Annotated in this window: 55 protein-coding genes, 3 tRNA genes and 2 pseudogenes (2 of these 60 running past the window's edge); 27 read left to right on the top strand and 33 right to left on the bottom strand. The window is 71.8% G+C overall.

Going from position 1 to position 55,913, the window contains the following annotated elements; all coding sequences use genetic code 11:
- The 6 genes from AB0L29_RS08385 to AB0L29_RS08360 form a co-directional block, all read right to left on the bottom strand.
- Positions 1-356, bottom strand: partial view of an MFS transporter gene (locus tag AB0L29_RS08385; protein ID WP_365824658.1) — the start only. It extends 934 nt beyond the left edge of the window; 356 of the gene's 1,290 nt are visible here — the first part of the coding sequence; the start codon lies at positions 354-356; its stop codon lies beyond the left edge, outside the window.
- 63 nt (positions 357-419) lie between these two features.
- Positions 420-944, bottom strand: a complete 525-nt coding sequence (locus AB0L29_RS08380; protein WP_365824656.1) for a nuclear transport factor 2 family protein — start codon at positions 942-944, stop codon at positions 420-422.
- A gap of 50 nt (positions 945-994) precedes the next feature.
- Positions 995-1,303: a muconolactone Delta-isomerase family protein gene (locus AB0L29_RS08375; protein ID WP_365824654.1), complete on the bottom strand. Its 309-nt coding sequence runs from the start codon at positions 1,301-1,303 to the stop codon at positions 995-997.
- Positions 1,304-1,453: 150 nt separating this feature from the next.
- Positions 1,454-2,566: a low temperature requirement protein A gene (locus tag AB0L29_RS08370; protein ID WP_365824652.1), complete on the bottom strand. Its 1,113-nt coding sequence runs from the start codon at positions 2,564-2,566 to the stop codon at positions 1,454-1,456.
- Positions 2,567-2,767: 201 nt separating this feature from the next.
- The gene (locus AB0L29_RS08365) at positions 2,768-3,667 is read right to left on the bottom strand and encodes an alpha/beta fold hydrolase (RefSeq protein WP_365824650.1); all 900 of its coding nucleotides are present in this window, start codon (positions 3,665-3,667) and stop codon (positions 2,768-2,770) included.
- A gap of 59 nt (positions 3,668-3,726) precedes the next feature.
- Positions 3,727-4,137: a hypothetical protein gene (locus tag AB0L29_RS08360; RefSeq protein WP_365824648.1), complete on the bottom strand. Its 411-nt coding sequence runs from the start codon at positions 4,135-4,137 to the stop codon at positions 3,727-3,729.
- Positions 4,138-4,495: 358 nt separating this feature from the next.
- Between AB0L29_RS08360 and AB0L29_RS08355 the strand changes: the two genes are divergently transcribed.
- Positions 4,496-5,476: an SMP-30/gluconolactonase/LRE family protein gene (locus AB0L29_RS08355; protein WP_365824646.1), complete on the top strand. Its 981-nt coding sequence runs from the start codon at positions 4,496-4,498 to the stop codon at positions 5,474-5,476.
- 69 nt (positions 5,477-5,545) lie between these two features.
- On the opposite strand, the gene glgA is transcribed toward AB0L29_RS08355, so the two are convergent.
- The 4 genes from glgA to AB0L29_RS08335 all read right to left on the bottom strand — a co-directional run bounded on the left by glgA (position 5,546) and on the right by AB0L29_RS08335 (position 10,182).
- Positions 5,546-6,739 carry a glycogen synthase gene (glgA, locus tag AB0L29_RS08350; RefSeq protein ID WP_365824644.1) on the bottom strand — a complete coding sequence of 398 codons (1,194 nt, stop codon included), beginning with the start codon at positions 6,737-6,739 and terminating at the stop codon, positions 5,546-5,548.
- Between the two features lie 667 nt (positions 6,740-7,406).
- A complete protein-coding gene (locus AB0L29_RS08345; RefSeq protein ID WP_365824642.1) occupies positions 7,407-7,973 on the bottom strand; it encodes a TetR/AcrR family transcriptional regulator in 567 nt (188 codons plus the stop codon).
- Positions 7,974-8,579: 606 nt separating this feature from the next.
- The gene (locus tag AB0L29_RS08340; RefSeq protein WP_365824640.1) at positions 8,580-9,977 is read right to left on the bottom strand and encodes an amidase; all 1,398 of its coding nucleotides are present in this window, start codon (positions 9,975-9,977) and stop codon (positions 8,580-8,582) included.
- Positions 9,964-10,182 (bottom strand): hypothetical protein, encoded by a 219-nt coding sequence (locus AB0L29_RS08335; RefSeq protein WP_365824638.1) that lies wholly within the window; start codon positions 10,180-10,182, stop codon positions 9,964-9,966. Before AB0L29_RS08335 ends, AB0L29_RS08340 begins: the two co-directional genes overlap by 14 nt.
- Positions 10,183-10,299: 117 nt before the next feature.
- On the opposite strand from AB0L29_RS08335, the gene AB0L29_RS08330 reads away from it, so the two are divergent.
- The 3 genes and pseudogenes from AB0L29_RS08330 to AB0L29_RS08320 form a co-directional block, all read left to right on the top strand.
- Positions 10,300-11,547, top strand: coding sequence for an MFS transporter (locus tag AB0L29_RS08330; protein ID WP_365824636.1), 1,248 nt, complete (start codon positions 10,300-10,302; stop codon positions 11,545-11,547).
- Positions 11,544-12,452 carry an MBL fold metallo-hydrolase gene (locus AB0L29_RS08325; protein WP_365824634.1) on the top strand — a complete coding sequence of 303 codons (909 nt, stop codon included), beginning with the start codon at positions 11,544-11,546 and terminating at the stop codon, positions 12,450-12,452. Before AB0L29_RS08330 ends, AB0L29_RS08325 begins: the two co-directional genes overlap by 4 nt.
- Before the next feature lie 234 nt (positions 12,453-12,686).
- Positions 12,687-12,845, top strand: a pseudogene (locus AB0L29_RS08320) (IS630 family transposase); the annotation flags it as partial.
- A 96-nt stretch (positions 12,846-12,941) separates the two neighbouring features.
- Here AB0L29_RS08320 and AB0L29_RS08315 read toward each other — a convergent pair.
- Positions 12,942-13,670 (bottom strand): SDR family oxidoreductase, encoded by a 729-nt coding sequence (locus AB0L29_RS08315; protein ID WP_365824632.1) that lies wholly within the window; start codon positions 13,668-13,670, stop codon positions 12,942-12,944.
- A 75-nt stretch (positions 13,671-13,745) separates the two neighbouring features.
- On the opposite strand from AB0L29_RS08315, the gene AB0L29_RS08310 reads away from it, so the two are divergent.
- On the top strand, positions 13,746-14,123 hold the full coding sequence (locus AB0L29_RS08310; RefSeq protein WP_365824630.1) for a MerR family transcriptional regulator: 378 nt from the start codon (positions 13,746-13,748) through the stop codon (positions 14,121-14,123).
- Positions 14,124-14,774: 651 nt separating this feature from the next.
- On the opposite strand, the gene AB0L29_RS08305 is transcribed toward AB0L29_RS08310, so the two are convergent.
- Positions 14,775-14,844, bottom strand: a tRNA-Arg gene (locus AB0L29_RS08305).
- 372 nt (positions 14,845-15,216) lie between these two features.
- On the bottom strand, positions 15,217-15,972 hold the full coding sequence (locus AB0L29_RS08300; RefSeq protein WP_365824628.1) for a GntR family transcriptional regulator: 756 nt from the start codon (positions 15,970-15,972) through the stop codon (positions 15,217-15,219).
- 78 nt (positions 15,973-16,050) lie between these two features.
- On the opposite strand from AB0L29_RS08300, the gene AB0L29_RS08295 reads away from it, so the two are divergent.
- The 9 genes and pseudogenes from AB0L29_RS08295 (at position 16,051) to AB0L29_RS08255 (ending at position 23,471) form a co-directional block, all read left to right on the top strand.
- Positions 16,051-16,329: a hypothetical protein gene (locus AB0L29_RS08295; protein ID WP_365824682.1), complete on the top strand. Its 279-nt coding sequence runs from the start codon at positions 16,051-16,053 to the stop codon at positions 16,327-16,329.
- Between the two features lie 323 nt (positions 16,330-16,652).
- Positions 16,653-16,856 (top strand): hypothetical protein, encoded by a 204-nt coding sequence (locus tag AB0L29_RS08290; RefSeq protein WP_365824626.1) that lies wholly within the window; start codon positions 16,653-16,655, stop codon positions 16,854-16,856.
- Positions 16,856-17,077: a hypothetical protein gene (locus AB0L29_RS08285; RefSeq protein WP_365824624.1), complete on the top strand. Its 222-nt coding sequence runs from the start codon at positions 16,856-16,858 to the stop codon at positions 17,075-17,077. The genes AB0L29_RS08290 and AB0L29_RS08285 overlap by 1 nt, the downstream gene beginning before the upstream one ends.
- Before the next feature lie 7 nt (positions 17,078-17,084).
- Positions 17,085-17,806: pseudogene (locus AB0L29_RS08280) on the top strand (GntR family transcriptional regulator).
- Positions 17,803-18,084 carry a hypothetical protein gene (locus tag AB0L29_RS08275; protein WP_365824622.1) on the top strand — a complete coding sequence of 94 codons (282 nt, stop codon included), beginning with the start codon at positions 17,803-17,805 and terminating at the stop codon, positions 18,082-18,084. The pseudogene AB0L29_RS08280 and the gene AB0L29_RS08275 overlap by 4 nt, the downstream one beginning before the upstream one ends.
- Before the next feature lie 383 nt (positions 18,085-18,467).
- Entirely contained in the window at positions 18,468-18,782 is a 315-nt protein-coding gene (locus AB0L29_RS08270; RefSeq protein ID WP_365824620.1) for a hypothetical protein, read from the top strand.
- A 339-nt stretch (positions 18,783-19,121) separates the two neighbouring features.
- A complete protein-coding gene (locus AB0L29_RS08265; RefSeq protein ID WP_365824618.1) occupies positions 19,122-21,524 on the top strand; it encodes a hypothetical protein in 2,403 nt (800 codons plus the stop codon).
- Positions 21,521-22,606 carry a hypothetical protein gene (locus AB0L29_RS08260; protein WP_365824616.1) on the top strand — a complete coding sequence of 362 codons (1,086 nt, stop codon included), beginning with the start codon at positions 21,521-21,523 and terminating at the stop codon, positions 22,604-22,606. The genes AB0L29_RS08265 and AB0L29_RS08260 overlap by 4 nt, the downstream gene beginning before the upstream one ends.
- 76 nt (positions 22,607-22,682) lie before the next feature.
- On the top strand, positions 22,683-23,471 hold the full coding sequence (locus tag AB0L29_RS08255) for a site-specific integrase (protein WP_365824614.1): 789 nt from the start codon (positions 22,683-22,685) through the stop codon (positions 23,469-23,471).
- 180 nt (positions 23,472-23,651) lie between these two features.
- Here AB0L29_RS08255 and AB0L29_RS08250 read toward each other — a convergent pair.
- Positions 23,652-23,721, bottom strand: a tRNA-Arg gene (locus AB0L29_RS08250).
- A gap of 337 nt (positions 23,722-24,058) precedes the next feature.
- Positions 24,059-25,081, bottom strand: a complete 1,023-nt coding sequence (locus AB0L29_RS08245) for a transposase (protein ID WP_365824680.1) — start codon at positions 25,079-25,081, stop codon at positions 24,059-24,061.
- 300 nt (positions 25,082-25,381) lie between these two features.
- On the opposite strand from AB0L29_RS08245, the gene AB0L29_RS08240 reads away from it, so the two are divergent.
- Positions 25,382-26,074: a response regulator transcription factor gene (locus tag AB0L29_RS08240; protein WP_365824612.1), complete on the top strand. Its 693-nt coding sequence runs from the start codon at positions 25,382-25,384 to the stop codon at positions 26,072-26,074.
- A complete protein-coding gene (locus tag AB0L29_RS08235; protein ID WP_365824610.1) occupies positions 26,071-27,522 on the top strand; it encodes a HAMP domain-containing sensor histidine kinase in 1,452 nt (483 codons plus the stop codon). Before AB0L29_RS08240 ends, AB0L29_RS08235 begins: the two co-directional genes overlap by 4 nt.
- 204 nt (positions 27,523-27,726) lie before the next feature.
- Here the strand turns inward: AB0L29_RS08235 and AB0L29_RS08230 are convergent, their stop codons facing one another.
- On the bottom strand, positions 27,727-29,877 hold the full coding sequence (locus AB0L29_RS08230; protein ID WP_365824608.1) for an MMPL family transporter: 2,151 nt from the start codon (positions 29,875-29,877) through the stop codon (positions 27,727-27,729).
- 121 nt (positions 29,878-29,998) lie between these two features.
- Between AB0L29_RS08230 and AB0L29_RS08225 the strand changes: the two genes are divergently transcribed.
- Positions 29,999-30,813, top strand: a protein-coding gene (locus AB0L29_RS08225) for an IS5 family transposase (protein WP_365824606.1) whose coding sequence is annotated in 2 segments (ribosomal slippage) — positions 29,999-30,353 and positions 30,353-30,813 — 816 coding nt in all. Because the reading frame shifts where the segments join, the coding sequence is not laid out codon by codon here.
- A 242-nt stretch (positions 30,814-31,055) separates the two neighbouring features.
- Here AB0L29_RS08225 and AB0L29_RS08220 read toward each other — a convergent pair.
- Positions 31,056-31,128: transfer RNA gene (locus AB0L29_RS08220), tRNA-Arg, on the bottom strand.
- 318 nt (positions 31,129-31,446) lie between these two features.
- Between AB0L29_RS08220 and AB0L29_RS08215 the strand changes: the two genes are divergently transcribed.
- The 4 genes from AB0L29_RS08215 (at position 31,447) to AB0L29_RS08200 (ending at position 37,669) form a co-directional block, all read left to right on the top strand.
- Positions 31,447-33,054, top strand: coding sequence for a dynamin family protein (locus AB0L29_RS08215; protein ID WP_365824604.1), 1,608 nt, complete (start codon positions 31,447-31,449; stop codon positions 33,052-33,054).
- Positions 33,055-33,057: 3 nt separating this feature from the next.
- Positions 33,058-35,112: a YfjP family GTPase gene (locus AB0L29_RS08210; protein WP_365824602.1), complete on the top strand. Its 2,055-nt coding sequence runs from the start codon at positions 33,058-33,060 to the stop codon at positions 35,110-35,112.
- Positions 35,113-35,509: 397 nt separating this feature from the next.
- Positions 35,510-35,977 (top strand): single-stranded DNA-binding protein, encoded by a 468-nt coding sequence (locus AB0L29_RS08205; RefSeq protein ID WP_365824600.1) that lies wholly within the window; start codon positions 35,510-35,512, stop codon positions 35,975-35,977.
- Between the two features lie 282 nt (positions 35,978-36,259).
- Positions 36,260-37,669 carry a Cys-Gln thioester bond-forming surface protein gene (locus AB0L29_RS08200; protein WP_365824598.1) on the top strand — a complete coding sequence of 470 codons (1,410 nt, stop codon included), beginning with the start codon at positions 36,260-36,262 and terminating at the stop codon, positions 37,667-37,669.
- A gap of 374 nt (positions 37,670-38,043) precedes the next feature.
- Here AB0L29_RS08200 and AB0L29_RS08195 read toward each other — a convergent pair whose 3' ends face one another.
- The 11 genes from AB0L29_RS08195 to AB0L29_RS08145 all read right to left on the bottom strand — a co-directional run bounded on the left by AB0L29_RS08195 (position 38,044) and on the right by AB0L29_RS08145 (position 44,339).
- On the bottom strand, positions 38,044-38,541 hold the full coding sequence (locus tag AB0L29_RS08195; RefSeq protein ID WP_365824596.1) for a hypothetical protein: 498 nt from the start codon (positions 38,539-38,541) through the stop codon (positions 38,044-38,046).
- Positions 38,538-39,734 (bottom strand): phage major capsid protein, encoded by a 1,197-nt coding sequence (locus tag AB0L29_RS08190; RefSeq protein WP_365824594.1) that lies wholly within the window; start codon positions 39,732-39,734, stop codon positions 38,538-38,540. Before AB0L29_RS08190 ends, AB0L29_RS08195 begins: the two co-directional genes overlap by 4 nt.
- A gap of 371 nt (positions 39,735-40,105) precedes the next feature.
- A complete protein-coding gene (locus AB0L29_RS08185; protein WP_365824592.1) occupies positions 40,106-40,429 on the bottom strand; it encodes an HNH endonuclease in 324 nt (107 codons plus the stop codon).
- Positions 40,426-40,638: a hypothetical protein gene (locus tag AB0L29_RS08180; protein WP_365824590.1), complete on the bottom strand. Its 213-nt coding sequence runs from the start codon at positions 40,636-40,638 to the stop codon at positions 40,426-40,428. Before AB0L29_RS08180 ends, AB0L29_RS08185 begins: the two co-directional genes overlap by 4 nt.
- On the bottom strand, positions 40,635-40,922 hold the full coding sequence (locus AB0L29_RS08175; protein WP_365824588.1) for a hypothetical protein: 288 nt from the start codon (positions 40,920-40,922) through the stop codon (positions 40,635-40,637). Before AB0L29_RS08175 ends, AB0L29_RS08180 begins: the two co-directional genes overlap by 4 nt.
- Entirely contained in the window at positions 40,919-41,116 is a 198-nt protein-coding gene (locus AB0L29_RS08170) for a hypothetical protein (protein WP_365824586.1), read from the bottom strand. Before AB0L29_RS08170 ends, AB0L29_RS08175 begins: the two co-directional genes overlap by 4 nt.
- A gap of 226 nt (positions 41,117-41,342) precedes the next feature.
- Complete coding sequence (locus tag AB0L29_RS08165; RefSeq protein ID WP_365824584.1) at positions 41,343-41,621, bottom strand: hypothetical protein; 279 nt, start codon at positions 41,619-41,621, stop codon at positions 41,343-41,345.
- A gap of 143 nt (positions 41,622-41,764) precedes the next feature.
- Entirely contained in the window at positions 41,765-43,201 is a 1,437-nt protein-coding gene (locus AB0L29_RS08160) for an AAA family ATPase (protein WP_365824582.1), read from the bottom strand.
- Entirely contained in the window at positions 43,198-43,491 is a 294-nt protein-coding gene (locus AB0L29_RS08155) for a hypothetical protein (protein WP_365824580.1), read from the bottom strand. The genes AB0L29_RS08160 and AB0L29_RS08155 overlap by 4 nt, the downstream gene beginning before the upstream one ends.
- A complete protein-coding gene (locus tag AB0L29_RS08150) occupies positions 43,488-44,048 on the bottom strand; it encodes a hypothetical protein (RefSeq protein WP_365824578.1) in 561 nt (186 codons plus the stop codon). Before AB0L29_RS08150 ends, AB0L29_RS08155 begins: the two co-directional genes overlap by 4 nt.
- A gap of 60 nt (positions 44,049-44,108) precedes the next feature.
- A complete protein-coding gene (locus tag AB0L29_RS08145; protein ID WP_365824576.1) occupies positions 44,109-44,339 on the bottom strand; it encodes a hypothetical protein in 231 nt (76 codons plus the stop codon).
- A 178-nt stretch (positions 44,340-44,517) separates the two neighbouring features.
- On the opposite strand from AB0L29_RS08145, the gene AB0L29_RS08140 reads away from it, so the two are divergent.
- The 5 genes from AB0L29_RS08140 (at position 44,518) to AB0L29_RS08120 (ending at position 49,403) form a co-directional block, all read left to right on the top strand.
- On the top strand, positions 44,518-45,309 hold the full coding sequence (locus tag AB0L29_RS08140; protein ID WP_365824574.1) for a hypothetical protein: 792 nt from the start codon (positions 44,518-44,520) through the stop codon (positions 45,307-45,309).
- 7 nt (positions 45,310-45,316) lie between these two features.
- Entirely contained in the window at positions 45,317-46,534 is a 1,218-nt protein-coding gene (locus AB0L29_RS08135; RefSeq protein ID WP_365824572.1) for a tyrosine-type recombinase/integrase, read from the top strand.
- An 86-nt stretch (positions 46,535-46,620) separates the two neighbouring features.
- Entirely contained in the window at positions 46,621-48,285 is a 1,665-nt protein-coding gene (gene ettA, locus AB0L29_RS08130) for an energy-dependent translational throttle protein EttA (RefSeq protein WP_365824570.1), read from the top strand.
- A 6-nt stretch (positions 48,286-48,291) separates the two neighbouring features.
- Positions 48,292-48,732 (top strand): thioesterase family protein, encoded by a 441-nt coding sequence (locus AB0L29_RS08125; RefSeq protein ID WP_365824568.1) that lies wholly within the window; start codon positions 48,292-48,294, stop codon positions 48,730-48,732.
- A complete protein-coding gene (locus tag AB0L29_RS08120) occupies positions 48,729-49,403 on the top strand; it encodes a hypothetical protein (protein WP_365824566.1) in 675 nt (224 codons plus the stop codon). Before AB0L29_RS08125 ends, AB0L29_RS08120 begins: the two co-directional genes overlap by 4 nt.
- A gap of 60 nt (positions 49,404-49,463) precedes the next feature.
- On the opposite strand, the gene AB0L29_RS08115 is transcribed toward AB0L29_RS08120, so the two are convergent.
- Entirely contained in the window at positions 49,464-49,877 is a 414-nt protein-coding gene (locus AB0L29_RS08115) for a globin (RefSeq protein ID WP_365824564.1), read from the bottom strand.
- 173 nt (positions 49,878-50,050) lie between these two features.
- Between AB0L29_RS08115 and AB0L29_RS08110 the strand changes: the two genes are divergently transcribed.
- Complete coding sequence (locus tag AB0L29_RS08110) at positions 50,051-51,055, top strand: methyltransferase domain-containing protein (RefSeq protein WP_365824562.1); 1,005 nt, start codon at positions 50,051-50,053, stop codon at positions 51,053-51,055.
- An 8-nt stretch (positions 51,056-51,063) separates the two neighbouring features.
- On the opposite strand, the gene AB0L29_RS08105 is transcribed toward AB0L29_RS08110, so the two are convergent.
- The 4 genes from AB0L29_RS08105 to AB0L29_RS08090 form a co-directional block, all read right to left on the bottom strand.
- Positions 51,064-52,347 carry an FHA domain-containing protein gene (locus AB0L29_RS08105; RefSeq protein ID WP_365824560.1) on the bottom strand — a complete coding sequence of 428 codons (1,284 nt, stop codon included), beginning with the start codon at positions 52,345-52,347 and terminating at the stop codon, positions 51,064-51,066.
- A gap of 103 nt (positions 52,348-52,450) precedes the next feature.
- Positions 52,451-53,797, bottom strand: coding sequence for a VWA domain-containing protein (locus AB0L29_RS08100; RefSeq protein WP_365824558.1), 1,347 nt, complete (start codon positions 53,795-53,797; stop codon positions 52,451-52,453).
- A gap of 100 nt (positions 53,798-53,897) precedes the next feature.
- Entirely contained in the window at positions 53,898-55,541 is a 1,644-nt protein-coding gene (locus AB0L29_RS08095) for a protein phosphatase 2C domain-containing protein (protein WP_365824556.1), read from the bottom strand.
- A gap of 3 nt (positions 55,542-55,544) precedes the next feature.
- Positions 55,545-55,913: the 3' end of a tetratricopeptide repeat protein gene (locus AB0L29_RS08090; RefSeq protein WP_365824554.1), read on the bottom strand. 2,172 nt of this gene lie beyond the right edge of the window; only the last 369 of its 2,541 coding nucleotides appear in the window; its start codon lies beyond the right edge, outside the window; its stop codon occupies positions 55,545-55,547.

Below are 55,913 nucleotides of genomic sequence, written 5' to 3'. Positions count from 1 at the left end.
CCGTGCAGGGCACCGCACAGCACGCGCGCCGCGAACAGCATCCCGAAGACACCGCCGACGACGGCGACGGCGTTGCCGGCCACGAACACCGCGAGGGTGAGCCACAGCAGGGTGCGCCGGGGCAGCCGCATGGTCAGCGCGGTCAGCAGCGGACCGCCCACGGCGATGCCCAGCGCGTAGGCGGTGACGAGGAGTCCCGCGGTGCCCGCGGAGACGTCCAGGTCGTCGGCGATGAGGTTCAGCACGCCGACGACGACGAGTTCCGCGGTCCCGATGACGAAGGCGCCGAGACCGAGCGTGGCCAGCGCCAGGCGGTTGCCGCGCGGGCCGCCGCCGGGCGGAGCGGGGTCACTCATGGTCGGCCTCCTTCGCCGGGGGACGGCGGACGGGCCCGGTGCCGCGCGCGCGGCGGGCGGGCATCAGGCGTACTCCAGGTCGAGCCGGCCGATGAGCCCGTCCCGCTCGGTGAACTCGTACCGGGCGCGGAAGCCGTCGCCGCTCTCCCCGCGGTGCGCGAACCGCAGCAGCAGGGTGGTCCCGTCGCGCTTGGGGGTGTCGTCGAGGACGGTCAGCCGGCCGCCGATGACCTCGGCGGCGGCCCACTCCCGGATCGCGTCGCGGCCCTGGAAGGTCCGCCCGGGCTCGTTGAGCACGGCGTCCTCGTGGAAGGCGGCCGCCAGCGCGGCGACGTCCTCGTCGGCGACGGCGTCCACGTAGCGCTGGGCCACGGGGTTGTTCGCGGGCTTCCCGGACCTGGACGAACCCCCGGCCTGCCGGCCGGTGTCGCCGGAGGTGCCGGAAGTTTCGGAGGTGTCGGAGGCGCCGGACGGAGCGGCGGAGACCCGCACTTCCTCGTTGCCGGACGACTCCTCGTCCGTGCCGGAGGAGCAGGCCGTCAGCAGCGCGGCCGTCAACGCCAGTGGAACGATGATGCGGTGGCGCATTGTCTTCTCCCGTAGATGTGGAGAAACGCGGACATGTGTCGTCGGCGCCCTCAGACCTTGTAGCGCTGCTTGACGTCGTCGGCGAATCCCAGGTAGTCGCGGAGCGGCCAGACCTCCTCGAACTCCAGGTACTCGCGCATGGGCAGGCGGCCGAGCGCGGTGCGGTCGAGTTCCTCGGCGTCGGGCGAGTCGATGATGGCGATGACGCGCTTTTGGGCGGCGACCTTCCAGATGCCCACGCAGAAACCCGACTCGACCGTCTCCTGGGCGTGTTCGGCCTCTTCCTGCTCGAGCTCCCACAGCTCGTCGAGCGAAATACGCCCCTCGTGGTTCCACTTCATCTGCACGTAGAACAGCATGTCGACTCCCTCAGTGCCGGTGATCGCTGGGGCTGTGCCGGTTTTCCGCACCGGAATTCCCGGACCGGAAATCGGTGCGGGGCTTCTGCAGCAGGATGGAAGAGCGGCCGGGCGGCCGCCAGGAAACGGCCCGTCACTATCTGACCTCGGCTACCGGCCGGGGTGCTCCCGGCAGATGTCCCCGGTCCGCACGGTCCAGCGGTGGTCGCTGAACAGGGCGCTGACGATGACCACCCCGAGCAGGGCCACCTCGGCCACGGCCGCGAGGAGGTGACCGACCGGGATGGCCAGCACCGCCAGGCACGCCGCGATGTAGTGGAAGCGCTGCGGGCCGATCCTGAGGATTCCGTGGAACCAGGCGATGCCGGCCAGGTACAGGGAGACTCCGCCGGCCAGTGCGAGGGCCGGGGTCAGGGCCAGTTCCGCGAAGGGCTCGGATATCGTCTTCTTGATCGCCGCGGCGATCAGGATCAGCCCGAGCAGCATGGGGATGTGGGCGTAGAAGAACGCGGTGAGCGCCAGCCGGGAACGCTCGGCGGGATCCTTGCGGTCCAGGGCCCACTCGGCCCGCCTGGCCTTCTCCGACTCGTCGAAGTAGACCCACCACAGGCAGGCGGGGATCACGAAGATGAGCACGGCGGTGGTGACCACGGAGAGCCCCGCGTGTCCGCCGTTGGTGCCGACGCCGAGCGCGAGGAACGAGTCCCCGAGGGCGATGATCATGAGGAGCCCGTGCCGTTCCACGAAGTGCCCGGGTTTCAGGGAGAACCCGGACACGCCGTTGAGGTAGGGAGCGGCGATCTCCAGGGCGACCGCGCTCGCCCAGCACAGGTACATGACCGGCCCGTCCAGCAGCCCGGCCCCGATGACCAGCAGCGCCGCGGCGACGTGGAAGGGCGCTATGCGCAGCATGTTCCGGGCGGCCCGGGGGCCGCCGAACGCGAACAGCAGCGCGTGCACGCTGACGATCACCAGGTAACCGGCGCCGAAGGCGACGCCGTCGCCGTCGAACGCGTTCGGCGTGGTCAGGCCCAGCACCAGGAACGCGGCCATGCCGAGCAGCAGGAGCAGCCGGTGCCTCTTGCGGTGCGGCGGCAGGTGGTTGGTGAGCCAGGCGTATCCGCCGTACATCCACCACAGCAGCCAGAAGATCAGGAACACCTGCAGCACGCCGCGAGCGGACATGTCCTGGCTCAGCAGCCGGGCGAGCTGGGTGAAGTTGAAGACGAAGGCGAGGTCGAAGAAGAGCTCGAGCGTGGTCACCCGGGCGTCGTTCTCATTGGCCGAAACGTCTTCCGGAACGTCTACCGTACGCACATTCGGCGGGACATGAGACATGGCCGCAAAGGTAATGGCACGCCTCGGCGCCACCGCAAAGGAATCTTCTGGACATTCTGAGGTCGAAAGGCGCCAAAGAAATGCCGGAAGTCCCCGGGGAGGCGCCGGGCGGGCGCGGGGAAAGCGTCACAGGGTGTCGCGGAAGTGCCGGCCGGCCTCCTCCACGGCGATGCTCACCTGCGGTTCCCGGTCGTAGAAGTCGAACTGCGTGCCCGTCGTCCAGTGGATCCGGGCGGGACCGGCGAGCGACTCGTGGAAGCGGCGGGCCCCGTCCGGGATCGCCGCGTCCGGGCTGTGCACCAGCAGGGTCGGCCGGTCCAGCCGCGGGGCGAGCGCGAGGGCGTCGAAGGTGAGCCACTCGGCCCACGACATGACGGCGAACCGGTTGGGCCAGGCCGGGATGCCGCCCCGCTCGGGGCTGAGGTAGAAGTCGATCTCGTACGGCAGCGCGGCGCGCGGGTCCCGGGCGCTGACCATCGGCACGTACTCGACCTCGCCGGTCGCCTCGTACGCCGCCCGCGCCGCCCGTCCGGCCGCGACGCGCCGCGCCACCTCGGCCTCGCCGCCGTAGGCGTCACGGCAGACGCGCGCGTCGTGCAGCCACGGCGCCACCAGGGCCAGGGAGCGCACCCGGGGATCGTCCACGGCGTTCGCGGACACGTACATGGCGCCCGCGCAGATGCCCAGCGCGCCGATCCGGCCGACGTCGACGCGGGGGTGCCCGGCCAGGAACGTCACCGCGTGGCGGAGGTCGTCGGTCTTCTGCGCGGGCGACTCGTAGTCGCGCGGTTCGCCCCCGGACTCCCCGAACCCGGTGAAGTCGAAGGAGAGGGCCGCGTAGCCGAGCCGGGCCAGGCGTTCGGCGTACCGGTCGGCCATCTGTTCCTTGACGCTGGTCCAGGTGCCGGCGACCACGACGGCCGGCAGGCGCGAGGGCCCGGTGCCGGGGGTGTCGGCGGGCAGGAAGAGGGTGCCGGTGAGCTTGGCCCGGTCGCCGGGGAAGACGACGGTCTCGCGCTGGGTCATGGGGGTCCTCTCGGTGTGTGGGGGGCCGGCGGGCCGGGACCCGTCACCCCGGGCGGGTGTCATCGCCGCGCTGCCGATCCGCCGCCCGGCCGCGCCGGACGGAAGCCGTACCGTCCGCCGGGCGCCCGCGGCGGGACGCCGTGCCCGGCGGACGGGCGGCGGGCCGCGCGGAACGCGGCGCTCACCACCGCCGTGCGGCTCCCGCCGTCCACGGCGGGCGGGGCGCCGCCGGTCTCGTGCCGGACCGAGGGGACCGAGGAGGCCGGGGAGCCGCCGGGCGGTGCGGACCGGGCGGCCGCGAGGGCCGGCCGGCCGACGGCGGCGGGCGCGCCGCCGGCCCGGCCGGTGCGGCCGAGGTGCGCCTCGCCGGCGGTCACCCCGTGCGACGCATCCCCCGTACGCCGTTCGGCGCACCGGGCCGTGCGCGCGCGGGCCTCGATGACGTCGCGTCGGTGTGCGGCGGAGTTCATTGCCAGGACGTTCGCGTCTCGCGGCGGCACGGTCAACGAACGCCCGCGGACTTCCTGTGGTCGCCGCCCGCGGCCCGGCACCGCCCCCCGGAACAAGCGGAATTGCGCATACCATGCGGAATACGCCGCGTCACATACGAAAGTCGGCCTTCCCGACGGGACGTCGTCGGCCATGGTCCGCCCCGCTCCGCACGCCGATTCACCTGGTCGATCGGGTACGGGCGGCTCCTCCGGGGAGATTTTCGGCCCCGGACGCCATCACGGTTCGGCCATAAGGTCCGCTCACGCCGACGGCGCCTTTCCGCGGCACCGTCCCGAGCCGTCCCGAAACCGCGGGACTCTTCGAAAGGGGACACCCATGCGCCTTTCCCGTACCCGTCACCGCCTGGCCGCCCTCGGCCTGGCCCTCGCCGGGCTCTGCGGCCTGCAGGCCACCGTGCCCGCCGCCGCCGACGGCGGTCTGCAGGTGACCGGCGCGATCGCCCTGCCCGACGACGACGCCTACCCCGAGGGCATGGTGCTGGACCCGAAGACGGGCAGCCTCTACGTCACGTCCTTCGGCACCGGGGCCGTGTACCGGACCGCCCCCGGCGCGGCCAAGGCCGAGGTCTTCCTGCCCGCCGGATCGGACGGCCGGGACCACGCGATGGGCACCGACATCGACAGACGGGGCCGGCTCTGGGTCAACGACAAGGCGGGCGTGACCCTGTACGAGACGGCGACCGGCAAGCGCCTGGCCCGCTTCGCCACCCCGGCCCCCGCCGGCTCCGTCCTCAACGACCTGGACTTCGCCCCGGACGGCACCGCCTACCTGACCGACTCGACCCTCAAGGTCGTCTACCGGCTGACGGAGACCCAGGTGTCCGAGGCGGTCGCGGCGGGCGGCACCGCCCGCACCCTCCCCGTCGGATTCGACCTCACCGGCGTGGTCACCCCGCAGCCCGAGGGCACGCTCACGCTCAACGGCATCGAGGCGGACCCCACCGGGAGCCACCTGCTCGTCGTCGACTCGGCCACCGGCGACCTGTTCCGCATCGGCCTGGCCTCGAAGGCCGTGACCAAGGTGAAGGTGAGCGGCGCCGGCCTGGTCGCCGGCGACGGGCTGCTGCTGGAGAAGAACAAACTGTGGGTCGCGCACTTCGGCACCGACCGGATCAGCCGCGTGGCGATCTCCGCCGACGGCACCACCGCGGTGGTCGAGCAGCAGCTCGGCGATCCCGCGCTGCAGCACCCGACCACGCTGATCCGCAAGGACGGCTCCCTGCACGTGGTGCGCTCCCAGTACGGCTTCGCCACGCTGGACCTGCCGTTCACCGTCGGCAGGCTGTCCGGCATCTGAGCCGTACCGGCGAGCGGGAGCCGGGTGGTGCCGCGAGACCGCGCCCGCCGCCCGGCTCCCGCTCGCGCGTCACCGCTCCAGCACCCGCCGGTAGACGGCGTGCACCTGCCGCGCCACCTCGTCCCACCCGAACAGCTTCTCGGCCCGGATCCGGCCCGCCGCGCCCATGGCCCGGGCGAGCCCGGGATCGGCGATCAGCCGGTTGACGGCCGAGGCCAGGTCGGAGGCGAACCGCTTCGGGTCGAGCGGAGTCCCCGTGCCGTCCCGCTCCTGCTCCACGGGCACGAGCAGACCGGTCTCGCCGTCCACGACGACCTCGGGGATGCCGCCGGTGGCCGTCGCCACCACGGCCGTGCCGCAGGCCATCGCCTCCAGGTTGACGATCCCCATCGGCTCGTACAGCGAGGGGCAGACGAACACGCTCGCGTGGGTGAGCAGTTGGCGCAGGGAGAGCTGGTCGAGCATGCCGTCGATGCGGATCACCCCGCCGCGCGAGCGGCGGAGCGCGTCGACCAGCGCGTCCGTCTCCTGGGCGATCCCCTCGGTGTCCGGTCGGCCGCAGCACAGCACCAGCTGCGCCCCGGGGTCCATCTCGAAGGCGGCCCGCAGCAGATGGGGCAGCCCTTTCTGCCGGGCGACCCGGCCCACGAACACCACGAGGGGACGCGCGGGGTCGATCCCGTACCGGCGCAGTGCCCCGGTGCCGTGCTCGGGCCGGTGCACGGCGGTGTCGATGCCGTTGTGCACGACGTGGACGCGGTCGGGGTCGATGTCGGGGTGGACGCGCAGGACGTCCTCGCGCATCGCGCGCGACACCGCGATCACCGCGTCGGCGTGCCGCAGCGCGGTGCGCTCCACCAGGGAGGACAGCGCGTAGCCGGCGCCCAGTTGTTCGGCCTTCCACGGGCGCAGCGGCTCCAGGCTGTGCGTGGTGACCACATGGGGGATGCCGTAGAGGGTGCGGGCCAGGTGTCCGGCCCCGTTGGCGTACCAGGTGTGGCTGTGCACCAGTTCGGCGCCGGCGCAGCCCGCCGCCATCTCCACGTTCGCGCCGAGGGTGCGCAGCGCGCTGTTGGCGTCCTCACCGAGCCGGGGCTCGCGGTAGGCGGTCACGCCCTCCTCGTCCCGGGGCGCGCCGAAGCAGTGCACCCGCAGGTCCACCAACGGCCTCAGCGCCCTGGCGAGTTCGGCGACGTGGACTCCGGCGCCGCCGTACGTCTCCGGCGGGTACTCCTTGGTGAGCAGATCGACACGTGTCTTCATCCGTTTTCCTGAGGTCGGCGGTCCTGGGCGGGGCCGTCAGGGCAGCCGCGGCCCGCGCCGGAACACACGGTCAGCCGGCGGCGGAACGGTCGCGAGATGCCTGAACTGGCCTTTCCGGGAGCCCGCGGCCGTATGACGACGGGGGACTCGGACACGGACCGCGGGCCCCCTCGGGCGCACGGTAACCACATGCGCCCACCCGGCCGGCGGCCCGCGCCGCCGGCGCCGGCCCGCCACCGGCGGCCTCGCGCGGGCCGGAGGAGGGGGCGGCGGCGAGCCGCCCGGGCTTCCCGCGGAGCGCCGGCGCGCCCCGCACCCGCCCGCCGCACCCGCCCGTCGCACCGGGGCGCCGCACCCGCCCGCCGCACCCGGGCGGCGCATCGCCCGGCAAGGCGCTCGGTCCCGGCGGGCCGCACATCGGGCCGGACACGAAAATGACCAGCGTTTCCGCTGGTCAGAGGATGTTCGCACCCCCGGCAGGACTCGAACCTTCGGCCAAGCGCTTGGAAGGTGCTTGGCGGGTGGTGTGCCAGCCCATCGCCGACCTGCTGCTCACCGCGCCGCGCGCGGGGCGGCGGCAGGCTGTGACGGGACGGGAGCCGAAGTGGCGTCCTGCTCCGTGACAGCCGTCGAGGGTGGCTTCTCCGCCACCGGGCCCGCACGAGGGTCAGGTGCCTGGCGTCTTGAGCAGCTCGTTCACCAGCCGCCGGGCGTAGGGGAGGTCCAGGGCGCCGGGGCGGAAGAGGATGCGGTACATCACCGGTGCCACGACCCGGTCGATCACCGTCTCCACGTCGGGCGCGGCCTGGCCCCGGTCGGCAGCCCGGGACAGGATGATGCCGATCTGCCCGGCGGCGTACGCCGAGCACTGACCTGCGTTGCTGCCGTCCGGGTCACCCAGCAGGGCGTCACGGATGTAGGCGCGGCCGGCGGGGGAGGACATTTCTTCCAGAAACTCCTCCGCCCACGCCATCAGGTCCGCAGCGAGGTCCCCGTGATCCTCCGGATCGCCCTCCGGGCGCAGCCGCTCCACGGCCACGTCCGACAGCAGTTCTTGAAGATCTCCCCAGCGGCGGTAGACGGTCGACGGGGTGACCTCGGCCCGCGCGGCGATCATCGGCACGGTCAGGGCGTCGCGCCCCACCTCGGCGGTCAACTCCCGCACGGCCTGGTGCACCGACTGCTGGACCCGGGCGCTGCGCCCCCCGGGACGCACCATCGGCTTACGGCTCATAATGCTCACCTTAAGGCAAAGCCATTGCTTCTAGGGCCTGTCGTCGAACTCCCGCCTGCCCCGCGACGCCCTGCACGCCCTCTCGCCGCACCGGGCGCGGACCCGAGTACATATCCAGTACGAGGGCCGGCGCCCGGCACGCCGGGAGCACGCACCCGACGCCGCGGGGCCCGCCCTCCGGGCGGACGACGGAAGTTTGACGACAGGCCCCAGCGGCCGGTGAACTCAGCAGCATTAATGCTGATATTTCGCCTTGACCTCCCGTGAGGGGAATCGCCATGCCGGGGACCCGCTGGAACCACCTGACCGCTCCCAGCCGGGAGTCCTCGTCGAGCAGGAGGCGGTCGTCCTGCTGGCGGTGAGCTCCGCCGGGCAGCGGTGTACCGCTCCGTTCCCTTCGATGCCGTGGCACCCGACGGCACTGCGGGCGACGCCCGTCCCGCCGCCGCGGAGAAGGGCGAGCGGATTCTCGAGGGATGCGCCCGAGCGCTCGCGGAACTGCTCCGAGCGGGAGTGCGGGATGCCTGGGCGCACCCGCGAACGGCGACAGCCGGAGACCGAGCCGTCACGGGCTCGGCCTCCGGCTGTTCCGTCCGGGGGAGGAGGTCAGGCGGCCAAGGGCTCCAGCGCCTGTCCCGGCTGCGCCAGTTCGTAGGCGTGCCCCACCCGCAGGAGAAGGTCCTCGGCAAGCGGACGCCCGAGCAGTTGCATCGCGATCGGCAGCCCCGCCCGGTCCCGGCCCACCGGTACCGCAAGCGAGGGCACCCCGGTGATGTTGGCCGGTGCGGACAGCCGTACGTAGGCGTCCGAGACGCTCTCGGTGGTGCCGTCGGTCCAGGTCACGCTCTCCTGGTGGGCCGGCACGGCGGTCATCGGCACCGCGGGTGCGGCAATGACGTCGACCTGCCGCAGCATCGCCGCCCATTCCCGGCGCATCAGGGTGCGCGCCCGCTGCGCGCGCAGGTAGTCCCCGGCCGACATCAGCTCACCCGCCTCCAGGAGGATCCGGACGTCCTCGCGGTACAGGTCGGGCACCGCGCGCAGGGTGCGCTCGTGGTAAGCGGTGGCCTCCGGCACCATGAGGCCCCACTGGGTGGCCTGGATGTACCGGGTCATCGGTATCTCGATCCCGACCGGCCGCGCGCCCAGTTCCTCCAGGCGTTCGATGGCACGGCGTACCGCGGTCTCCACCTCCGGTTCGACGTGCTCGAAGTAGTAGTTGCCGGGAATGCCGATCCGCAGCCCCGTCAGGTCCTCTTGTGACACCGGCCGGTACCCGGACGGGGCGCCCCCGGAGAGACTGGCCGGGTCGCGCGGGTCATGGCCGACGAGAGCGCCGAGGACCAGGGCGACGTCCTCGACGGTGCGGGCGATCGGACCGACGTGGTCCAGCGACCAGGCAAGCGAGGTCACCCCGTGCCGGGGCACGAGACCGTACGTCGGCTTCAGGCCGACGACGCCGTTCAGCGCGGCGGGCACCCGGATCGAGCCGCCGGTGTCGGTGCCCAGCGCGAAGGTCGCGGCACCGGCCGCCACCGCGACGGCGGAGCCGCCGCTGGAGCCGCCGGCGACGCGGGTGGGGTCCCAGGCGTTCTGCGTCTGGGGCGTGGTCAGGCCGTAGGCGAACTCGTGGGTGTGGGTTTTGCCGACGAGCACCGCTCCTGCTTCGGACAGCCGGGCCGCGACGGTGCTGTCACTCTCCGCGCGATGACCGGCTCGGACCCGGGAACTGGCGGTGGTGGCCGTTCCTGCGACATCGATGAGATCCTTCAGCCCCATCGGAATGCCGTGCAGCGGCCCGCTGACCCGCCCCTCGACGACGGCCCGTTCGGCCTCACGGGCCGACCGGCGTGCCGTGTCGGCGGTCACCGTCACGTAGGCGGACAGGCGCGGCTCCACCTGCTCGGCGCGCGCCAGGACCGAGTCGACCAGCTCGACCGGGGACAGCCGACGCTGCCGGATCGCCTCGGCGGCGGCGGCGAGGGTCATCTCATACGGCTGCATCGAACTGCCCCTCCTCGGTGTGGTGGACGCGGTAGGCGCCGGCGGGAGGCGTGTCGCCGAAGTCCAGCTCCCGCAGTACCGACACCACGGAGTGGATGTACTGGGCGGTGGCCGCCACGGGGGCGTGCCGATCGACGGGCAGGGGCAGCCCGCAGCGGCCGGCCCAGCGGGCCGCTTCCTGCGGTGTGAGATCCGGTGCGGACACGTCGGCTCCTAAAAGCTAAGAGTTTGCTTTAGGGGACGGTAGGGCTTACTGTGCCTTAAAGCAAACGGATAGCTTTTAGTTCTCCGATGACCTCGGCGGAAGACAAAGAGGAGCCCCATGCCCAGCGCCTCGCCGGGCGCCCCCGCACCTGCCACCACCCCCCTCGCCCGGGTGTCCTTCGTCCTGCACGCATCCGTCCTGGCAACACTCCTGGCCGCGTCGAGCGCCCCGACCCCGCTGTATCCGCACTACCAGGACCAGTGGGACCTGTCCCCGCTTGCCGTCACCGCCGTCTTCGGCGCCTACGCCCTCGCGCTGCTCCTCGCCCTGCTCACCACCGGCGCCCTCTCCGACCACCTCGGGCGGCGCCCGGTGCTGGTGGGCGCGCTGACCGCCGAGTCCTTCGCCATGCTGCTCCTCGCCGCGGCGGACGATTCCGGCGACCTGATCGCCGCCCGAACCTTGCAGGGTGTGGCCACCGCCGTCGCGACCAGCGCCGCGGGCGCCGCCCTCCTCGACCTCGCCGACCCCGCCCGCCCGGGCCGCGCCGCGCTCGCCAACAGCATCGCGCCGGCCGCGGGCATGGCGGCCGGGGCATTGTTCTCCACCCTCCTCGTACGGTTCGCATCCGCTCCCCCCGGCACCGTGTACCTCTTGCTGGGCGCACTGTTCACCGCACAGGCCGTCGCCGTCGCCTTCACCGTGGAGACAGCGGGCGGACGCCACGGGGCCTGGCGCTCCCTACGCCCTCGGCTGTCCGTGCCTTCCTCCGCCCGCCGCGCCCTGCTGCGCACCGGCGCGGGCGTGGCAGCCGTCTGGGCGCTTGGCGGCTTCTACTCCTCCCTCGGCCCGGCACTGGCCCGCACCGTGGCCCCGCATGCCGCCGACATGGCTGGCGGCCTGCTCTTCTTCGCGGTGACCACTGCGGCGGCGGCCACCATCTGGGCGCTGCGGCGCCCCCGGCCCCCGGTCACCGTGGTGGCCGGCTGTTGCGCCCTCGTCGGCGCAACGGCCCTCACCCTCCACGGCACACACGGCGGCGGCCTGCCCGCCCTGTTCGGCGGCGCGGTGCTGGCAGGGGCGGCCTTCGGTGCCGTGTCGCAGGGCGCGCTGCGGCTGACCCTCACCAGGCTGCCCGAGCGCGACCGTGCCGCCACCCTCACCGCCTACTACGTCCTCAGCTACCTCTCCATGAGTGTGCCGGCGCTCGCGGCCGGTGCCGCCGCCGGCCGCTACGGCCTGCTGGCCACCACCCATGTCTACGCCCTGACGGCCGCCCTGCTCGCCGCGGCGGCCGTGGTGACTCTCACCGTGATCCCGTCCGCGCGGGCCACCGCGCCGCCCCGAGGAGCCGACCGGCCATGACCACCTCCCCGACCCTCCCCTCCTGGACCGTCGGCGGTATCACCGTTCACCGCATCGACGAAACCGCACTGCCCCCCGCCACCGGCCCCTGGCTGCTGCCCGAGGCCACCCCGGACATCATCGCCAACGAGGACTGGCTCCGCCCCGACTTCGCGGACGCCGAGGGTGTCGTACGCGTCGACAGCCACAGCTTTGCCCTGGAAGCGGGCGGGCTGCGCGTCCTGGTCGATACCGGCATCGGCAACGGCAAGCCGCGCGCCAACCCGGCCTGGAACGGCCTCGCCACCGACTACCTGGAGCGTCTCACCACCGCCGGGTTCGCCCCGGACTCCGTCGACTTGGTCATCCTCACCCACCTGCACACCGATCACGTCGGCTGGAACACCCACGAGCGGGGCGGCGGCTGGGCCCCCACCTTCCCCAACGCCCGCTATCTCACGGCTCGCGCGGAACGCGAGTTCTGGGCCGGGTACGCCATGGACGAGCCCCGCCGACAGATGTTCCGCGACTCCGTCCAGCCCGTCGAGGACGCCGGGCTGCTCGACCTCGTCGATGTCCCCGACGACGGCGTCGAGGTCGCGCCGGGCCTGCGCCTGCTCCCCACTCCTGGACACACCCCGGGCCACCTCGCAGTCGAGTTGACCAGCGGCTCCGCCAGGGCAGTGATCACCGGGGACTGCGTGCACCACCCCGTGCAGTTCGCCCGTCCCGGCATCGGCAGCTGCGCAGACATCGACCCGGACATGGCCGAGAACACCCGCCGCCGACTGCTCGCTTCCCTGGTCGGCACCGACACCCTGGTCCTCGGCACTCACTTTCCTCCGCCCACCGCCGGCCGGGTCGTGAAGCACGGACGGGCGTACCGGCTCGAACCTGTCCCGCCCACCGCTGCTTCCCACGGCTGAACCGGCGTCGCCGTCGTCTCGTTGCAGCACCGTGGCCACTGACAGCGTGGCTGAACAGCGGGATCCCGCCCGCCGAGGTGGCTGCGTAGGGGAAGAGGGTTTTCGGCGTCCGGTACGTCCCAGCAGCATGAAGCGGCCCGGGGCCCCACCGTGGGGGCCCGGGCCGCTTGGTTTGTCAGGCGGTTCTGCGGCGTGGCTGGAGGGGTGAGAACCGGGGGACACATGGGGGACAACTGGTCCCTCCTGCGACGCGGAAGGCTCTCCGACGTCGCCTTCAGTACCCCCGAACACCTCGACCGGCGCATCCGGCGCGGCTTACGCCTCATCCAGTACCGCAGTCACCTCATGGACGGCTGCCTCGCCGGGACCGGCCTGACCATCGGACCCGCCTGATCAGCGGCACGACACCACGAGTTCAACCTCCAGCAGACGAGTTCGAGAGGCCGATGGAGAAGCAGCCGACCGAGGTCGTGCCGCCCGAGGGGCCCCTCAGGCCGCCATCAGCGCCGCCAGGGCGCGGTCCATTGCGGCGTTGAACTCTTCCGGCGTCAGCGGCAGACGGGACTTGACGTCCCGGCTCCACTGGTCGGCCAGGACCTCGGCGGAGCCCGCCTCGACACCGTCGAGTGCCGCGTCGGCCAGGTCCGACGGCGCGATCTTGTCCACGGGCCAGCCCGCGGCCATGTCGGTGTCGGCCAGGCCGAGGTGTACCGCTGTGACGAGCGTGCCCTGCTCGGCGAGCTCCAGGCGGACGCCGTTGGTCATGGCCCAGGCGGCGGCCTTGGTCAGGTGGTAGGCATTGGCGCCCTTGCTCCCGAACCACGACATGGCGGAGAGGACGTTGACGATCGCGCCCCCGCCGTTCCTGGCGAGCGCCGGCGCGAACTCCCGGATCATTCCGAGGTGGCCGAACATGTTGGTCTCCAGCTCGTGCCGCACCGCGTCCAGCGAGCCGGTCACCAGGTCGGTCCCCGTACTGATTCCCGCGTTGTTGATGAGCAGCGAGACGTCCGGGGCGGCCTCGGCGGCGGCCTTCACGGATGCGGGATCGGTGATGTCGAGGGGCAGCACCTCGACCCCGGGCAGGTCCACGGTCTCCGGTCGGCGGGCCGTCGCGTAGACCTTGCGGGCGCCCCGTTCGAGCAGGCGCTGGGCGAAGGCGCGGCCCAGGCCGCGGTTGGCTCCGGTGACAAGGGCGACGGAGTTGTTGATGTCCATGGCCGGTACGCTAAAACCTGACGCTAACGTCAGAGGCAAGCGCTGGTCTCAGGGCCAGGGGTGAGGGGAATCACCATGACTGTCACGGCGGCCCCAGCGGAGCGGTTGATCCGCATCGGCGAGGTGGCACGGGGTGCCGGCGTCTCGGTGCGCGCCGTGCGCTACTACGAGCAGCAGGGGCTGCTCGTCGCGGAGCGCAGCCCGTCCGGCCAGCGCCTGTACCGGCAGGACGCCATCACCCTGGTCCGCTTCTTCCAGCAGATGTTCGCCGCCGGCCTGACCAGCCGAAGGATCACCGAACTCCTTCCGTGCTGGGACTCCGGACACACCGACGCCGGGCAACGGGCCATGCTGCGCGCCGAGCGCGAGCGCATCGCGGCAAAGATCGACGACCTGCAGGCCGCCCTGGACCGCCTCGACGAGGTCATCGCGATCACGGACACGCACCCGTAGACGCGGTCGGCCGGACGTCTCATCAGCGATCTGACCTCGCTGTCTTGGTCGGGGCGATGAGGAGTCGTGGAGGGGAAACCGTTGTCGGGCGGCCGACGCGATTTCCGGTGTCCGGGCAGGGCGCAGACCAGCGCGGTGGTCCGGTTCTCCAGGGTCTTTCCGGTCGTAGGCCGTCAGGGTTCGCCGGCCAGCCGGCAGGACGGTGTGGTAAGGCCGTGCGATGGAAGGCCTCGACCCCTGGTGTCGGACACACGAGACACCGGATCCTGAGGATCCGAGAACGGACACCTCGTGGTCATGAAGAACCGTCCGCCGCAGTTCAAGGCGGACGCGGTCGCGCTGTGGCAGTCGCGGCCCGGGGCAACGATCAGGTCGGTTGCCGCCGATCCGGGGATTAGGAACTGCTGACGTGCGGCGGTCAGCCCGCCCCCTTGTGGATACCGCGTGCCTCCGGTGACACCGCGGCCGACGGCCGGCCGTCAGCCCTCACGACACCACGAGTTCGACCTCAGTAGCCGTGGAGATCCCGTTTTTGACCGGTGCCAGCCGGACTCCGGCATCTGCCGAGTTGTCGGCGCACGCGCCGGTCGGATCCCATGCAAACGTTGTCTGAGCTGCGAAAGCGTGGGCCGACCGGCGGTGAGCCGGGAGCGCCCCCGGCAGGACTCGAACCTGCGGCCAAGCGCTTAGAAGGCGCTAGGCCTATTGGTGCTGACCTGGCTCTGACCTGTGCTCAGTCTTCCTTCAAGCTCCTGGTCGCGCTGCCTTCGACACGCATTCGACAGGTGGCGGTCAAACCCCAGAGAGGCGCCGGATCGGGGCCTCAAGATCAAAAAATGCCTCGTATAAGAGGCTGACTTCCCTCTCTGCAGCGGGCACCGTGGCAGTTGTGAGGCTGGTTGTCAGTACCACGGTTGGTACTGACTCTCGGGCTGTCCTGGACCGCGCTGGTGCTCATGCCGTTGGTGAGACCGAATGCGCAAATGCGTCCACTTGGGCACTGGCACCAACTCTCGTGCGGGAAATCCTGTCGGAGTCAAGGAGGGGCGGAGGTGCGATGGATAGTCACTGGGACCGCAACGGCACAGGACGGTCACCGATTGATCGGGATCTCGTAGACGATCTCGCAGTGGGCGGCAGGCACTACGATGTCCGCCGTCTCCACGGGCCGCCCCTGGTCGCTGTAGTACGTCCGGCGGATGTGCGTGACGAGCGCGGACTTCTGGATGCCCAGCAGTGACGCCTCCTCGGCTGTCGCCTGCCTCGGCTCTGGCTGCTCCACGGCGTGGCTGACGGTGACGCCGATCGCGGCCATGCGGTTCACGACACCCGCCCCGGCGTGCGGCCCTCCCTCGGGGAGGACGACGAGCGTGCCGCCGGTGAGGTCGTACGGTTCCCAACTCGTCGACAGTTGCAGCGGCCTGCCGTCGGCCAGGAACTCGTACGTCGTGCGGACACACAGGTCACCCTCGGCGATGCCGAGCCGCGCCGCGATGTCCGCGGGCGCCGGCACTTTGGCGTCGGTCCGGCTCTCCCAATCCCCTTGCCTGCCCAGGGCCTTCATGTCCGCCCGGAACGGCGACCCCTCGGGCCTCTCACGCGCGGACGACCGGACCATGCGCACGCGCTGCCTGGGCTCGGCGACGTACGTGCCCGAGCCGGCGCGGCCCTCCAGCACGCCCTGGGAGATCAGCAACTCCTGAGCCCGCCGGACCACGTTCTCGCCGACCCCATACTCCTGGCCGATCTGGGCGCGGGACGGCAGGCGGTCCCCCGGCTCCCATGCGTGCTCCGCGATCCGCCGCCGGAGTTCGTCGGCGACGCGGAGATAGGGCGGCTGCTCAGGCATATGGAAAATCTAGTCCACTAGCTCTAATCTAGTTAACTAGCTTCACTCAAAGTGATCGCCGGTGACGGAGGCTGCCCTGTGCCCGCTTCGGGAGTTAGCGCGGCGGCCATCGCCGCCCGGCTGTCCGCGGTCGGGCTCTTCACCCGCGTGGAGGAGCACGACCGGTACACGACGGTCGAAGCGGAGGTGCCGGAATCGCTCTCCGCCGACTTATGGCGGGAGGTCCTTGAAGTGGTGGCCGAGGCCGATCGGTTCGGCCTTCTCGCCACCAGCCTGAACGGCCGCACCCTCTGGGCGGTCGTACGCAAAGCGGTCCCCACGACGGGCGATGTCGGGGGACCGGGCCATCAGCGATAGGAGCTGAGCAGCGTGCTCAACCGTATCCGCCGTGCCGCCTCGCTCACCAAAGCGCGGTACTTCCCCAAGGGCAGGCACCGCCGCCCCTTAACGCCCCACCGACCGCTGGCCGTTCCCGCTTCCCCAACGTCCACCGACGCGCCGACGGCCACCCCGGGCCAGACCCTCGGCGGCGCGAACCGCCGGCACTCTCTCCCGGGCGAGGACATCGCGCTCGTCCGCCCGTACGTGCTGGCCTGGGAGAAGCGCGTACGAACGCGTTCACTGGTCGTCGCTCCCCGTCTATCGGTTGAGGCCTGGTCGGCCCTCGTAGGGGTCCACGAATGACCCGTCACCGACAGCCCCACATCACCGACGCCGCGGCCATCCCCTACCGGTTGACCGCATGCAGGATCGGCACGCATCCCACCTGCGCGGAATCCTCCCCGGCCTCGGCGCCGGTCGACCTCCCGGTGGTCTACGAGGCGTGCGACTGCCCCTGCCATTCGATGTCCGACTGGTTCACGTGCGTGGAGGTGAGGCAGTGATGGACAGGCTTTCCAGGAGCGCACTGGCCTCCAACATCGAGGTGACCGCGGCCACGGTGCAGCGCGGCGACGTCATCCAACTCGGCGGCCGGGCCTACCGGGTGCAGGACCTCTTTCAACTCCCTCAAGGCGCCAAGCAACTGCTCTTCGAGTCGGGCGAGCTGCTGACCATACACATGCGTACCCGGCTCGCCGCCGTGCGGATGATGAGAAGGCGGTGACCGGTCCATGTCCCCGCGCCATCACGACATCGCCGACGATCTCCGGCACCAGATCACGACCGGCCGCATCAAGCCCGGCGAATGCCTGCCGTCCGAGGCCGACCGGTACAAGGTCAGCACGGTGACGCTGCGGAACGCCCTCGCGGTCCTCCAGGGCGAAGGCCTCGCCGAAAAGATCTACGGCAAAGGCAACTTCGTCCGTCGCCCGCTCCGCAAGATCGTGTACGTCGGCGGATGGGGGCGCTGGACCCGTGGACGGCCGCTGAAGCGGCCCTGCGCGTCACCGTACGCAGCACCACGGTCCAGGCACACGGGCAGCTGACGACCTTGCTGAAGGTACCGACGGGCAGCCCTCTCGCAGAGTTCGTCTGCATCAGCCACGAGGGGGAGTCACCGCACGGGCTGGCGCGCATCTACATCCCACGCGACCTGACACCGGCCGGGGTGCTCGACGACGAACCGTCGTGCCGTGAGGCGGCCACAAGATTCGCCGTCCTCAGCGTGCCGCCGGCTGCCGTCCGGGAGACGGTCTCTGCCCGCCCACCGACACCGGACGAAGCATCGACCCTCCGGACCAACTCCACTGCGCCCGTCCTCGCGATCACACGCGTTGCGACCGACTCTGCCGGACGAGTCGTCGAGGCCGCGCTCCTGGTGTTCCCGAGGGACCGCGTCGACGCCGTCTTCACCACCGACCACATGACTGATGAGAGGCAGGCCCAAGCATGACGGCACCGAACGAACTGCGACTTCTCCCGTGGGCGGGGCCGGAGGGGAAACCCTGCTACCTGAGCACTGACGACAGGGGCGGCTACATGTCCCGCCTGGCGGACAACATCGAAGCGGCGCAGCTGGGCACGGCAGCCGAGCTGCTGGATCAGGCTTCGGAGATCCTCGACGAGCAGGACGCCGGTCCGGAAGACGTGCGACGGCTGGCGCAGGAACTGAGCAGGGCTCTGCGGGATGTGCTCCGCGTGGCGACCAGTCGGGGCACCTCTTGGCGGTGAGTGGGCCTCATCGTTCCTGAGAGATGGTTGCGTGCAGCGACGGCTGGCAGTGCACTTCTGTTCCAACTCGGCGGGGAGAGGAACCCGGACTGTGATCCGGGTTCCTCTCCCCGTTTGTCATGTCAACCTCGGCCAGCTAACTCCGCGGGCACCGAGAGGGACGGCGTACAGCAACGGCTGGCCAGGTGAGGCCTGCCCACAGACAGTCCATGGTGGGCTGACCACCGCTTTAGGAGTTCGATCACTCCTCAGCTCAGACGGGGAGCCGCCCGGCCACGCTGGTCATGCCAGACCGCCTAGGAGCGCTGACGTTCGGCGCCGTTGATGTCACTCGTGGATGTCAGAACGGTGCAACCGTGTGCGCTCACTGGCACGATGGTCTCGTGGTTGACCTGGCGCGCATCGCAGCGGAGACCGTGGCGTATTACCGAGCACTCGATGAGGCTGCGACCCTGCGGCACCACTTCCGCCACGCTGACGAGGAAGGCGGCCTGTGGTACGTCGAAACCGCACGAGACCGCGGCGAGTTGATCGCCATCAAGCAAGCCGAGCTGACTTCGGCCGGCCAACTTCACCGGTACAGCTGGGAGCACCTGGAAGACGAGCACGGCGGCCTGACAGACCAAGCAATCGATCCTGAAGAGGATCCGCTGGAGACCATCCCGGCCGAAGAGTTCCAGCGGGTATGGACTCGGTGAGCGGGTTGGACAACCACGGTAGGAGAGAGGCGGGGTGGAAAGGCGGGTGACCTGCGGATACCCTGGCCAAACTAGTCGGCACGATGGCGCCTGCCGGTCACCCTTGTTAACCGTGGCTGACCCCCTGTATCTGGCACGACTGTGACACGCGACGAATGGACGGCTCGGATTGACGCAGCCGGGGTGATGTCGCGTGTGCGATCGGCCGCCGCACAACACGGACAGGTGTACGATCCGCAGGCCCCCCTTCCCACAGGGATGCCGTTCCGCCGTGCGGCGCAACCTCCTCGAATAGAATGTTTCAAGAACCGCTGACGGTCCTTCAGAACGGGGGGGTTGATGTCCGGTGTCGACGCTTCTCTGCAGGAGATTGCGCGTCTATGCAAGGAGGTCAAGCCCGCTGACGCCCAAGCCTTGGCCATCGCCCTGATCGAGGAGCTTGCGATCGGCGAGCTGGAGGCTCGGGAGATACAGCTGCGGACAGCGTTCGAGGCGGCTTTCCTCAAGAAGCGCAAGATCACGTTGCTGGCTCTGCTCGATGAGAAGTTGCACGGCCCCCCGCCTGCGTCCACCCCGGTGTCCCAGGCATCCGCGCAAGCTGAGGACGACTGGCTGGAAGAGTTCCACGCCGCACTGCAGGACCTGAGTGACCGGCACATCTTCCAATGGTCCACCTACTACCGGGACCGGCTCGCCGAGGACTTCAACTACTTCCTGGACCGCATGGCGGACCCAAAAGAAGTGAGGACGCTGCTCCCGAAGATCTCCTCGGCGCTGTCCAGCCATGCCGAGGACATCTTTCAAAAGGGCTTCAACTACCAGATGACACAGGGAGAGTCTGAGCCCTACGCCCTGATGAAGTCACTCAACGGACTGCAGCGGTTCTTCGACCTTCCCATCGAGTTCTACTCCACTCGCCTGCCTGGCGCCGCAGACCTCGAGTCCGCCCACCAACTCCGTGCATTGAACTCCTGCATGCTGTCCGCCATCATCATCGGGTATGCGCAGGTGACCTTCGGAGACCGTACCGGCCAGGAGGTCCTACAGGAGAACGCGCGAGCCTGGGTGCACACGCTCCCCTTCCTCGTCACGGACGACATGCTCCTGGTGCAGAAACGGATCGGTCGCAGTCACTTCACTGATGGATTGCTGCGCAGCGTCCTGCCCACCGTCTCTGCCTTTGACGGGCTGGGGAACAACCGGCAACACGTCCCGCTGCCAGCCCTCTCTCAGTACTCGGTGGCGGAGCACCGGCTCGACATCTCTCTTCGTCCGTCCACCCGGTCGCCGTATCAGCAGATGATCGAGGTGCAGTGCTATCTCGACGGCGGCTATGTCGACCGGCGGGATCTGGAGGAGGCCCACCGGCGAGGCGTCGCCGCCGTAGTGGCGCCCCTCCCGTCCGACCTTCGCGCCTTCATTGAGCAGGATGGGCGTCTGAGCGCGACCGTCGTCGCCGTACCGAGGGAGGCCAGCGTTGACTCCATCCCCGCGACCCGCGACCAGGTGCTCCGGCTCTTGGTGGCCCGTTCCTACCGGCAGGGCACTACATCGGTGCGCAGCCAACCTCTGCAGTACAACTTCGCCCGTGACTTCCCACTGGAGGAGCCGGGCAAGCTGCGGTACTACCGCGTGCATCGGCACAGCGTGCACGACTTGCTCAGGACCTTTGAGAGCCGTAATGGCGTACGGCTCTGGTGCAGTGTGCGTCGCAGCGGCAAGACCACTGCGGGCTTCGATCTGGCGTCGACGACCGGCGAGGCGGCCGTGGTCAGCCAGACCTGCTCCTCCACCGGGGAACTCGCCAACGACGGAGTTTGCTACGACCGTATCTCTGCCGCCCTGGACGAGGGCCGCCGTATCCCCAGCACGTTCTTCGCCGACCTCGTCAATCACTGTGCGGACGGAGAATCGGCCGACCGAGGACGCACCGTGTTCGTCCTTGACGAGTACGAGACCCTCTTCGGGGACCTTCACGCAGCCTTGCAGAGCGACTCCGGCATCAGGTACACGGTGGTTCAACCGCTGCTCAATCAGATGGTCCGGTACGCCAGGGAGAACCTTCTGGTGTTCCTCGGGCAGCAGCCCGACGCCCACTTCATCCTGATGGATCAGAACCAGCTCAGTCCCTTCGTGCGACAGGACCCCTTCCCGCTTTTCGCACACGAAACCGGCGCGGAGGAGAGCGAGTTCGCCCAGTTCACGCAGAAGGTGTTGGGTCCCCAGGTGTCATCGGACGCTTCCTTCATCGACGCCATCTACGTGGAGACGGCCGGTCACCCGTTCCTCACGGTGAACCTGCTGCGCGACTTCGTCGCCTTCCTCATCGAACAGGAACGACGGCAGTCCGACCTACACGTCACACTGGAGGACGCCACGCAGTTCTCCGAGAGCCGGCTCCGCCCGAGCCGCATCAGCCGGAGCCGCGAGTACGAGTTCTTCCGACAGGCGGCCTCCCAGGCGATGGGAGCGCGGGATGGCAGGGACACTGTATGGCTGCGCACCGTCTACTCCTGCCTGAGCGAGATCATGCGCACGTCGCCGGTGAGCATGCGATGCGGCATGAAGGACTTCGAGGACATCGTTGAGCGGATCGGTCCGGACACCGGCATAAGCGCCGACCGCCTGTTGTCCAGCGCCACGGAGAGCAACTTCCTGGCCAGTGACGGCGAATGGGTATGGCCCAAGATCCGTCTGCTCGGTCGCATCGCGGCGATTTCACAAGGAGACGTGTACGCATGAACCCGGCTGACCATGAGACCGTTGCCAACGGCACGGATTTCGGAGCCTTCGCCGATGAGCAGATCGCGCCCGCCCGCCTCGCCGCCGCCATCAGAGGCCGGCTTGCCACGTCGGCCAGTGAGCTGAGCGGCTTCTGGTTTCAGGTCCGGGGAGACCGGGCCGACTACGCGCGAGAACTCCAGGAACACCTCGCCGGCAACGCCGTTGTGGTCCTGATCGTGCGCCGGGCCCCCTTCGACAACGTCAACGCTGTACTCGACGACTTCGTCGTACTCCTCGAGGAGAACCAGGAGGCGTGTGAGAAATACCTGACCGGCGATGCCGCCACAGACCGGCGCGCGGTGGTGCTGCTGGCTCGCAACACACTGCAACTGCCCCAGGTCTCCTCCCCGGTGAGACTCCCGGCATGGTTCCCGCGCCTCGGCGGCCGGACGCCCTCGGTCATCATCGAGGACCTCACCTGGCGTGCCGAAGCCCCGCTCAACACGGCCGAAGCCGCCATTGGCGAACTATGTCAGCTGCTCTTCGAGCTCGAAGGGGCGCTGCTCGATCGGCTTCATTCAGTATGTGCGCAGAAGAAGGCGGAGACGGCCAGCTTCTGGGATCAGGTACGGCGGGAAGGCGACGGGCCCTCCTTCAACGACTTCCTCGCTGGTGTACGACGAGCCCGGCATGAGGTGCGCAACTCATCCTCGTACCGGCCCAGCGTGAGGGAAGGAAGTTCGCTGGTGGCCAGGATCTGGGGCAAGGCCCAGGCCACGTCACCCGACGGCCTGAGCAGGCTGGGAAAGTCTTTCGCGCGGGCACTGGCGCTTCCGGAGTCAGCGGATACGTCCTGGCACCGCAGCATCGTTGCCGTACTCTTCCGGCCGTCCGCCCTCCCGCCCTCGGACCAACAGGCCTTCGCCACCAATATCCTGGTCACGATTGGAGCGGTGTGCCAGATGATCACCGCGGCGGCACACGCCGACGCATATCCGAGCTACCCGGTGCCATTGATCCGGTCGATGTCTTTCGATCTCCGTCAGGGACTGGCAGGCGCGAGGAGAGGGCTCATCGCCCTAGACCATTACACCGGCTGACCGCGGCCACCCGGGCGACGGCAGGCAGGCGGCGGCCTGGTCCCGGAAGCGCAACCGCCGGATCCTCAACGTCGCCATGAAGCACGCGGTCCGGCGGCGCATCCTGCGGGCCAACCCCCTGCCCAAGGGCAAGGAGTCGACGGCCGTCACGAAGACCTCGAACGCCGTGGACAAGCGGTCCTTGCTGAACCCCGAGCAGGCGGCGGCGATCCTCGACTGGATACGGCGCCGGCCGCGCGGTGGCAGGCGACTTCACGCCTTCTTCGCCACGCTGTACTACTGCGGCCCGCGGCCCGAGGAAGCCGTGGCCATGCGGGTGGAGGACGTCACGCTGCCCGAGTCCGATGCCGAGGACCAGTGGTGCGAGCTGCTGATCCACACGGCGACGCCGGAGATCGGAAGACAGTGGACCGACACGGGTGAGATCCACGAGCGGCGCGACCTGAAGGGCCGTGCGCAGGGCGAGACACGCACTGTGCCGGGGCATCCGGCCCTCACGCGCATCCTGCGGCAGCACATCCAGGACGAACAGCTCCAGCCGGGTGATCTGTTGTTCCAGGGTGAGTCGGGCGGCATCCTCGCCGGGTCGGTCGTCCGCCGGGCGTGGCGTGGTGCGCGCAAGGCTGGGCTGCCCCCACACGTCTTCGACTCGCCGACCGGGCGGCGCGTGTACGACAACCGGCACACGCGCCTGACGAAGTGGCTCAACGACGGGATTCCGCCCGCTCAGGTGGCGGAGTGGGCCGGGAACAGCGTGGCCGTGCTCCTCGCCACGTACGCCCGGTGCGTCGACGGGCAGCTGCCTGATCTGAAGCGGCGGCTCGAAGCCGCGGGTGACCTGCCGGGGGCGCCCGGCGCCGGCTGATCCTCCGGCCGGGATCTTCGACACGTATTCGACACGGCCACCCGCGGAAACCCGGTGACAGCCGGACGGCCCCGGAGTCCGCCCTTGATCGCAAAGAGAGCGTCCGGGGCTTCGTCGTGGCGGCCGATACCAGCTCTGAACTGCGAAAAGCCCTCCCCGGGGGGAGGGCGGAGACGGGCGCCCCGGCAGGACTCGAACCTGCGGCCAAGCGCTTAGAAGGCGCCCGGCGTGTCCGCATCCGCACTCCGCTGACCTGCAAGAACACCGTGGGTGGGGCTGGCCTTCCGCGAGCCGGGGACGTATGTGGGACGTGGGCCGGTCCCGCTGCCAGTCCGGTGGGCCGGCTCTTCCCTCCTGCGGGGAAGGCGGCAGCCTCCGGGGGCGTCAACTCATAGGAGGCTCCTTGAGGTGCTCGGCAGGTGACGGCAGAAGAGGGAATGTGCAATACGGTGGGTATACCGGAATCTTTGAAGCTGGTTGAAAACCGCGGTTCCGGCGGGTAAACCCGCAGGTCGTTCAGTCTGCTCCCCGCGCACGCGGGGATGGTCCCCTGACGCGCGACCGGGACTAGGGGCAATGCCGTTCGGTTAGCCGTCTGGTCGGCTTGGCAAGGGGTTGTGCTCGATCTGGATGGTGGTCCTGTGGGTTCGGTGGTCGATGTCGCGGCCGACGGCACGGTACTTGGAGCTGATTGCTCGCTTCCTCACGCGGGGCCGGGTCCTGTCTCGGCGGGCGGGCAGAAGGCCGTCGAGTATCGCGGCGCCGATCCGGCCAACGAGGTCGACGCGGGTGTGGGCGATGATGCCGGTGGCGCGGATGACCTGGTCACGTGCTGTGTTCAACGCGATGGTGAATGCGGCACGGTCGGGATCTATGTCGGGCCGGTGCAGGACAGCGTCACTCATTGCGGTGCGTAGTACCTGGTAGGCGACCAGGAGGGCCCAGGTTTCCTGGGCGACGGCCGCCGGGTGGCGTCCGCGCAGGACTCCCCCGCCGAGGATGGTCGATTTCAGCTCGCAGTAGCCGGTCTCGATCTCCCAGCGCTCGTGGTAGAGCCTGACCAGGCCGGTCGCGGATGCCTCATCGGGGTCGAGCAGGCTGGTGACGAGCCGGTAGGTGCCCTGGGTGGCTGGGTGCTCATCGGTGCCGCCAGCAGGGGCGAGAGTGATGTGGGCTTCGATGACGCGGACGGTGACCTCGCCGACGCGGGACAGGAACGTGCCGTCGGGCAGACGGCGTAGGACCGGCAGCTTGAACGCTGTGCTGTGGGTCTTGGCGCGGATGAGGAAGTCCGCGCTGGTGGAGGCGACCGTGCCCACGAAGGCGGTGGCCGAGAAGTTCCGGTCGCCGAGAAGCAGCATTCCGGGCCGGGGGGTTCCGGTCCGGCCCGCGGTGGCGACCAGGTCACCGGCGTGGGTCAGCTCGCCGGTGGCATCAGTGCCGAAGGCCGCGTCCAGGAGTGTGCTGGTCCCGCACGCCACCAGCGCGACCAGCCGCACCACCCGGGACGGCAACCGCCGTATCCGATGCTGCAGACCGCCCGCGGAGGCGAGTGCCCGGTCGACAAGCTCGAACGGAACAACCTGGGTCAGCTCGCCCAGGTGCCCCACGGCCAACGCGCCGGGAGCATGCGTAAGGACAGAATCGGACACTGCAGCCCTTGTGGAGGAACACGAGTCTTGGCGGACCCGAGAACCACTACAAGGGCTGCACCCGTATCACCAGCCGAAACGCTGAGCGTTGCGTCACCAGCCGAACCCCTGACCGAACGGCATTGGTCCTAGCCCACGGTGCCGCTTGACACGAGGCGCAGTCGCCGCCGGCAGATGAGTGCGAGGTTCTAATCCTGGCCTCAGGTTGATCGGGGACAATGAGCGGCAAAAGCATCGTCTGGAAGGGGGCGGGCCGGCGTGCGGATCATGATCGCGGATGATGAAGCGGCCATCCGTGAGTCGCTGGAGCGGGTGCTCCAGGTCGAGGGTTACGACACCAGCACCGTCGCCAACGGTCTCGCCGTGCTCGACGAGGTCGGTGGGGTCGGCGGTGACACGCTGGATCTGCTGATCCTCGACGTGATGATGCCCCGCCTCGGCGGGTTGGAGACCTGCCGGCGGTTGCGGGCCGCGGGTCGGGATCTGCCGGTGCTGATGCTGACCGCCCGTGACCAGGTCTCCGACCGGGTCACGGGGCTGGACGCGGGCGCCGACGACTACCTGCCCAAGCCGTTCGCCACCGAGGAGTTGCTGGCCCGGGTGCGGGCCCTGCTGCGTCGGCGCACGCCGACCGACGGGGAGTCGCAGATCCTGTCGTTCGCCGACGTCCGGCTCGATCCCGACAGGTTCGAGGCGTGGCGTGGCGGGCGGCCGCTGCGCCTGACCCGGACCGAGTTCTCCCTCCTGCAGGTCTTCATGCGCAACGCGACCCGGGTCTTGACCCGCGATGCGCTGTTCGAGGCGATCTGGGGCTTCGACATGAGCGCCACCGCCAACAACCTCCAGGTATACGTGAGCTACCTGCGCCGCAAGATGGAGGCCGAGGGTGAGCCGCGATTGATCTACACGTTGCGCGGCCTGGGATACACGTTGCGGGAGACTCCTCCGTGAGCAGGCCCGCCGGCCGGGAACCGCGCCGGCTGACCCGATGGTGGCGTCGGCGGTCCCTGCGGACCAGGCTGACGGTGATCGCGGCGACGGCCATCGCGGTCAGCGTGTTCGTGGCCTTCCAGGTGGCCAGCGAGCTACTGGACTGGGAGCTGCGGGACACCGTCGAGGATCAGCTGCGCGCCGACTCCCGCGTCCTGGCGACGAACGCGGAGCGCTCCGGTCTGGCGCAGGTCCAGCTACCGCCGTATCCCGGATCCGGTCGGCTGGTGCGGGTCATCCTGCCCGACGGCTCGACCCGGACGCCGGCCGGCCAACCCGCGCTGCCCCCCGTCAGCGAGCACGCCGGGCGCGTGGCGCAGGGCGCGTCGGCCGACCTGATGGAGTCGAACGACAGCGACGACGAAGGCTACCTCGTCTACACGCTGCGGGCGGGCGACGGCGCGGTCCAGGTGGCCCGCGTCGCCGACGACAGCCCGATCAACCGGTTCGGGTTGGGCATGCTGCTGATCGGGCTGCTCTGCGTGGTCGGCGGCGCCCTTGTCGGGCGGACCGTGGCGCGGACCGGGCTGGCACCGATCGACCGGCTGACCGCCGCCGCGGTACGTGTCGCGCACACCCGGGATCTCGACGCCGACATCCCGGATGAGGGCGGTGGGGAGATCCGGCGGCTGATCCAGTCGATCAACGACATGCTCGCCGCGCTCAGGGACTCCCGGCGGGCCCAGCGGCTGCTCGCCGAGGATGCCGCCCACGAGCTCAAGACCCCGCTCACCAGCCTGCGCCTCAACGTCGAGCTGCTGATCCGGCTCGATCGGCGCGGCACCCTGGACAGCGCACTGCCGGCGGAGAGCCGGACCCGGCTGCTCAACGATCTCGGTGCCCAGGTGGCCGAGTTGAGCACCCTTGTCGCCGAGCTGACCGACCTGGCGCGCGGTGACGTCAGCGACGAGAACACCGAGCTGCTCGACCTCGCCGACGTGGTGGTGGCCGCCGCGACCCGGGCGCGTTCCCGCGTGCCCGACATCGAGGTCGCGCTCGACGTGACCTCCGTGTGGGTGAGCGGGCGTCCCGCTGCGCTCCAGCGGGCGGTGCTCAACCTCATCGACAACGCCGGCAAGTGGTCCCCCGCGGACCAGCCGGTCCAGGTCCGGCTCCGTGCCGAGGGCGCGTCGGCGGTGCTCGAGGTCGACGATGCCGGGCCGGGCATCGACGCCGCCGACGTACCGCGGGTGTTCGACCGGTTCTACCGTGCCGACAGCGCCCGGGCGTTGCCGGGATCCGGTCTGGGGCTGTCGATCGTGCAGCGGGTCGTCGACGCCCACGGCGGCCGGGCCACCGTCGCCCGCTCCACACGCGGTGGCGCGCTGCTTCGGGTCGACCTTCCGGCCGCGGCCCCGCCCGCCCCGCCCGCGCGGCTCACCACCGGTCAGGACACCGCGGCGTCCTGACCCGCCCCGGCGGCACGGCGCAGGACCAGGGACAACGGCCCTCGGCACCGGTCGCGCGGCTCACCGTCGGGGCAGGACACCGCGGCGTGCCGACCCCCGCCCCGGCGTGTGGCGCAGGACCAGAGGGTGGCGGCCGTCGGGCCCATGAAAGAAATCCGGGACGGGCCTGGATGCCCGTCCCGGATCTCGTCCGTGCCGCCGCGCTCACCGTTGCAGCGCGGACTCCTCCTCGTCGGCAAGCGGCTGCTGACCGTCCGGCAGCTCCGCCGCTGGACGGGACAGCCGGCTCGGCCACCACATCCGGCGGCCGATCAGCAAGGTGAGGGCGGGCACCAGGACCGACCGCACCAGCAGGGCGTCGAGCAGCACGCCGAAGGCCACCAGGAACCCGACCTCGACCAGCATCACCAGCGGAAGTGTGACGAGGACCGCGAACGTGGCCGCCAGGACCAGGCCTGCCGAGGTGATGACGCCACCGGTGGCCGAGAGGGCTTTGAGCATGCCCTCTCTGGTGCCGAGACGCACGGTCTCCTCCCGGGCCCGGCTGGTCAGGAAGATGTTGTAGTCGACGCCGAGCGCCACCAGGAACAGGAATGCCAGCAGCGGAACCGAATAGTCGACGCCCTTGAACCCGAGGATCGTGTCGAAGACGAACACGCTGCCGCCGAAGGCCGCGGCGAATGAGACGATCACGGTGGCCATCAGGACCAGCGGGGCCAGGACCGCGCGCAGCAGCAACCCGAGGACGATCAGGACGACGACGAGCACCAGCGGGATCACCAGCTTCTCGTCGCGCCTGGTGGTCACCTCGGTGTCGAGGTTCTCCGCACTCGGCCCGCCGACGATCGCCTCCGCCCCGCTCACCGCGTGCACGGCGGTGCGCACCCGCTTGATCGTGTCGTACTCCGCGGCGGTGTCCGGCGCGTCCTTCGGGAACACGGAGATGTTGGCCCAGCCACCGCTGGTCTCCTCCGGGACGGCCAGGGCCACGCCGCGGGTGTCCTTGACGACGTCGAGCACCTTCTCCTGGTGCGCCGGACGCGTGAAGACCGTCATCGGCTGGCCGCCGAGCTCCGGGAAGTGCTGGCGGAGAACGGTGAAGCCGGTGACCGACTCCGGCGCGGACAGGAACTGGTCCTGCTCCCGCAGGGCGCCGGTGTTGCCCGCCAGCCCGAGGGCGAGCACGCCGAGGACTCCGAGCGAGCCGAGCGTCGCCACCCACCGGCGGCGGCTGATGGCGGCGCCGAGCCGTCCCCACAGCCCCGGCTTCTCCTCCACGGCCGTGCTGAACCGCGGGATGGCCGGCCAGAAGATCCGCCTGCCGAGCACCACCAGCACCGCCGGGAACAGCGTCAGCATGGCCACCAGCGCGCACAGGATGCCGGCCGCACCGATCGGACCCAGCCCGCTGGTGCTGTTCAGGTCCGCGACGAGCAGGCAGAGCAGGCCGGCGACCACGGTGGCCGCGGACGCGACGATGGCCGGCGCCGCGCCGCGCAGCGCGTGGACCATCGCGACCCGGACGTTCTCGTGGTGGTGCAGTGCTTCCCGATATCGGGCGATGAGCAACAGCGCGTAGTCCGTGCCCACGCCGAACACCAAAATCGTCAGCAGCGCCGAGTTCTGGTCGTTGACCACGATGCCGAAGCCCTTGACGAGCAGGTAGACGGTCCCCATCGAGGTCAGCGCAGCCGCGCCGACGGCCACCAGCGGGATGATCCACAGCACCGGGCTGCGGTAGGTGAGGATGAGCAGGAGCGTGACGACGATGATGGTGGTGAAGAGGACCTGCTCGTCGATGCCGTCGAAGACGGCATCCATGTCGCCGTCGATCGCGCCCGGGCCGGTCACGTCGAGTTCCAGGCCGGAGGGGCGGTCCTTCGCGGCGTCACGCAACGGGCCGACGATCTCCTCCGGTGGGCCGTAGGCCGTGCTCACATCGAGGGTGAACGTCATCGCCTTGCGGTCGGTGGAGAGGCTCGTCGGTGAGCCCTCGCCGTCCTCGTCGGCAGCTTCCGTCGTCTTCGGCGGGTACCGCTTGGCAAGGGTGTTGTAGTGGCGCTCGACCGTCGCGCGGTCGGCGTCGGTCAAGCCGCTGGCGCGGTGGTACACGAAGACGAACGTGTTGTCGTCACCGTCGGGGAGACTGTCCTCCAGTATCGCGACCTTGGTGGACTCGGCGCTGGCCGGCAGGGTGTCCGCGGCGCTGTCGGTGGTGACCGAACTCAACTTTCCGCTCAGCGGCACCGCGAACGCCGCCAGCACCAACCACAAGCCAATCACTACCCACGGCACCCACCGGCCTGCCAACCGACCGGCCGGCGCTTCCCCGGACGGCGCTGCGTCGACTGCCATCACTAGCCTCCTGCATACGGGTTACATCGCTTATCTGACGCCTGCTTCCTAACGAGCGAACCTGGGACGACCCTTAGAGCGTGTCTCACGTGGCAGGTTCGGTGCGGCATGACGGGTGACCGTGAGTGTCGATCTGTCGCAGCGGTTGGTTCCTGACGGGCTGTGGGAGCTGGCAGCTCCGCTGCCGCCGAAGTTCACGTCCCGGCCGCAGGGCGGTGGGACCGCTCCGGTGGACGAGCGGGCCGCTTTCACCGCCGTGGTGTACGTGCTGACCAGCGGGTGCGCCTGGCGGCATCTGCCGGAGACCTTCGGGGTCTCCCCGGCCACCGCGCACCGCCGGTTCGCGCTCTGGACCGAGGCCGGGCTGTGGCGCCGGCTGCACCGCGAAGTGCTGGACGAACTTGGTGCCCGCGGTGAGGTGGACTGGACCGCAGCGATCGTGGACGCGGCGAGTGTGCAGCGAAAAGGGGGGCGCTGACCGGGCGCAATCCGGTCGACCGGGGCAAGAAGGGCAGCAGGCTCCACGTCCTGTCCGACGCCCAGGGCCTGCCGCTCGCCCTCGGCGTCTCGGGCGCGAGCGTCCACGACGGCCAGGCGCTCCTGCCACTGGTGGCGGGTACCCCCGCCGTCCGCTCCCGGCGCGGCCCGCGCAGACGCCGTCCCGGCAGACTCCGCGCCGACAAGGCGTACCACTCCGCCGAGAAGCTGACGTGGCTCCGCGAGCGGGGCATCGTCCCGCGCATCGCCCGCCCCGGCATCGAGTCCAGTAAGCGCCTGGGCCGACACCGCTGGAAGATCGGACGATCGATCCCCTGGCTCTTCGGCTACCGCCGCCTCACCGTCCGGTACGAGCGCAAAGGCAGCCACTTCCTGGCTTTCCCCGGTCTCGCCGTCGCCCTGACCTGCTGCAAGAAGCTCGCCCAACTCGCCACGTGAGACACGCTCTGAAGCGGCGGCTCGAAGCCGCGGGCGACCTGCCGGACGCGCCCTGCGTCGGCTGATCCTCCGGCCGGGAACTTCGACACGTACTCGACACGGCCACCCGCGAGAACCCGGTGACGTCCGGACAGCCCCGGAGTCCGCCCTTGATCGTCGAGAGGGCGTCCGGGCTTTGTCGTGGCGGTTGACACCCGCCCTGACCAGCAAAAATCCCTCCCCAGAGGGAGGGAGGAGACTTGCGCCCCCGGCAGGACTCGAACCTGCGGCCAAGCGCTTAGAAGGCGCCTGCTCTATCCACTGAGCTACGGGGGCCTGGGTGGTGGCCTGTCGTGGTGCCCGGATGCGGGCTGTTCCCTGACGTCGCCGGGGACAAGGATAGGGCTCCCGCATCCTCGTCCCTGTTGCTTCGCCTCCGTGGCTCGATGTGGAGGTTCGGTGAAGCGGTCCTGATAATCGCAGGCAGGTGCGAATCGCGCACCGCTTTTGGCGTCTGCGGCGCCGGGTGTTGTGCACTCGTTATGCCTGGCGTGCCCCCATGTCCCGGTCGCCCCTTCCGTCCCTTACGTCCTGTCGGCGCGCAGACATGCTCATATGCTTCAGAATTCCCCTAAAATTGGGCATTCTTCACATGTGGTGACCTTGGACGTACGGCCTCAGCTGCTCGACGCACTCTCCGCCCTGCGCGACCGTGTCGCCGCCGCACGCTTCCCGCTGCCCCTGGCGGGGGCTCCACGCGCGCGTGCCAACCGCGACGAACTGCTCGCCCAGCTCGACGACTACCTGGTGCCCCGGCTGAGAGAGCCCGAAGCGCCCTTGCTGGCCGTGGTGGGGGGGTCCACGGGCGCCGGGAAGTCGACGCTGGTGAACTCGCTGGTGGGACGGCGCGTCAGCGAGGCGGGTGTGCTGCGGCCGACCACCCGGACGCCGGTGCTGGTCTGCCATCCGGAGGATCATCACTGGTTCAGCGGGATGCGGATCCTGCCGGACCTCACCCGCGTGTGGGTGGCCCACCAGGAGCCGACCGACGACCTGCTGATGCCCGGCGAGAACCCCGCGCGCGTGCTGCGCATCGAGACGGCCGACACGCTGCCGCCCGGCCTCGCCCTGCTCGACGCGCCCGACGTCGACTCCCTGGTCGCCGACAACCGGGTCCTCGCCGCGGAGCTGATCTGCGCCGCCGACATCTGGATCATGGTCACCACGGCGGCCCGGTACGCCGACGCCGTGCCCTGGCACCTGCTGCGCACCGCCAAGGAGTACGACGTCACCCTGATCACGGTCCTCGACCGGGTGCCCCACCAGGTGGTCTCCGAGGTGTCGCGGCAGTACGGCGCCCTGCTCACCAAGGCCGGCCTCGGCGACGTGCCGCGGTTCACCGTGCCCGAGCTGCCCGAGTCGGCCTGGGGCGGCGGGCTGCTGCCGGCCTCCGCCGTGGCCCAGCTGCGCACTTGGCTCGTCCACCAGACGCAGGACGCGGCGGCCCGGCAGCACACCATGGCCCGCACGGCGTACGGCGTCCTCGACTCCCTCAAGTCCCGGATGCCCGAGCTGGCGGCGGCGGCCGCCGCCCAGTACGCGGCCGCGCTGCGGCTCACCGCCGCCGTGGACAGCGCCTACGACAGCGAGCACGCGCGCCTGCGGGGCCGGTTGCAGGCCGGGGCCGTGCTCGCCGGGGACGCGCTCAAGCGGTGGCGCGCCTTCCCGCTCGACTGCACCGCGGGCGAGCTCCTCGACGCCCTCGTGGAGAGCCTGGGCGCGCTGCTGCTGTGCGCCGTCACCGCCGCGGACGAGCGCGCCGACGACGCCTGGCGGCGCGAACCGGCCGCGGCCGCCCCGGAGCTCGCCGACCGCGACGCCGCCCCGGAGAGCGTGGAGCACCGGATCGGGCTGGCCGTACGGCGGTGGCGGCGCGAGCTGGAGGAGTACGCCGAGGAGGAGGTGCGCGAGCTCGACCGGAGCCTCGTGCCCGACCCCGAGGTGGTCGCCGCCCTGGTCGCGACCGCGCTGCTGGGCGGCCGCCGGGGCCGTGCCGCCGGGCAGGGGCTGGCCGAGCGGATCGGCGCGCACGGGGCGCTGCGGCTGCGCGACCGGGCCGGCCGGCTGCTCAGGGAGCACGTCGACCGGGTCGTCCACGCCGAGCGCGAACGCCGTCTCGCCCCGCTCGACGCGCTGGAGGTGCATCCCGAGCCCCAGGCCGAACTGATTGCCGCGTTGTCCGTACTGCAGAAGGAGAGGTGACCGGTGACCGCCGTCACTGACCAGGACCACACCGAGCACCACGACCGCACGGATCCCCCGGAGGGCGCGGTGGCCGCGAACAACCCGTTGCAGGAGCGTCCCGCCGCGGAGGGCGGGCGCGAGAACGGCCACCCCGGGGAGGCCGCCACCGGCGCGAACCCCGGGGAGGGGGCCGCGCAAGGGGAGCGCCAGGGCCGGGACACCACGGCCGGAGACCGCCCCGACGAGCGGGCGAGCGGCACCGCCGCGCACGCGGAGGACACCGACGGCTGCGGATCCGCGCACGAGGGCCCCGCACGCAGTACGGTCCCCCCGCGTCGCCCGGACGGCGGCCCCGACGGGGGGACGGGACCCGCCGGCGCCTGGGACGACGGGCTGATCGCGCGCCGCGTGGACGAGAACGCGGGAGCGGCCCGGTTCGCCGCGCCGGAGAGCCGGGCGCCCGTCGCGCCGGCCGTGACGTCCCTGTCGTACGACGGGCCGCTGCGGTCGCGGCTGGAGGCGCTGCGCGAACTCGTCGGGCTCTCCCGCGCCCGCCTCGACGGCAGGACGCTCGCCGAGGCGGGCCGGGTCCTGGACGAGGCCGCCGCGCGGCGCAGGCTGTCGGGCCGGCACACCGTCGTCGCCATCGCGGGCGCGACGGGCAGCGGCAAGTCGCAGCTGTTCAACGCGCTCGCCGGCGTGGCCATCTCGGAGACGGGCGTACGCCGTCCGACCACCGCCGCACCCATCGCGTGCAGTTGGAGCGACGGGGCGGCGAGCCTCATCGACCGGCTGGGCATCCCGCCCCGGCTGCGGCGGCGCCCGGTGCAGAACGGCGACGCGGACGCGCAGTTGCGCGGACTCGTCCTGGTCGACCTGCCCGACCACGACTCGGCGGCCGTCCAGCACCGCGAGCAGGTCGACCGCGTCCTCGCGCTCGTCGACGCGGTCGTGTGGGTCGTCGACCCGGAGAAGTACGCCGACGCCGTCCTGCACGAGCGCTACCTGCGGCCGATGGCGGCCCACGCCGAGGTCATGTTCGTCGTCCTCAACCAGATCGACCGGCTGCCCGGCGAGGCCGCCGAGCAGGTCCTGGACGACCTGCGGCGGCTGCTCGACGAGGACGGCATCGCCCTCGGGGAGTACGGCGAACCGGGCACGACCGTGCTGGGGCTGTCCGCGCTCACCGGGGACGGCGTCGGCGAACTGCGCGAGGCCCTCGGCCAGTTCGTGGCGGAACGCGGTGCTCCGGCCCGCCGCATCGCGGCGGACGTCGACGTCGCCGCGGCCGGGCTCCGGCCCGTCTACGCCACCCGGCGCCGGACCGGGCTCAGCGAGGAGGCGCGGGAGGAGTTCTCGGCGCGGCTCGCGGACGCGGTGGGCGCCACCGCGGCGGGCGAGGCGGCCGAACGCGCGTGGCTGCGCAACGCCAACCGCGCGTGCGGAACGCCCTGGCTGCGGCTGTGGCGCTGGTACCAGGACCACGGCGAGTCCGCCACCGGGCGGCTCCCGGCCCGCGCGCCGGCGGACGAGGAGGCCACGGCACGCCAGCGCGTCGAGCAGGCGGTGCGGACCGTGGCCGACCGGGCCTCGGCCGGGCTGCCCGCGCCCTGGGCGCAGGCGGTGCGGGAGGCGGCGGTGCGCGGCTCCCAGGGGCTGCCCGAGGCGCTGGACGAGCTCACCGCGCGCGCCGGACTGCCGCCCGGGCGGCCGCCGCGGCCGGGCTGGTGGCCGGTGGCGGTGCTCGCCCAGGCCTCCATGACGGTCCTTCAGTTCCTGGGCGGGCTGTGGCTGCTGGGCCAGATCATCGGGGTCATGTCACCGAACCTGGGAGTGCCGGTGCTGCTGATGGTGATCGGCATCGTCGGCGGCCCGCTCGTCGAGTGGAGCTGCCGGATGGCGGCCCGCGGTCCGGCGAGACGGTACGGGCAGGAGGCGGAACGACGCCTGAGGGAGGCCGCCGCCGGGTGCGGCCGGGCCCGGGTGCTGGATCCCGTGGCGGCGGAGCTGCTGCGGTACCGGGAGGTGCGGGAGCAGTACGGACGGGTGGTCGGGGCGGGCACCGCGGGGAGGTGACGCAGGGCTGGACCGGGGAGGACGCGCTGCGACAGGGGACTGCTGCTGCGGCGGGCTCGGGAGCGGGGGAACGGAGCTGCGGGACGGGGTGCTGCGGGAGGGCGCGGACGGGCCTGGGCGGGCCCGGGCGGGGCTCGGGCGGAGGAGCCGCGGCCTGGGGGCGGAGCTCGCCGCACCCGTCCGGGTGACGCGGTTTTCCACAGACGGGCGGTGGTCCACAGCGCTCGGCGGGCTCGGCCCGGCGGAGGCAGTCTGGTTCCGCGGCGACCGCGACGGACGCGGTCGCCACGGCGGCGGGCGCGAGACGCGCGGTCGCGGCGGCAGACGCAGCCGTACGGGACGGGCCCGTAGGCGCATTCCGCCCGGAGCCGGGCTCCGGGTGAGGGAGGGGTTGGCGATGAACGAGACGATGGTCTGCGCGGTCGGCAGGGTGGCGACGCAGCCGGTGTACCGGGAGCTGGCGTCCGGTCCGTCGGCGCGGTTCAGGCTGGCGGTCACCGCGCGCTACTGGGACCGCGAGAAGAGCGGGTGGACCGACGGGCACACGAACTTCTTCACCGTGTGGGCCAACCGGCAGCTCGCCACGAACGTGGGGGCCTCGCTGTCACTGGGGGAGCCCGTCGTCGTGCAGGGCCGGCTGAAGGTGCGCACGGAGGTGCGCGAGGGACAGAACTGGACCTCGGCGGACATCGACGCCGTGGCGATCGGCCACGACCTGGCGTGGGGCACGTCGGCCTTCCGGCGCGCGGGAAAGCCGGAGACGGCGTCCGCACCGGCACAGCCGGAACCCGACTGGGAGACCCCGGCCGGGCGGCCCGCCGAGGCCGGGACCCGACAGCCCTCCGGACAAGCCGCCCTGACATGACGTCACCCGGCGCCGGCCGGCCGCGCCGACCGCCCGGCGCCGGAGGAACTGCGGCCCGTCGGCGCCCGCGTACCGGACGTATCCGGGTGGATTTGTCGATAAGCCCTGCTCGCAAGGGGGTTCGGCGATAACGATTCCGAGTCGGATCGGGCACCCGGCGGTCCCGCCGGGAGGCGGGGTCCGCCACGTCCTTAGGATGCCGGGCATAGCTCTCGGGGCTGGAAGATTCTGCTGGTGGGACCGTCCCCCCACGCCAACGGGTCCTGCTCGAAAGGGAATTTGGTGTTTGCTGCGTTCTCTGCGTTGTCCGTACGCGGGCGAGGGGCGACCCGCCTCGGCGCCGCGACCCTGGTGTCCGGGCTCGCCGCCGCCGGGGCGCTGGCCGGCGCCGGACCGGCCGCCGCCCAGGAGGCGGCGCAGGGCCGGGCCGGGGCGACCGCCACCATAGGCGGGCTGAAGACGTACGGCACCGCGGTGCTGCACGGCGAGGACGGGGACCGGCAGCTGCCGGCGGGTCTGTTCGAGATGTCCGTCGAGGGCGGCGGCACCCTGCAGACGTACTGCGTCGACCTGCACAACCCCACGCAGAAGGACGCCCGCTACCACGAGACCCCCTGGAGCGGCACCTCGCTGGGCGCCAACCGGGACGCCGGCCGGATCCGCTGGATCCTGCAGCACTCCTACCCCCAGGTGAACGACCTCGCGGCGCTCGCCGAGAAGGCCGGCGTGCGCGGCGCGCTCACCGAGCAGGACGCGGCCGCCGGCACCCAGGTGGCCGTCTGGCGCTACTCCGACGACGCGGACGTCGAGGCGCTCGACCCGCAGGCCGAGCAGCTCGCCGACTACCTGGAGAAGAGCGCCCGCGACCTCCCGGAGCCCCAGGCGTCACTGACCCTCGAACCGCCCGCGGTCTCCGGCCGCCCCGGCGAACGGCTCGGACCCGTGACGGTGCGCACGAACGCGCGCGGCGTGACGGTGTCGCCCCCGGCGGACGCCGCCACCAGCGGTGTGCGCATCGTCGACGCGACCGGCAGGACCGTCACGTCGGCCGAGAACGGCAGCCGGGTGTTCTTCGAGGTGCCGCAGGACGCGGCCGCGGGCACGGCCGAACTGACCGTGCAGGCCTCGACCACCGTCCCCGTCGGGCGGGCCTTCGCCGCCGAGGGCCGCAGCCAGACGCAGATCCTGGCCGGCTCCAGCGAGTCGACGGTCTCGGCCGCGGCGGGCGCCGCCTGGGCGGCGAAGGGAGCGATACCCGCGCTGTCCGCGGCGAAGAACTGCCCCGGGGGCGGGGTGGACATCACGGCCACCAACGCGGGCGACCAGCCGTTCACCTTCGAGCTGGCCGGGACCGGGCACACCGTTGCCGCGGGCGGCTCCCGGACGGTGACCCTCCCGCTGCGGGAGGACCAGGCGTACGACTTCACCATCCGGGGGGCGGGCGGTTTCGAGCAGCGGTTCACCGGCATGCTCGACTGCCGGACGCGGGCCGCCGAGGGCGGCGCCGCCCCGCAGACCCTCGGCGAGCCGAGCCCCGCCACCGTGCCGGGCAACGCACCCTCCACCAACCTCGCCGCCACCGGCTCCTCCGAGGCCACCCCGTTGATCGCCGGCACCGCGATCGCCCTGGTCGTGCTCGGTGGCGCGGCCCTGCTCGTCGCCCGCCGCAGGCAGACCCCGCCGCGGCACTGAACGCGACGGCTCCCCGGCACACCGGCGGCGGGGACCCGGGCGACCACGGCGCGCCGACGCTCCGGTGGCCGCCCGCAGGCGCCCCGCCCCGGACCGGCCCGCCGCACCGGACGAGGGAGGGGGCGCCCGCGTCCTCCCGTCGCCCGTGCCGGTGACCCGGCCGGGCGCAGCCGGGCGCAACGGCACCGAGCAGCGGCGAAACCCCAGGTCAGGGCCGCCCGGCCGCACGCGTTTCCACCCAGGGCTGGCCGTACGGCAAGATGGGGTGTATCTGCCCACTGCCAGATTTCAAGCTGCCGGACGGTTTCTCTTGGCTGAGTTCATTTCAGCCGAGCGCCGTCCGGCGTGGTTCGTTTCGGACCCTTGCGGTACGCCTACGCTGCGTCCGAGCCGTCCGGGTATTCGTTGTCGTACGGGTCGGGAGCGGTCAGTTCGGTCACGTTCGTGACCGGAGATGTGACCGCCGATTGCTCCAGGTCGTCGACCAACTGCGCGGCCAGCGCCTTGATGCGGGCCACCCGCTCGTCACGCTGCTGCATGTCGACCTTGTGGACCGCCGGCGCGTCCAGACCGAACAGCTTCGCGCGGCGCTCCGAGATCCGTACGGCCTCCCGTACCGACTCGGTCTCACCCTTCATAGCGTGTGGCCAGACGGCCCGCAGCAGCATGTCCAGCCGCACGCCCTCGATCACGCGAAGCTGAGCCGCGGACGGGTCCGCTCGGGCCGCGAGCGCCCGCTGTACGAGCTTCCGGGCCCCCGACTTGTCCGAGTAGCCCAGCGCCGCGGCGATCTCGGAATACGTCTTCCCTTCGGCCGCCAGCTCCAGCGCCTTCACCTGCCGAGCGTCCTCGGCCAGCTTCCGCCCCATCATGCCGCCGGGACGTACGCGCCCTTGACGACCGCCTGCGGCACGTCGACCGCGAAGGCAACGCGCGTCTCGGCGAGGATCGTCAGGATGTTGCTGATGAAGTCGTTCCCGTCCGAGTCGGACATGAGGAGCGTGGCGGACTGCCGGGTGTAGAGGGTGGCCGCCTGGACGAAGTCCCCGATGAGGAACGTCCCCGCGGGGACGGCCGTGGTGACGACAGCCGGCACACCCCACAGCTGCGGGGACATGGCGCTCTGGATGTTGGTCGCCACCCGGAACGTGTCGTCCTGCGTCGTCGACAGCTCGATGTCCTGCCAGTCGGTCGGGTGGATCACCAGACCCGTGGGAGCAAACCCGGCGATCTGCGCGATGGTGATGGCCCGCCGGATGGCGTCTTCCTTGGCCATCGTCTGACCGGACCCCGGGACGTACGTGGTCAGGCCCGGGGTGTTCAGCAGGCCGAGCAGGTTGGCGCCTGCCCCGTTGCCGTTCATGAGCTGTTGGTCCAGGCGCTTCTGGAGCCCGACCATGAGCCGGTTGTTGATGTACCCCGTGAGCTGTGCGTTGTCGTCCGCGGCCTGCCTGGAGATCTTCACCCAGTGCGCGACGGTCTTGGGCGTGACCGTGCGCGTGTCCAGGTTGATGGAGGACTCCGGCTTGACCGCGCCTTCCTGCACCTCAGCGGCGGCCAGCGTGCCCGTGCCGAGGTCGACAACCTGCTCGATGGCGGACCCGCTCATGCCGGCCTGCGCGAACAGCGCGGCCACGGTGAGCGGGTAGTCGGGCTGGAGCTGCTTGATGCCGGCCGGACGCTCGACGGTGGCCACGCCCGGGGCGCCGGTCGTGATGGCGGCCCGTACGTCGACCTTGACCTTCCCGGCGTAGCCACCGCGGCGGTACGCGGCGAACTCCGGGGAGTTGCGGAAGTCCTCGGCCGTGACGCCCGCTGGTACGTGCCGTACGTCGTCGTCACCCGCGAGCGTCAGCAGCCGGTTCCGGCGGGCGCCCCGCTCGATGAGCTGCCGCACTTCGGCGGCTTCGTCGAGCAGCGCGTCGACGTCGCCGTCGAAGTTGGGGTCTTCCAGCTGCCGGGAGATGCGGTCGCGGCGCTGCTCCAGCGTCTCGGCGCCGCCCTTGATGGGGTAGATCGGCCGGCCGTTCCGGCGGAAGCCGAGAGGCTTCGGAAGGTACTGCATGGGTGTCTCCTGCAAGCCGCGGTGCGCGCTCCAGCGCGGCACCGAAGAGGGAGCGCCCTTGTTCACGGCCGGTGGCGCTACCGGCTACGCGGGGCCTGTACGAGGGTGTCCCGCTCCCGTGGCTTGTACGGGCGGTACGGGGACCCGCCGGGGCCGTCGTCCCCGCTGTAGACGGACCAGCCGCAGGGGGTACGAGGGCGGCCGGGGGCTTTCACGTCCGGTCCCGGCGGCCCGGATGAGTGGAGGGTAGATCGATTGTGCGGTGTCGTGCGGGCGGGGGCTGCAATTCGCCCTACTGGGGACACACCGACGCCCGCCCGGGCCGTCGTCGGACGGGCGTCGGGCGGGCGTCAGGTGAGCAGAGGCGGGCGTCAGGCGGCCGTCTGGAAGCCGTCGTGACGGGCGACGACGGGCGACGACGCCCCGTCGAGGGCGAGCAGCAGCCAGGCCAGCGTCAGCGGCAGTGCGTCCGCTTTCCGCTCGTTGCACGGCGCGCAGGCCAAGACGAGGTTCCGCGGCCGGCTCATCCGCCACACGCTCCACGGGATGTAGTGGTCCAGGGTCGCGCTGCTCAGGTCCCCGGGCGGGAACGGCGTCCGGCAGTAGTGGCAGTGCGCCCCGTCCCGCTGCGCCACGTAGGCCAGGATCGTCCGGCGGGTCTGGCCGGTGAGCGGGCAGCCCTTGCGGCGGCTCACTGCTCGGCCGCCGGGGGCTCGGGGGTGCTCTGCTCGGCCGCGTCCAGGACGGCGAGCGCGGCCCGGATCGCCTGCTCCAGCTCGCCGATGCGGGCGCCGAGGTTGCGCACGAACCCGCTGTCGATGCGGTGCCGGCCCGGTTCGGCGGGCGGGAGCGCGCCTCGCAGGATGCGTGCGGCCAGGGCGAGCGCCTGCGTCTCGCTGATCATCGGTCGCCCTCCTTCCCCTGCTGCGCCGCACGGCGTGCCTCGCTCAGCATCGTGAACTGCCGGCCCACCGGGGCGCTGCTGTCGATCTGCGGCCAGTCGCCGTCACACCAGGCGGCGAGCTCGACGACGACGCGCAGGCCGTCGACGAGAACCACCGTCTTGCAGTGCGCGGCCGGGCTGCCCTCGGCCGGGGCGGGTCGCCCGCGCAGCGCTGCGCGGGCGACGGAGACCAGGGCGGACTGGATGGAGGGCAGAGCCTCGGCGAAGTCGTTCGGGGTGCTCATGCCTGCTGCCCTCCGATGCGCTCGATGCGGACCACGGTCGTGATGCGCACGCCGCGGGTGACCCGCTCCCTCCGGTCTTCGGTGAGGGTGTCGAGCGGGTTCACGTCGAGCGACGACACGTAGTCGTCGAGCGTCTCCAGCGCCATGGCGTGGGTGGCGGCCACGTACTCGCGGGCCTGGGTAGGGTTCTGCATGGGTCGGTCCTCCGGTTGGGTCGGAAGGGCTGATCAAGGCGTCGTCGCGGTGTTCGCGCACTGCGGCGGCGCCGTCCTGCGTTTGGTGCGGTGTGCACCTAACCCCTTCTGAGAGGGGGCGGGCGGCCGGTAGATGTTGGGGTAGACGGCCGGTAGATGAGCGGTAGATCCGCAGGTAGATGGGGTGGTAGATGCCCCGACGGTGGGGGAGGGGAGGGGTTGTCGATCAAGGGGCGTCGGGCAGGTGGTCGGCCGGGTCCATGCCGGCCGCGACGAACGCCCGGGCCAGCGCGGCGTACTCGGCCCGCAGGGCTTCCCGCTCCAGGGCGAGCAGCCCGTCGAGGGCCCGCCAGTCGGCGGGCGTCGCCCGGGCCGCCAGGGCGAGCGTCGAGGACGACGCGGCCCCCTGCTCCCCCAGCGCGGCGTACAGCGCGCTCACGAGCGCCGAGTCGACCGGCTGCGCACCCCGCTCGGGGACACCGTTTTGCCCCGGTTCTACGTCCATGGGTTCGCTGTCCTTTCCCAATCCACCCGCATTGACCTGCGGGTTTCGGTTGCTGGTCACGTTCTTGGTCACCTTCACCCCACTCGGGGGCGTGTCCGGGCCATCTGGTGTCCGGACGGGGCTGTTGGTTGTGGGGCAGTTGGTCAGCACATGACGTGCCGGTCGTTGCCCTGCTGAGCCCATACGGGGTCAAGGGGGTTGCCGCATCCGGCGCAGTTCGGTCCGGTCGACACCACCGGTCCCCTCCCGAGAGAGGAGGGGGGGACCGCCGGTGTGGGGGGTGTGGTCCTGCCCGGTCCCGGAAGCGGCCCGGGACCGGTCTCATCTGCCGTTTCAGTGGGTCCGGTCCCGGAGTTCAGGACCGGAAGTGTTACCGGCGGGTAGGACCGGTTGGCGGACCGGTCCTTCCGGATGCGGGCAACCTCGGTCAGCTTGTCGTTCCCGGCCCGGACGCCGAGGCGCTGGCACTCCTCGGCGAGGCGCCGACGACCGTAGTCGTTGGGGACGCCGGCCGCGTCGAGGCGAGCGACGATCCACTCGACGGTGCCCTCGGCCGGGGGGCGGGCGGGGGAAGCGTCGAGGGGTTCCAGGACCAGGGACGTGACCGGGCGTCCGTCGGGCTTGTACTCGCCGTCGAGACTGATCTTCCGCAACTGGAAGTCCAGCCCGTCGTCCTGGTCCTCGTCCTTCTGCTTCCCGGACTTGATCGTGAGGACGGTGTTCGACAGCCGGTCTCCCTTCCGCGTGATCTTCACCTCCGACTGCAACGCGGCCTTCACCGCGCTGGAGCCGCGGCCGTGCTCGCCGACGTGGCCCGTGTGGTGTACGACCGCCACGCACGCGCCCGTGGCGGTGCGCAGCTGGTCCATGCGGTCGACGACCTGCCCCATCTCCTTCGCGGAGTTCTCCTCGATGCCCTGCGTCACCCGGGCCTGCGTGTCGATGCCGATGAGCGCCGGCCGGATCCTCCGCATCACCTCGATGAGCACGTCCCACTCAGGGCTCATGGCCTGCACGGGCCGGGGCAGGAACAGCACGTTGGCCATGTGGAGACCGTGGTGCTGCTCCCACGCCCGGACGCGCTTGCGAATGCCCTGCTCGCCCTCGGCGACGAGGTAGACGACGGTTCCCTGTCGGACGTACTGGCCGTGCCACTTCCGCCCGGTGCCGACGTGCCCGCACATGTCGAGCAGCACGAACGACTTGAAGGTGCCGGACGGGCCGACGAACCGGGCCAGGGTGTTCAGGGCCAGCAGGTCGCCTACTAGCGGCTCCAGGGGCGGAATCTTGTCCAGGCCGTCCGAGTCGAGCAGTTCACCGAGCAGAGCGTTGACGCTCGCCTCGAAGTACTCCTCTGACGACATGGTCTCGGGGTCGGGCCTCCGGTGTTCTTCCGGCAGCCACAGGCGCCCCGGGGACGGGGCCGCCGACGGGGCGTCGAGGCGTCGACGCTGGTAGACGGGCGTCGACGCCTCGTCGTCGGGCGTCGTCGGGGCGAGCGACGGCGAGGCGTCGCGGGCCGGGACGTGCCGGCTCGCTCCCCTCGGCCACGCTCCGGGGCGCCGTGGTTCGTCGATCACTTACGCGAGATCCGTTCGAGGTTGGACGCCTCCCGGTACCGGGGACAGCAGGCGTCGCGGGGGGTTACGTCGAGTCGGGCCTGTACCTCTTCGAGCGTCCAGCCGTTGGCCATCAGCGCGTTGGCGTGGGCCCTCAGCTCGGCCTCGGTCAGCCCGTACGTGCTGGGGCCGTCGGGCTTCACCAGGGCGTCCAGGGGGTCCCGGTGGCCGGACGGAAGGGGCGGGGTACGGTTCGCCGCCAGGCGGCGGCGCCGAAGCGCCGCCGCCACGTCGAACGCTTCGCCCTTCACCCGCGCGCCTCGTAGTCGTCGGCGGCGATCTCGTCCGCGCGGTCGCACAGCGCCTCCAGCCGGGCCGCGAAGCCGCGCATCTCCGCGACGATCTCGCGGGCCTTGGCCGGGGTGACGGTGCCGGTCGACGTGCCGTAGTGGAACCACAGCTCCGTGAACCGGCCGTCGACCGTCCCACCGGGCCCGAACAGGCCGTCCTCCTGCTGTACGGGCGCCAGGCGCTTCCAGTCGGTGACGACGACCTCGGCGGCGAACAGCGGTGTCTGCGCGTTCTCGGAGTCGCTGGCGATGTCGTCGATGTCCCGGGCGGCCGACTCGACCGGGGCGGTGCGCCAGGCGCCCAGGCCCTCGTCGTAGGTGAGGGTGCGCTGCGCCTCGGTCAGCAGGCCGGCGGGCTCGGCGAGGAGCGCGGCCACCGCCGGGTACTGCTCGGCGATGTAGCGGTCCGCGGACTTGATGGCGGCCTGCTGCTCGGCGGCCTCGTCGCCGACGAGGAACGGCACACGGCCGGTCGGCGCGGTGGCGGTCAGGCGGGGGAGGGTCGTACGCTTCGGCATTGGAGCTCCAATCGACGGCGGCGCAACGGGTGTGCGAGACCCGCGCCGCCGTTCGGCTGTTCAGGACTGGACGGTGGAAGGCGCTTCGAAGGACGGGATCGGGGCGGCCACCTCGGTCCCGTCGTCGTTCCGGGCGTGGTCGAGCCCGAGCAGGCGCCGCAGTTCGGCGGTGGGGATGAAGAGGCGCCGGCCGATACGGATGCTCGGCAGGTCACCCCGCTTCATCGCGTTCCACGTGGCCGTGGGGCGGAACTGGTCGGGCATCGCGGCGCACAGTTCTTCCCTGGTCATCAGCGGTTTCTCTTCCGCTGAGGGGAGCACGCCGCGCCCCGCACTCGTTCGCTGCGGTTCGTTTCGCATGCCTTGAACGTACGCTAGTTGTCAGCTAGTTTCAAGGTGTTCACACAAGCAGGATTTAGAGGGGGGCGGGTGACGTATACACAAGCGGTAAACCCGGTAGCCTTGCGCCATGACCGTGGACACGCCGTTTCCGCACCTCACGCGCCTTTCCCGCAGGTGGGCCGCCCTCGTGCTGTACGCCGTGGCGCACGGCGACGCGCAGCCGGTCGACGTCTCGGTCCGGCTGCTGCCGGACTGCGACTGCCCGAAGGACTGTCCGCACACCGCGGAGTACCGGGACTACCTCGAGCGGCGCGCGGCGTACGAGGAGCAGGGCGTGCCCGTGACGCCGGTCGAAGTGCTGGCGCCGGAACCGTGCGGCTGTCCGGACGTGCCCGCCGTCACCTGCCCGCACGTGCCGGCCGCCCGGGACTTCCTGGGCGGCCTGGAGATCCGCGAGTACGCGGCGACGATGGCGCTCGACGACGTACCGCCCGGCGGTCTGGCGCAGCGCACGCTCAACTCCCTGTCCTTGGAGGAAGGGCGGAAGCGGGTGCGCTCGCAGCTCATGGGGGTGTCCGTCGACCAGACGTCGCCGGCGGTCCGCGAGCGTCTCCGGAAGACGTACGCGGACCGCCTGGCGGAGCCGGTGAAGCGTCAGGGACGGCCCGCGCGGGACCCGTTGGAGGCGCTGCGCCAGTGTGCGGCCGTAGAGGACGGGTACGCCCGCGGGCTCACTCTTGACCAAATCGCGGACGGGCTGGGCACGTCGCGCAGCAAGCTGAAGGGCGCCCTCGACTGGGCGCGGCAGCAGGAACCACCACTGTTCAGCACCCCCGGGCGGGGCCGCCGTGGCGGCGCGCTCACGCCCGAGGGGCGCACCCTCCTTGCCGAGTTGGGGGGTGCCGACAAGGAGGAGTGACAGGCCGATGGCCGAAGCGAAGACGCCCCGGCGACGGGGCTGGGGGGAAGGCTCCGTTCAGGAGTACGAGACGAAGGCCGGCAAGCGGTGGCTGATCGTCTACCCGTACAAGGACCCGCAGACCGGCCAGCGGAAGCAGGCGAAGCGCCGCGGCTTCACGTCGCCGACGAAGGCGGCCAGGGAGCTGCGCGCGAAGCTGGCCGAAGTCGCGGCCGGCACGCACCGGAAGCCGGTCCGGCTCACCTTCCGGGACTACGCCCTGACCAAGTGGTTGCCCTCCCGTACGCGCCGGGAGTCGACCAACGCCGGGTACCGCGACATCCTGGAGCAGTACGTCTTCCCGGTGATCGGCGGGAAGCAGCTTGACGAGATCACCTCTGGCGATCTGGAGCGCGTCTACGCCCGACTGCGGGCCTGGAAGTCGACCGCCCGGGGCCGGAAGGGTCAGCCGCTCTCGCTGGCCACGCAGGCGCAGGCTCACGCGATCCTGTCCACCGTGTTCGGCTACGCCGTGCGGAAGGGCGACATCGTGTCGAACCCGGCGCTCGCCGTCGACGACCCGCCCCGGGCCGGGAAGGTCGAGCGGTCCGTGTGGACCGTGGCACAGGCCGGCATCTTCCTGCGCGCCACCAGCTCCCACCGCCTCGCCGCGGCGTGGCGCCTGCTGCTCGCCACCGGCCTGCGCCGCGGGGAGCTGCTGGGGCTCACCTGGGACGCGGTGGACCTGGAGCGCGGGGAGCTGCGTGTCCGGCGGACGTGGATCGTCGTCAAGGGCGTGTGCCAGTGGTCGAAGCCCAAGACGGCCGCCGGTCACCGTACGGTGCCGCTCGACGGGGGGACGGTGGCCGCTCTGAGGGCCCACCGCGCGGCGCAGGCGGCCGAGCGCCTGCGGATCGGTGCCGGGTGGCAGGACAAGGATCAGCGCGTCTTCACGGACCCCGTGGGGGCGCCGCTGCACCCGGAGACGTTCTCGATGTGGTTCCGGGACCTGGCCACCGCGCACGGCCTGCCGCGGATCAGGCTGCATGAGCTGCGTCACACGTACGCCACGATGCAGCTGGAGACCGGGGAGAACGTCGTCACGGTGTCGGCTCTGCTCGGCCATGCCAACCCGGCGATCACCCGGAACATCTACCAGCACGTCCTCGACGAGACGGCCCGGAAGGCAAACGACAAGGTCGGGGCGCTGCTCGACGCCCCGACCCTCGGCACTGCTACCGGCTGATGTGACCGGGATGTGACCGCCCCCCTTGCGGTGCGGCAAGATGGGGGTATCTGACCTGCCTCACAACCCACGCCGGACGGTTTCTCTTGGCTGAGTTCATTTACACCATGCGCAAGGCGCGCAAGGCGCACGGCGACAAGGTGATTCTCGACGACGTCACCCTGAACTTCCTGCCGGGTGCCAAGATCGGCGTCGTCGGTCCGAACGGTGCCGGTAAGTCCACCGTCCTCAAGATCATGGCCGGGCTGGAGCAGCCGTCCAACGGCGACGCCTTCCTGACCCCCGGCTACAGCGTCGGCATCCTGCTGCAGGAGCCGCCGCTGAACGAGGAGAAGACCGTCCTGGAGAACGTCCAGGAGGGCGTCGCCGAGATCAAGGGCAAGCTCGACCGGTTCAACGAGATCGCCGAGCTGATGGCCACCGACTACTCGGACGCGCTCCTGGAGGAGATGGGCAAGCTCCAGGAGGAGCTCGACCACGCGGAGGCCTGGGACCTCGACGCCCAGCTCGAGCAGGCCATGGACGCCCTGGGCTGCCCGCCCGGCGACTGGCCCGTCACGAACCTCTCCGGTGGTGAGCGCCGCCGCGTCGCGCTGTGCAAGCTGCTGCTGGAGCAGCCCGACCTGCTGCTGCTCGACGAGCCCACCAACCACCTCGACGCCGAGTCCGTGAACTGGCTGGAGCAGCACCTGGCCAAGTACGCGGGCACCGTCGTGGCCATCACCCACGACCGGTACTTCCTGGACAACGTCGCCGAGTGGATCCTGGAGCTCGACCGCGGCCGCGCCTACCCCTACCAGGGCAACTACTCCACCTACCTGGAGACCAAGGCCGCCCGCCTCAAGGTCGAGGGCCAGAAGGACGCCAAGCGGCAGAAGCGCCTCAAGGAAGAGCTCGAGTGGGTGCGCTCCAACGCCAAGGGGCGCCAGGCCAAGTCCAAGGCGCGTCTGGCCCGCTACGAGGAGATGGCCGCCGAGGCCGACAAGATGCGGAAGCTGGACTTCGAGGAGATCCAGATCCCGCCGGGGCCGCGCCTGGGCAACGTCGTCGTCGAGGTGGAGAACCTCGGCAAGGCCTTCGGCGAGAAGGTCCTCATCGACGACCTCAGCTTCACGCTGCCGCGCAACGGCATCGTCGGCGTGATCGGCCCGAACGGCGCCGGCAAGACCACCCTGTTCAAGATGATCCAGGGACTGGAGCAGCCCGACTCCGGCAGCATCAAGGTCGGCGACACCGTCAAGATCTCCTACGTCGACCAGAGCCGCGAGAACATCGACCCGAAGAAGACGCTGTGGGAGGTCGTCTCCGACGGGCTCGACTACATCAACGTCGGCCAGGTCGAGATGCCGTCCCGGGCGTACGTGTCCGCGTTCGGCTTCAAGGGCCCGGACCAGCAGAAGCCGGCCGGCGTGCTCTCCGGCGGTGAGCGCAACCGCCTCAACCTGGCGCTCACCCTCAAGCAGGGCGGCAACCTGCTGCTCCTCGACGAGCCGACCAACGACCTCGACGTCGAGACCCTGTCGTCGCTGGAGAACGCGCTGCTGGAGTTCCCCGGCTGCGCCGTGGTCGTCTCCCACGACCGGTGGTTCCTGGACCGCGTCGCCACGCACATCCTCGCCTACGAGGGTGACTCCAAGTGGTTCTGGTTCGAGGGCAACTTCGAGTCGTACGAGAAGAACAAGGTCGAGCGGCTCGGCCCGGACGCGGCGCGCCCGCACCGTGCCACCTACAAGAAGCTGACCCGGGGCTGATCGATCTTGCGGTACACCTACCGCTGCCCGCTGCGCTGGGCGGACATGGACGCGTACGGCCACGTCAACAACGTGGTGTTCCTGCGCTACCTGGAGGAAGCCCGCATCGACTTCCTGTTCCGCCCGGACAAGGACTTCCAGCAGGGGTCCGTGGTGGCGCGCCACGAGATCGACTACAAGCGGCAGCTCGTCCACCGGCACGCGCCGGTGGACATCGAGCTGTGGGTCACGGAGATCAGGGCGGCGTCCTTCACGCTGGCCTACGAGGTCAAGGACGGCGACCAGATCTACGTCCGGGCCTCGACGGTGATCGTGCCGTTCGACTTCGAGGCGCAGCGGCCGCGCCGGATCACCGAGGAGGAGCGGGAGTTCCTCCGGGAGTACATGGACGACGCCGACGCCGACGGCGCCGACAGTGCCGAAAAGAGGAAGGCCGTCGCCGCATGACGGTGCTCCACCTCGCCGACGAGGGGGAGGCGGCGGATCTCGCCGCCTTCCTCTCCCGGCTGCTCCACTACGACCGCGGAGCCGCGGTGCGTCTGCAGGCGGCGGGGACCGCCCTCGCCGTCTTCGGCCGGCCGCCGTCCTTCGAGGTGCTGGCGGTCCGCGCGGTGCGGCTCGCCAAGCCGTACGAGAACGGGCTCGACGTCACGCTCGACGCGACGGTCTCCGCCGGTGAGCTGCTGGAGTCGGTGGACGAGCAGGCCGCCACGGCCGCGGTGCCGGCGGCGGTGACCGGCCCGCCGTGGGCGGGCGTGCTGCCGCCGCGCGGCGGCTGGCGGCCCGAGCCGGGACTCCCGGCGCCGGACGCCCTGCCGGCGCTGGTCGCCGCCGCGGTCGCCGAGTTCCGCTCCCGTACCCGGGAGCTGACGCCCGAGCGGCGCACCCGGGCCGAACTCGACCGGATCGGGCACGAGATCTGGTCCCGCACGGTCGGTGAGAGCGGCCTTCCGGTGCGGGCGGTGCACGCCGCCCAGTCGCTGGGTTTCCTGCGGCCCGCGGGCGGAGGCGGGGCGGAGCTGTTCTCCTCCGGCGCGTGGCTCCGGCTGCGCACGCCGTACGGGTCGGTCGCCGTACGCCGGGCGGGAGCGGGTGCGCTGGGTCTCAGCGTGCGCTGACCGTACGCCCCCGTCCCGGCCTCGGGCGAGGGCCGCCCCGGCCGCGGCCGGGGCGCCGGATCAGTCCGGGGTGTTCACCATCGAGGCCGCCGCGTACGTCAGGTAGTTCCACAGCGTCCGCTCGTGCTCCTCGGACAGGCCGAGTTCGTCCACGGCGACCCGCATGTGCTTCAGCCAGGCGTCGTGCGCCGCCCGGTCGACGGTGAAGGGGGCGTGCCGCATCCGCAGGCGGGGGTGGCCGCGGTTGTCGCTGTAGGTCGTCGGGCCGCCCCAGTACTGGATGAGGAACAGCGTCAGACGCTCCTCGGCCGGGCCGAGGTCCTCCTCCGGGTACATGGGCCGCAGGACCGGGTCCTCGGCGACTCCCTCGTAGAAACGGTGGACGAGCCGACGGAAGGTCTCCTCACCGCCGACCTGCTCGTAGAAGGTCTGCTCCTGAAGCGTGCCGCGCCGAATCTCTTTCACGCCGTCCATGGTCTCAGACGCCGGGACCGAGGACTGCGGGCTTAGGACCACCGGGACATGCGGGGGGACGGGACACCCGGGGTCCGGGGCACCCGAGGTCCGGGACACCCGAGGTCCGGGGCACCCGAGGTCCGGGACGCCGGAGCGGCCGCGCCCCCGCCGGCCGCTCGTACCGTGGAGACATGGACGGGCACGCGATCGACGAGGACGGCAGCGTCGGCGGCGACCTCACCGGCCTCGCCGCCGCCGCGCGGGCGGCGCTGGTGCGGGAGATCGACGCGAGTGGCGCCTGGGCCGCCGACCCCGTGTGGCGGGAGGTGTTCGCCGCGGTGCCGCGCCACCTCTTCGTGCCGTACTACTACGTCGTCACCGCCGGCGGCTACGAACGCCGGTGGGGCCAGAACCCCGATCCCCGGGCGCGCGAGCGGTGGCTGCGCGGCGTCTACGAGGACACCCCGCTGGCGACGCGGCTGCGCGACGGGGAACTGCTCTCCTCCAGCAGCCAGCCGTCCCTGATGGCGGCGATGCTGGCCGAGCTGCGGGTGGAGGACGGCGACCGGGTCCTGGAGATCGGCGCGGGCACCGGCTACAACGCCGCCCTGCTCGCCCACCGGCTGGGCGACGACGACCTGGTCACCACCGTCGACCTGGACCCGGAGATCACCGAGTCGGCCCGCCGGCACCTGGCCGCCGCCGGTCACCGCCCGGTCGTCGTCACCGCGGACGGCGCGCGCGGGGTGCCCGAACGCGCCCCCTTCGACCGGATCATCGCGACCTGCGCCCTGTCCTCGGTCCCGCGCGCCTGGCTCGCCCAGTGCCGCCCGGGCGGCCGGATCCTCACCCCGCTCGCCACCGGCCTGGCCGTGCTCACCGTGCACGACGCCGAGCACGCCGAGGGGCGTTTCCTGTCCACGCCCGCCTACTTCGTGCCGCTGCGCGGCCAGGGCCGGCCCGGGCCGGACGCGCCGGCCCTGGGCGGGGTGCCCCACCGGGCCGGGGAGAGCGACGCGTTCCGGTTCCTGCTGGCCCTGACCCGCGGCAGCCTCGACCCGCAGGAGGCGTACGCGCTGTGGGAGGGCGAGGGCATGCCGCAGCGGGAGCGCTACGGCATCACGGTCGGCGGCGGGCGCGAGTGGGCGTGGCTGGACGACCCGGAGGGGCCGTACGTCTGGCCCCTCCCGGCCTGAGCCGGACCTCAGCTCCTGCGAATCGTGATCGTCGTCCAGGCGCCCACGTGCACCCGGTCCCCGTCCTGCAGCGGTACCGGCACGAACGGCGTGATCGGCTCCTCCGAGCCGTTGACCGTGGTGCCGTTGGTGGAGTTCTGGTCGACGATCGCCCAGCTGCCGTCCGGCTGCTGGACCAGTACGGCGTGCTGGTGGGAGACGCCCGGGTCCTCCGGCGGCACCGACAGGTCGATGTCGGGGGTGTCGCCGGTGGAGTGCCGGCGCCGGCCGATGGTGACCTGGTTGCCGGTGAGCGTGCGCTGCTGCTCGGGCGAGTACGCGGGCAGGTTCAGGCCCGCGGCCTCCGGGCCGGAGCGCTGCATCATCGCCATGAAGTACTCGCGGTCCGGGCCGATCGTGGCCGTCCAGGTCGCCGGCTGCCGCGGCTGCTGGGGTTGCTGCGGGAAGCCGCCGGGGCCGGGAGGGGCCTGGGTGGTGCCGGGCGGCGGGAAGCCGTAGCCGCCGCCGTGACCGGGACCGGGGCCGTGCGGACCGCCGGGGCCGCCGGGACCGCCGGGGCCGCCGGGACCGGTGGACGACGGCGGGGAGATCACCCAGTCGTCGTCACCGCCGCCGTAGGGCGGGCCGCCCGGCTGCGGGCGCCGGGTCTCCTGCGGGAACCCGGGCGGGGCCGGCGGGCCGGACTGCTGGAACCCGTGCGGACCGCCCCCGGGCCCGCCGGGTCCGGGCGGCGGCGGACCCGGCCGCGACGGGTCGGCACCGAATCCGTGCGGCCCCTGCGGGCCGGGCCGGCCGGAGGGCTCCGAGGGGTCGCCGCCGAAGGGCGGGCCCGGCGGGATCGGCTCGGCCGGCCGGTTCACCTGCGAAGGGCGGGAGCCCTGGTACTCGTAGGGGTCACCGCCGCCGTAGGACGGGGCCGGGCCCGGCTGCTGCTGGAAGCGCACGCCCGGGCCGGGCGCCGGCGGGCGCGGCGCGGCGGGGGTGTAGGAGGTCGCCGTGTTGGTCAGGAAGTTCCACCGGCACTCCTCGCAGAAGGGCGCACCGCCCTCGCGGGGCGTGCGGCACTGCGGGCACAGCTCCGGCTCGGCGGACCGGTGCGGGGGCCCGCCGGGACCACCGCCGGGGCCCCCGGGACCGCCCTGCCCACCGGGGCCGCCGGGCGGCGGGAAGCCGTAGCCGCCGGGCGGGGGCGGCGGGGGAGGAGGCGGGGGCACGGCACCCGCCATGCGGTGACCACAGACCTCGCACCAGTCGTCGGAACCCGACTGGTGTCCGTTCGGGCAGGTCGGCATGTCGGCGCTTCCCCCTCTCCTCTCCGGTCGCGTCGACCGGGTTTCTCCCACCCCGAGGGGCCGGGCTCGTCGTTGTTCCAGGGTCCGTCTGGCTCTGTCTACGTCACTTCTTCACGCGAACGGTCTTGGTGGACCGGGTCTCGAGCGTCATCTCGTCGGCCTCCTCGACCTTCGCCTTCAGTCGCACAGTACCTGTCGCGGCATCGACCACGTCCACCACCTTCGCAAGCAGTTTCGCAGTATCCGCGTTGCCGGACGCGCCGGCGAGCTGGACGGCCCGGCCCAGTTTGGCCGTCGCTCCGTCGATATCTCCCGCTTTGCGCAGATCGAGCCCTTGCTGGATGGCCCGTGCCAGTTCGGCTTGCCCGGTGTAGTGGGCGACCTGGGGGTTGATCGAGGTGGAGGCGGCCAGGTCGTCGGTCCACACGGCCCGGACCAGGCCCTGCGCGCCGAGGTTCCGGACGCCGCCGTCGGGCTGCGGGACGACCAGGGAGACACGGGCGGCGAGCATCTCCTGCCCGAGGCCCGCGGGCGGCACCTCCACGCAGAGGTGGTAGTCGCGGGACTCGTCCCCCCAGGAACCCAGGGGGTAGTCGCCGGCGCGCGGACCCGCCTCGGTGCGGCGGCCGGTCAGGTCCTCGACGGTGGGCGCGACCTGCTTGACGAACCTCACAGTGGTGCCCACCGGCGTCCACAGCCGCAGGGAGACGTCCGCGACCTCCTTGCCCATCGCCGTCTCCATCATCCGCGTGAAGTCGGCGGCGAGACCGGCCGGGTCGGCCACGATGTCGGCGGTGCCGAGCAGGGCGGAGGCGATCCCTGTGACTTCTTTCACTTCCCAGTCGGTGCCCACGCCGCGCGCGTCGCAGGTGAACCGGCCGGCGCACGCGTCGAGGGCGGCCCTGAGGGCCTCCGGCGACTCGTGCTCGTTGCGGCCGTCGGTGAGCAGGATGCCGTGCCGGATGGTGACGTCCGCGCCGGACAGCAGGCGGTCGGCCAGCCGCAGCCAGGTGCCGATGGCCGTGCCGCCGCTCGCACCGAGCGTGCGCAGCGCCTGTTTGGCCTGGCCGCGGGTGGTGGCGTCGGCGACCGCGAGGCGCCCGCCGCCCGGGTAGACCTCCTTGGCCTCGTGCGTGCCGCCGATCACCGCGAAGTGCACGCCGTCGCGCAGGGTGTCGATCGCGGCGGCCGTGGCGTCCCGGGCGTTGCGCATCTTGGCCGGCGGGTAGTCCATCGACCCCGAGCAGTCGACCATGAGGGCGACGGCGGCGGAGGGGCCCCGGCCCGGCGCGTGGAGGCGGGGCGCCGCGACCGCGCTCCCGAGCGTGCCGCCCCCGGTCGCGGTCACCGTGACGACGGCGTTGACCTCACGGCCGCCCTCCGGCAGGTACTCGTTCTGGTAGACGTCCACCGAGAACTGCGGCACGTTCGGCTTCGAGAAAATGGCCATGCCTGCTTCGATCCCCCTGGGAAGCGCCCCGCCGGAGCAGGGCGGCGACGGTGTGCGGACCGGTCCCCTCCGGTCCGCTGAGGCGTCCCCGTACGCGGCCTCAGGCCGATCCTGCCCCCTGCGGCAGGGCGGGGAACGGCACGACGGCCACTGTTACGTTGTCGTGGCCCCCGCCGTCCAGGGCGTGGCCGACCAGCACCCGCGCGCCGTGCAGCGGGCGCGCGGCGGCGTCCGGGGGCACCGCGGCGGCCATCTCCTCGGCCGCCTCGGCGTAGTTCCACAGGCCGTCCGTGCACACCACCACCACACCCGGCCGGTCGGGCTTGAAGGACGCGGTGTGGGGATCCAGTTCGTAGGCGTCCGCGCCGAGCCAGCCGGTGATGGCGTGGGCGCGTTCGTCGGCGTACGCCTCGGCCTCGCTCATCAGGCCCGCGGCGACCATCTGCGCGGCCCACGAGTCGTCCTCGGTGAGCCGGGCCGGGGGCGCGCCGCGGTCCGCCGGCACCCAGTAGACGCGGCTGTCGCCGACCCAGCCGACGACCAGCAGGCCGCCCGCCACCACGGCGCCGACCAGGGTGCAGGCCGGGGCGTTCTGGTGCGGGGCGTGCTCCTGCGCGGTGGCCGGCTCGCCGGCCAGGGAGTCGACGGCGCGGGCGGCGGCGACGATCGCGTCGTGCATGGCCTGCTGCGGGTGCGTGCCCCGCTCCAGGGCGGCCAGCAGCGACTCCCCGGCCGCCTGCGACGCCGCGTGCGAGGCCTCGTCGGGGCGGGTCGCCGAGGACACGCCGTCGCAGACGATCGCCACGGAGGCGGGGGAGCCGTCGGGCAGCGCGGTGCAGCCGATGGCGAACGCGTCCTCGTTGCGGTGGTGGCGCAGGCCGCGGTCGCTGACCGCGGCGACCGGGCCGCACTCCTGCTCCATGTGGTCCCGTTCGCGCGGCTGGGCGTGGCCGCAGTTCTCGCAGTAGCCGTCGGCGTCGACGCGGCCCGCGCGGCAGGCGACGCAGACGGTGCCGCCCGCCGCGGCGGGCGGCACCGCCGGCCCGGCGGCCACCCGCGGGTCCGGGGCCTGGAGCGGGTACTCGTCGGGCTGTTCCGGGTGCGCGCCGGGCCGGGCCGCGGGTGCGGCGGGCTGTTCCGGGTGCGCGCCGTGCGCGGGCTCCTGCTGCGGCGGCCGGTCGAAGCGCACCCCCGGGGCCGCGGGCGCCGGAGCGCCGGAGTGCGGCGGTACGGAGGCGTCCGCGGGCGGGGGGACCGGCGGGGCCGGGGGCCGCGGCGGGAGCGGGGGAGGAGGCACCGGTGCGCCCGGCAGCGGCGGTACGGGGGGCACCGGGGCGCCCTGCGCCGGGGCTGGGGCCGGGGTGTGCCCGGCGTCCGGCGGGTACGGCTGTCGCGGCGCGGCACCCGGCGGGACCGGGACCTGCGGCGGGACCGGAGGCGGTGCCTGCGGGGGCAGGGCGGGGCCGCCCGGGGCCGCTCCCGGCAGGTGCGCCGGGGCGGGCGCTCCGAAGCCGGCCGGGCCGGCGGCGCTCCACGGCGCACCGGCGGGTGGCGGTGACGGCTCGGGGCCTTCGCCGCCCGGCGAGCCCGCGGGCGCCGGGCCGTTCATGGCGATCGTCGGGTCGTCCTCCGGTCGTGCGGGCACCGCGGACAGGTCGTATCCACAGGCACCGCAGAAGCGGTCGCCCGACTCGAGGGGTTCCTCGCAGTTCGGGCAGGCGGACAGCCGGGGCATCTGCGACATCAACTACACCCACGTCCGGGGGCGGTAACGATTGGCACGTTCCACCAGGTCGATCCTCTCCTCGCCGCCCCGTGCGAGCCGGGCCAGCGTGCGGTACGAACGTTCCAGGCCGAAACGCAGCCCCCGCTCGTCCAGGCCGCTGCCGAGCAGCGTCCGTCCCCCGGCGGCGGTGGGGGCGGAACCCTGGCCACCGGAGAGTACCCAGTCCAGCGCGCTGCCGAGGACTTCGGTGGCCAACTGCTCGCGGCGCGCCGGGTCCAGACCGTACGCCTCCAGCGCCTCCACCTGAGCGGCGGCGGCCGTCAGGTCGTCCAGGAACGGTCCGTCACCGGCCGCGGCGGTGCGCTGCCGCAGCCGCGCCCGGACGGCGGC

The sequence above is a fragment of the Streptomyces sp. NPDC052701 genome, assembly GCF_040678355.1.
Lineage (GTDB): Bacteria > Actinomycetota > Actinomycetes > Streptomycetales > Streptomycetaceae > Streptomyces.
This window is presented reverse-complemented; position numbering and strand designations above follow the sequence as displayed.

Coding starts and splice junctions, on each gene's coding strand:
- AB0L29_RS08380 (WP_365824656.1), bottom strand. CDS start 944: ATGCGCCACCGCATCATCGTTCCACTGGCGTTGACGGCCGCGCTGCTG.
- AB0L29_RS08375 (WP_365824654.1), bottom strand. CDS start 1,303: ATGCTGTTCTACGTGCAGATGAAGTGGAACCACGAGGGGCGTATTTCG.
- AB0L29_RS08365 (WP_365824650.1), bottom strand. CDS start 3,667: ATGACCCAGCGCGAGACCGTCGTCTTCCCCGGCGACCGGGCCAAGCTC.
- AB0L29_RS08360 (WP_365824648.1), bottom strand. CDS start 4,137: ATGAACTCCGCCGCACACCGACGCGACGTCATCGAGGCCCGCGCGCGC.
- AB0L29_RS08355 (WP_365824646.1), top strand. CDS start 4,496: ATGCGCCTTTCCCGTACCCGTCACCGCCTGGCCGCCCTCGGCCTGGCC.
- glgA (WP_365824644.1), bottom strand. CDS start 6,739: ATGAAGACACGTGTCGATCTGCTCACCAAGGAGTACCCGCCGGAGACG.
- AB0L29_RS08345 (WP_365824642.1), bottom strand. CDS start 7,973: ATGAGCCGTAAGCCGATGGTGCGTCCCGGGGGGCGCAGCGCCCGGGTC.
- AB0L29_RS08340 (WP_365824640.1), bottom strand. CDS start 9,977: ATGCAGCCGTATGAGATGACCCTCGCCGCCGCCGCCGAGGCGATCCGG.
- AB0L29_RS08330 (WP_365824636.1), top strand. CDS start 10,300: ATGCCCAGCGCCTCGCCGGGCGCCCCCGCACCTGCCACCACCCCCCTC.
- AB0L29_RS08325 (WP_365824634.1), top strand. CDS start 11,544: ATGACCACCTCCCCGACCCTCCCCTCCTGGACCGTCGGCGGTATCACC.
- AB0L29_RS08315 (WP_365824632.1), bottom strand. CDS start 13,670: ATGGACATCAACAACTCCGTCGCCCTTGTCACCGGAGCCAACCGCGGC.
- AB0L29_RS08310 (WP_365824630.1), top strand. CDS start 13,746: ATGACTGTCACGGCGGCCCCAGCGGAGCGGTTGATCCGCATCGGCGAG.
- AB0L29_RS08300 (WP_365824628.1), bottom strand. CDS start 15,972: ATGCCTGAGCAGCCGCCCTATCTCCGCGTCGCCGACGAACTCCGGCGG.
- AB0L29_RS08290 (WP_365824626.1), top strand. CDS start 16,653: ATGACCCGTCACCGACAGCCCCACATCACCGACGCCGCGGCCATCCCC.
- AB0L29_RS08285 (WP_365824624.1), top strand. CDS start 16,856: ATGGACAGGCTTTCCAGGAGCGCACTGGCCTCCAACATCGAGGTGACC.
- AB0L29_RS08275 (WP_365824622.1), top strand. CDS start 17,803: ATGACGGCACCGAACGAACTGCGACTTCTCCCGTGGGCGGGGCCGGAG.
- AB0L29_RS08265 (WP_365824618.1), top strand. CDS start 19,122: ATGTCCGGTGTCGACGCTTCTCTGCAGGAGATTGCGCGTCTATGCAAG.
- AB0L29_RS08260 (WP_365824616.1), top strand. CDS start 21,521: ATGAACCCGGCTGACCATGAGACCGTTGCCAACGGCACGGATTTCGGA.
- AB0L29_RS08255 (WP_365824614.1), top strand. CDS start 22,683: ATGAAGCACGCGGTCCGGCGGCGCATCCTGCGGGCCAACCCCCTGCCC.
- AB0L29_RS08230 (WP_365824608.1), bottom strand. CDS start 29,877: ATGGCAGTCGACGCAGCGCCGTCCGGGGAAGCGCCGGCCGGTCGGTTG.
- AB0L29_RS08205 (WP_365824600.1), top strand. CDS start 35,510: ATGAACGAGACGATGGTCTGCGCGGTCGGCAGGGTGGCGACGCAGCCG.
- AB0L29_RS08195 (WP_365824596.1), bottom strand. CDS start 38,541: ATGATGGGGCGGAAGCTGGCCGAGGACGCTCGGCAGGTGAAGGCGCTG.
- AB0L29_RS08190 (WP_365824594.1), bottom strand. CDS start 39,734: ATGCAGTACCTTCCGAAGCCTCTCGGCTTCCGCCGGAACGGCCGGCCG.
- AB0L29_RS08180 (WP_365824590.1), bottom strand. CDS start 40,638: ATGATCAGCGAGACGCAGGCGCTCGCCCTGGCCGCACGCATCCTGCGA.
- AB0L29_RS08175 (WP_365824588.1), bottom strand. CDS start 40,922: ATGAGCACCCCGAACGACTTCGCCGAGGCTCTGCCCTCCATCCAGTCC.
- AB0L29_RS08170 (WP_365824586.1), bottom strand. CDS start 41,116: ATGCAGAACCCTACCCAGGCCCGCGAGTACGTGGCCGCCACCCACGCC.
- AB0L29_RS08165 (WP_365824584.1), bottom strand. CDS start 41,621: ATGGACGTAGAACCGGGGCAAAACGGTGTCCCCGAGCGGGGTGCGCAG.
- AB0L29_RS08150 (WP_365824578.1), bottom strand. CDS start 44,048: ATGCCGAAGCGTACGACCCTCCCCCGCCTGACCGCCACCGCGCCGACC.
- AB0L29_RS08145 (WP_365824576.1), bottom strand. CDS start 44,339: ATGACCAGGGAAGAACTGTGCGCCGCGATGCCCGACCAGTTCCGCCCC.
- AB0L29_RS08140 (WP_365824574.1), top strand. CDS start 44,518: ATGACCGTGGACACGCCGTTTCCGCACCTCACGCGCCTTTCCCGCAGG.
- AB0L29_RS08135 (WP_365824572.1), top strand. CDS start 45,317: ATGGCCGAAGCGAAGACGCCCCGGCGACGGGGCTGGGGGGAAGGCTCC.
- AB0L29_RS08120 (WP_365824566.1), top strand. CDS start 48,729: ATGACGGTGCTCCACCTCGCCGACGAGGGGGAGGCGGCGGATCTCGCC.
- AB0L29_RS08115 (WP_365824564.1), bottom strand. CDS start 49,877: ATGGACGGCGTGAAAGAGATTCGGCGCGGCACGCTTCAGGAGCAGACC.
- AB0L29_RS08110 (WP_365824562.1), top strand. CDS start 50,051: ATGGACGGGCACGCGATCGACGAGGACGGCAGCGTCGGCGGCGACCTC.
- AB0L29_RS08105 (WP_365824560.1), bottom strand. CDS start 52,347: ATGCCGACCTGCCCGAACGGACACCAGTCGGGTTCCGACGACTGGTGC.
- AB0L29_RS08100 (WP_365824558.1), bottom strand. CDS start 53,797: ATGGCCATTTTCTCGAAGCCGAACGTGCCGCAGTTCTCGGTGGACGTC.
- AB0L29_RS08095 (WP_365824556.1), bottom strand. CDS start 55,541: ATGTCGCAGATGCCCCGGCTGTCCGCCTGCCCGAACTGCGAGGAACCC.